The sequence below is a fragment of the Bacillus sp. 220_BSPC genome (assembly GCF_001054655.1).
In the GTDB taxonomy this organism is placed as follows: domain Bacteria; phylum Bacillota; class Bacilli; order Bacillales; family DSM-1321; genus Peribacillus; species Peribacillus frigoritolerans.
In genome coordinates this window covers 1-44,117 of the sequence record NZ_JVPL01000258.1, presented here as the reverse complement: position 1 = coordinate 44,117, position 44,117 = coordinate 1, and the positions used below count along the sequence as shown (strand labels likewise).

General features: G+C 39.4%; 51 protein-coding genes, 1 pseudogene and 1 riboswitch. Of the genes and pseudogenes, 14 read left to right on the top strand and 38 right to left on the bottom strand.

From position 1 onward, the window contains the following. Nucleotides 1–158 precede the first annotated feature (158 nt). From ADA55_RS20400 to ADA55_RS20395, 3 genes are all read right to left on the bottom strand, one after another. Nucleotides 159–1,136, bottom strand: a complete 978-nt coding sequence (locus tag ADA55_RS20400; RefSeq protein WP_048687212.1) for a 2-hydroxyacid dehydrogenase — start codon at nucleotides 1,134–1,136, stop codon at nucleotides 159–161. 97 nt (nucleotides 1,137–1,233) lie between these two features. After that, nucleotides 1,234–1,500 (bottom strand): hypothetical protein, encoded by a 267-nt coding sequence (locus tag ADA55_RS30745; protein ID WP_053087440.1) that lies wholly within the window; start codon nucleotides 1,498–1,500, stop codon nucleotides 1,234–1,236. Beyond that, nucleotides 1,482–2,546 carry an Nramp family divalent metal transporter gene (locus ADA55_RS20395; protein WP_053087439.1) on the bottom strand — a complete coding sequence of 355 codons (1,065 nt, stop codon included), beginning with the start codon at nucleotides 2,544–2,546 and terminating at the stop codon, nucleotides 1,482–1,484. Before ADA55_RS20395 ends, ADA55_RS30745 begins: the two co-directional genes overlap by 19 nt. Nucleotides 2,547–2,979: 433 nt before the next feature. On the opposite strand from ADA55_RS20395, the gene ADA55_RS20390 reads away from it, so the two are divergent. Continuing rightward, nucleotides 2,980–3,243, top strand: coding sequence for a hypothetical protein (locus ADA55_RS20390; protein ID WP_048687195.1), 264 nt, complete (start codon nucleotides 2,980–2,982; stop codon nucleotides 3,241–3,243). Between the two features lie 207 nt (nucleotides 3,244–3,450). Here the strand turns inward: ADA55_RS20390 and ADA55_RS20385 are convergent, their stop codons facing one another. From ADA55_RS20385 to ADA55_RS20355, 7 genes are all read right to left on the bottom strand, one after another. Continuing rightward, complete coding sequence (locus ADA55_RS20385) at nucleotides 3,451–3,720, bottom strand: excalibur calcium-binding domain-containing protein (protein ID WP_048687193.1); 270 nt, start codon at nucleotides 3,718–3,720, stop codon at nucleotides 3,451–3,453. A gap of 142 nt (nucleotides 3,721–3,862) precedes the next feature. Further along, nucleotides 3,863–4,420, bottom strand: a complete 558-nt coding sequence (locus ADA55_RS20380; protein WP_048687192.1) for a competence protein ComK — start codon at nucleotides 4,418–4,420, stop codon at nucleotides 3,863–3,865. Between the two features lie 155 nt (nucleotides 4,421–4,575). Then, nucleotides 4,576–5,607, bottom strand: a complete 1,032-nt coding sequence (locus ADA55_RS20375; protein ID WP_048687190.1) for a DNA sulfur modification protein DndB — start codon at nucleotides 5,605–5,607, stop codon at nucleotides 4,576–4,578. Next, nucleotides 5,594–6,700, bottom strand: a complete 1,107-nt coding sequence (locus tag ADA55_RS20370; protein WP_048687188.1) for a DNA sulfur modification protein DndB — start codon at nucleotides 6,698–6,700, stop codon at nucleotides 5,594–5,596. Before ADA55_RS20370 ends, ADA55_RS20375 begins: the two co-directional genes overlap by 14 nt. 312 nt (nucleotides 6,701–7,012) lie before the next feature. Further along, complete coding sequence (locus ADA55_RS20365) at nucleotides 7,013–7,324, bottom strand: protealysin inhibitor emfourin (protein WP_048687186.1); 312 nt, start codon at nucleotides 7,322–7,324, stop codon at nucleotides 7,013–7,015. Between the two features lie 32 nt (nucleotides 7,325–7,356). Beyond that, the gene (locus tag ADA55_RS20360) at nucleotides 7,357–8,418 is read right to left on the bottom strand and encodes a M4 family metallopeptidase (protein WP_048687185.1); all 1,062 of its coding nucleotides are present in this window, start codon (nucleotides 8,416–8,418) and stop codon (nucleotides 7,357–7,359) included. A 13-nt stretch (nucleotides 8,419–8,431) separates the two neighbouring features. Beyond that, nucleotides 8,432–8,584, bottom strand: coding sequence for a hypothetical protein (locus tag ADA55_RS20355; RefSeq protein WP_153246151.1), 153 nt, complete (start codon nucleotides 8,582–8,584; stop codon nucleotides 8,432–8,434). A 181-nt stretch (nucleotides 8,585–8,765) separates the two neighbouring features. On the opposite strand from ADA55_RS20355, the gene ADA55_RS20350 reads away from it, so the two are divergent. Both ADA55_RS20350 and ADA55_RS29555 read left to right on the top strand, forming a co-directional pair. Beyond that, nucleotides 8,766–9,248, top strand: a complete 483-nt coding sequence (locus ADA55_RS20350; RefSeq protein WP_048687210.1) for a hypothetical protein — start codon at nucleotides 8,766–8,768, stop codon at nucleotides 9,246–9,248. A 396-nt stretch (nucleotides 9,249–9,644) separates the two neighbouring features. Beyond that, nucleotides 9,645–9,821 carry a hypothetical protein gene (locus ADA55_RS29555; protein WP_153246150.1) on the top strand — a complete coding sequence of 59 codons (177 nt, stop codon included), beginning with the start codon at nucleotides 9,645–9,647 and terminating at the stop codon, nucleotides 9,819–9,821. 212 nt (nucleotides 9,822–10,033) lie between these two features. Here ADA55_RS29555 and ADA55_RS20345 read toward each other — a convergent pair whose 3' ends face one another. Both ADA55_RS20345 and ADA55_RS20340 read right to left on the bottom strand, forming a co-directional pair. Next, on the bottom strand, nucleotides 10,034–11,233 hold the full coding sequence (locus ADA55_RS20345) for a phosphoglycerate dehydrogenase (RefSeq protein WP_048687182.1): 1,200 nt from the start codon (nucleotides 11,231–11,233) through the stop codon (nucleotides 10,034–10,036). Nucleotides 11,234–11,339: 106 nt separating this feature from the next. Further along, nucleotides 11,340–11,418, bottom strand: a riboswitch (ZMP/ZTP riboswitch). 169 nt (nucleotides 11,419–11,587) lie between these two features. Then, nucleotides 11,588–12,016, bottom strand: coding sequence for an ATP-dependent metallopeptidase FtsH/Yme1/Tma family protein (locus ADA55_RS20340; protein ID WP_048687179.1), 429 nt, complete (start codon nucleotides 12,014–12,016; stop codon nucleotides 11,588–11,590). Between the two features lie 147 nt (nucleotides 12,017–12,163). Between ADA55_RS20340 and ADA55_RS20335 the strand changes: the two genes are divergently transcribed. After that, nucleotides 12,164–12,679: a GNAT family N-acetyltransferase gene (locus tag ADA55_RS20335; protein ID WP_048687178.1), complete on the top strand. Its 516-nt coding sequence runs from the start codon at nucleotides 12,164–12,166 to the stop codon at nucleotides 12,677–12,679. Between the two features lie 62 nt (nucleotides 12,680–12,741). On the opposite strand, the gene ADA55_RS20330 is transcribed toward ADA55_RS20335, so the two are convergent. From ADA55_RS20330 to ADA55_RS20315, 4 genes are all read right to left on the bottom strand, one after another. Further along, complete coding sequence (locus ADA55_RS20330) at nucleotides 12,742–13,158, bottom strand: VOC family protein (protein ID WP_048687176.1); 417 nt, start codon at nucleotides 13,156–13,158, stop codon at nucleotides 12,742–12,744. 109 nt (nucleotides 13,159–13,267) lie between these two features. After that, a complete protein-coding gene (locus ADA55_RS20325; RefSeq protein WP_048687174.1) occupies nucleotides 13,268–13,759 on the bottom strand; it encodes a PTS sugar transporter subunit IIA in 492 nt (163 codons plus the stop codon). A gap of 91 nt (nucleotides 13,760–13,850) precedes the next feature. Next, the gene (locus ADA55_RS20320) at nucleotides 13,851–14,240 is read right to left on the bottom strand and encodes an iron chaperone (RefSeq protein ID WP_105718825.1); all 390 of its coding nucleotides are present in this window, start codon (nucleotides 14,238–14,240) and stop codon (nucleotides 13,851–13,853) included. Between the two features lie 90 nt (nucleotides 14,241–14,330). Beyond that, complete coding sequence (locus tag ADA55_RS20315) at nucleotides 14,331–14,981, bottom strand: hypothetical protein (RefSeq protein WP_048687208.1); 651 nt, start codon at nucleotides 14,979–14,981, stop codon at nucleotides 14,331–14,333. 199 nt (nucleotides 14,982–15,180) lie between these two features. On the opposite strand from ADA55_RS20315, the gene blaOXA reads away from it, so the two are divergent. Next, nucleotides 15,181–15,972 carry a class D beta-lactamase gene (blaOXA, locus tag ADA55_RS20310; protein ID WP_048687170.1) on the top strand — a complete coding sequence of 264 codons (792 nt, stop codon included), beginning with the start codon at nucleotides 15,181–15,183 and terminating at the stop codon, nucleotides 15,970–15,972. A gap of 151 nt (nucleotides 15,973–16,123) precedes the next feature. Here the strand turns inward: blaOXA and ADA55_RS20305 are convergent, their stop codons facing one another. The 11 genes and pseudogenes from ADA55_RS20305 to ADA55_RS20260 form a co-directional block, all read right to left on the bottom strand. Further along, complete coding sequence (locus ADA55_RS20305; protein WP_048687169.1) at nucleotides 16,124–17,881, bottom strand: SulP family inorganic anion transporter; 1,758 nt, start codon at nucleotides 17,879–17,881, stop codon at nucleotides 16,124–16,126. A gap of 16 nt (nucleotides 17,882–17,897) precedes the next feature. Further along, nucleotides 17,898–18,491: a beta-class carbonic anhydrase gene (locus tag ADA55_RS20300; protein WP_048687167.1), complete on the bottom strand. Its 594-nt coding sequence runs from the start codon at nucleotides 18,489–18,491 to the stop codon at nucleotides 17,898–17,900. Between the two features lie 336 nt (nucleotides 18,492–18,827). Then, nucleotides 18,828–19,562 (bottom strand): PepSY domain-containing protein, encoded by a 735-nt coding sequence (locus ADA55_RS20295; protein ID WP_048687165.1) that lies wholly within the window; start codon nucleotides 19,560–19,562, stop codon nucleotides 18,828–18,830. 28 nt (nucleotides 19,563–19,590) lie between these two features. Then, complete coding sequence (locus ADA55_RS20290; protein WP_048687163.1) at nucleotides 19,591–20,934, bottom strand: sensor histidine kinase; 1,344 nt, start codon at nucleotides 20,932–20,934, stop codon at nucleotides 19,591–19,593. Continuing rightward, nucleotides 20,931–21,632 carry a response regulator transcription factor gene (locus ADA55_RS20285; protein ID WP_048687161.1) on the bottom strand — a complete coding sequence of 234 codons (702 nt, stop codon included), beginning with the start codon at nucleotides 21,630–21,632 and terminating at the stop codon, nucleotides 20,931–20,933. Before ADA55_RS20285 ends, ADA55_RS20290 begins: the two co-directional genes overlap by 4 nt. A gap of 273 nt (nucleotides 21,633–21,905) precedes the next feature. Then, nucleotides 21,906–22,367 (bottom strand): NUDIX domain-containing protein, encoded by a 462-nt coding sequence (locus ADA55_RS20280; RefSeq protein ID WP_048687159.1) that lies wholly within the window; start codon nucleotides 22,365–22,367, stop codon nucleotides 21,906–21,908. Between the two features lie 311 nt (nucleotides 22,368–22,678). Continuing rightward, entirely contained in the window at nucleotides 22,679–23,212 is a 534-nt protein-coding gene (locus tag ADA55_RS20275; protein ID WP_048687156.1) for an alanyl-tRNA editing protein, read from the bottom strand. A gap of 12 nt (nucleotides 23,213–23,224) precedes the next feature. Further along, nucleotides 23,225–23,392, bottom strand: coding sequence for an alanine--tRNA ligase-related protein (locus ADA55_RS31480; protein ID WP_226990516.1), 168 nt, complete (start codon nucleotides 23,390–23,392; stop codon nucleotides 23,225–23,227). Continuing rightward, nucleotides 23,370–24,446 (bottom strand): threonine aldolase family protein, encoded by a 1,077-nt coding sequence (locus tag ADA55_RS20270; RefSeq protein ID WP_048687153.1) that lies wholly within the window; start codon nucleotides 24,444–24,446, stop codon nucleotides 23,370–23,372. The genes ADA55_RS31480 and ADA55_RS20270 overlap by 23 nt, the downstream gene beginning before the upstream one ends. Continuing rightward, nucleotides 24,433–24,891, bottom strand: coding sequence for a MarR family winged helix-turn-helix transcriptional regulator (locus ADA55_RS20265; protein WP_202186596.1), 459 nt, complete (start codon nucleotides 24,889–24,891; stop codon nucleotides 24,433–24,435). The genes ADA55_RS20270 and ADA55_RS20265 overlap by 14 nt, the downstream gene beginning before the upstream one ends. A gap of 245 nt (nucleotides 24,892–25,136) precedes the next feature. After that, nucleotides 25,137–26,322: pseudogene (locus tag ADA55_RS20260) on the bottom strand (YhgE/Pip domain-containing protein). A 169-nt stretch (nucleotides 26,323–26,491) separates the two neighbouring features. Between ADA55_RS20260 and ADA55_RS20255 the strand changes: the two are divergent. Next, nucleotides 26,492–27,109, top strand: a complete 618-nt coding sequence (locus ADA55_RS20255) for a TetR/AcrR family transcriptional regulator (RefSeq protein ID WP_048687150.1) — start codon at nucleotides 26,492–26,494, stop codon at nucleotides 27,107–27,109. 159 nt (nucleotides 27,110–27,268) lie between these two features. Here ADA55_RS20255 and ADA55_RS20250 read toward each other — a convergent pair whose 3' ends face one another. Together ADA55_RS20250 and ADA55_RS20245 are read right to left on the bottom strand one after the other, a co-directional pair. Next, nucleotides 27,269–28,093: an SAM-dependent methyltransferase gene (locus tag ADA55_RS20250; protein ID WP_048687149.1), complete on the bottom strand. Its 825-nt coding sequence runs from the start codon at nucleotides 28,091–28,093 to the stop codon at nucleotides 27,269–27,271. A gap of 105 nt (nucleotides 28,094–28,198) precedes the next feature. Then, a complete protein-coding gene (locus ADA55_RS20245) occupies nucleotides 28,199–28,906 on the bottom strand; it encodes a DNA alkylation repair protein (RefSeq protein ID WP_048687147.1) in 708 nt (235 codons plus the stop codon). A 458-nt stretch (nucleotides 28,907–29,364) separates the two neighbouring features. On the opposite strand from ADA55_RS20245, the gene ADA55_RS20240 reads away from it, so the two are divergent. Continuing rightward, a complete protein-coding gene (locus ADA55_RS20240) occupies nucleotides 29,365–29,982 on the top strand; it encodes a cell wall hydrolase (protein ID WP_105718824.1) in 618 nt (205 codons plus the stop codon). A gap of 231 nt (nucleotides 29,983–30,213) precedes the next feature. On the opposite strand, the gene ADA55_RS20235 is transcribed toward ADA55_RS20240, so the two are convergent. From ADA55_RS20235 to ADA55_RS20215, 4 genes are all read right to left on the bottom strand, one after another. After that, on the bottom strand, nucleotides 30,214–30,432 hold the full coding sequence (locus ADA55_RS20235) for a hypothetical protein (protein ID WP_048687146.1): 219 nt from the start codon (nucleotides 30,430–30,432) through the stop codon (nucleotides 30,214–30,216). A 451-nt stretch (nucleotides 30,433–30,883) separates the two neighbouring features. Further along, nucleotides 30,884–31,288: a YbaN family protein gene (locus ADA55_RS20230; protein ID WP_048687144.1), complete on the bottom strand. Its 405-nt coding sequence runs from the start codon at nucleotides 31,286–31,288 to the stop codon at nucleotides 30,884–30,886. A gap of 192 nt (nucleotides 31,289–31,480) precedes the next feature. Next, a complete protein-coding gene (locus ADA55_RS20225) occupies nucleotides 31,481–32,125 on the bottom strand; it encodes an MBL fold metallo-hydrolase (RefSeq protein WP_048687143.1) in 645 nt (214 codons plus the stop codon). A gap of 207 nt (nucleotides 32,126–32,332) precedes the next feature. Then, nucleotides 32,333–32,878, bottom strand: coding sequence for a TetR/AcrR family transcriptional regulator (locus ADA55_RS20215; RefSeq protein WP_048687139.1), 546 nt, complete (start codon nucleotides 32,876–32,878; stop codon nucleotides 32,333–32,335). A gap of 235 nt (nucleotides 32,879–33,113) precedes the next feature. On the opposite strand from ADA55_RS20215, the gene ADA55_RS20210 reads away from it, so the two are divergent. The 5 genes from ADA55_RS20210 (at nucleotide 33,114) to ADA55_RS20190 (ending at nucleotide 37,795) form a co-directional block, all read left to right on the top strand. Next, entirely contained in the window at nucleotides 33,114–34,199 is a 1,086-nt protein-coding gene (locus ADA55_RS20210; RefSeq protein ID WP_048687204.1) for an alpha/beta hydrolase, read from the top strand. Nucleotides 34,200–34,485: 286 nt separating this feature from the next. After that, the gene (locus ADA55_RS20205) at nucleotides 34,486–35,232 is read left to right on the top strand and encodes a cytochrome P460 family protein (RefSeq protein WP_048687138.1); all 747 of its coding nucleotides are present in this window, start codon (nucleotides 34,486–34,488) and stop codon (nucleotides 35,230–35,232) included. 86 nt (nucleotides 35,233–35,318) lie between these two features. After that, nucleotides 35,319–36,005, top strand: a complete 687-nt coding sequence (locus ADA55_RS20200; RefSeq protein WP_105718823.1) for a DUF4405 domain-containing protein — start codon at nucleotides 35,319–35,321, stop codon at nucleotides 36,003–36,005. Nucleotides 36,006–36,037: 32 nt separating this feature from the next. After that, nucleotides 36,038–36,604, top strand: a complete 567-nt coding sequence (locus tag ADA55_RS30740; RefSeq protein WP_202186601.1) for a cyclophilin-like fold protein — start codon at nucleotides 36,038–36,040, stop codon at nucleotides 36,602–36,604. Between the two features lie 24 nt (nucleotides 36,605–36,628). Continuing rightward, nucleotides 36,629–37,795: an MFS transporter gene (locus tag ADA55_RS20190; RefSeq protein WP_048687137.1), complete on the top strand. Its 1,167-nt coding sequence runs from the start codon at nucleotides 36,629–36,631 to the stop codon at nucleotides 37,793–37,795. A 259-nt stretch (nucleotides 37,796–38,054) separates the two neighbouring features. Here the strand turns inward: ADA55_RS20190 and ADA55_RS20185 are convergent, their stop codons facing one another. Further along, nucleotides 38,055–38,387 carry a branched-chain amino acid transporter permease gene (locus ADA55_RS20185; protein ID WP_048687136.1) on the bottom strand — a complete coding sequence of 111 codons (333 nt, stop codon included), beginning with the start codon at nucleotides 38,385–38,387 and terminating at the stop codon, nucleotides 38,055–38,057. Continuing rightward, entirely contained in the window at nucleotides 38,384–39,139 is a 756-nt protein-coding gene (gene azlC / locus ADA55_RS20180; RefSeq protein ID WP_105718822.1) for an azaleucine resistance protein AzlC, read from the bottom strand. The genes ADA55_RS20185 and azlC overlap by 4 nt, the downstream gene beginning before the upstream one ends. 188 nt (nucleotides 39,140–39,327) lie before the next feature. Between azlC and ADA55_RS20175 the strand changes: the two genes are divergently transcribed. Next, complete coding sequence (locus ADA55_RS20175) at nucleotides 39,328–40,716, top strand: PLP-dependent aminotransferase family protein (protein WP_048687132.1); 1,389 nt, start codon at nucleotides 39,328–39,330, stop codon at nucleotides 40,714–40,716. 515 nt (nucleotides 40,717–41,231) lie between these two features. Here ADA55_RS20175 and ADA55_RS28800 read toward each other — a convergent pair. After that, on the bottom strand, nucleotides 41,232–41,342 hold the full coding sequence (locus ADA55_RS28800) for a YjcZ family sporulation protein (protein ID WP_072273522.1): 111 nt from the start codon (nucleotides 41,340–41,342) through the stop codon (nucleotides 41,232–41,234). A 257-nt stretch (nucleotides 41,343–41,599) separates the two neighbouring features. On the opposite strand from ADA55_RS28800, the gene ADA55_RS20170 reads away from it, so the two are divergent. Continuing rightward, nucleotides 41,600–42,076: a hypothetical protein gene (locus tag ADA55_RS20170; protein ID WP_048687131.1), complete on the top strand. Its 477-nt coding sequence runs from the start codon at nucleotides 41,600–41,602 to the stop codon at nucleotides 42,074–42,076. A 178-nt stretch (nucleotides 42,077–42,254) separates the two neighbouring features. Here the strand turns inward: ADA55_RS20170 and ADA55_RS20165 are convergent, their stop codons facing one another. After that, a complete protein-coding gene (locus tag ADA55_RS20165; protein ID WP_048687130.1) occupies nucleotides 42,255–42,941 on the bottom strand; it encodes an MBL fold metallo-hydrolase in 687 nt (228 codons plus the stop codon). Between the two features lie 313 nt (nucleotides 42,942–43,254). After that, a complete protein-coding gene (locus ADA55_RS20160; RefSeq protein WP_048687197.1) occupies nucleotides 43,255–43,704 on the bottom strand; it encodes an NUDIX hydrolase in 450 nt (149 codons plus the stop codon). Between the last annotated feature and the right edge of the window lie 413 nt (nucleotides 43,705–44,117).

Sequence of the window (44,117 nt, the reverse complement as noted above, 5' to 3'; positions counted from 1 at the left end):
GGTTCAGAATTTTTTAATTCCGAACCCCTTTTGTCTACAAACTGAAAGCCCTCCTTTATGGGAGGGCTTATTTGTTTTGCAGGATGAGTAAAAATAATAATCCGAAACAAAAAAATGGATAGCCCCAAATAAGGCTATCCAGCTTAATTTATAAAAGATCACTTCACCTTTACGCCAGCTTTAATCAACGTAGGCGGAGTTTCCCCCTGTAATCCGGCGACAAGGTTTGTTGCGGCCAGCATCGCCATTTTCAGGCGGGTTTCATATGTTGCGGAACCGATATGAGGCAAAGTGACGACATTCTTCATGGAAAGCAGCGGGTTGTCTTCCTGGACGGGCTCCTGTACAAAGACATCCAGTCCTGCCGCGTGAATTTCTCCGGTTTTTAGCGCATCGATCAACGCTTCTTCATCCACTGTTTTCCCTCTTGAACAATTGATGAAGATGGCGGACTCTTTCATGAGCTTGAATTCTTTTTCCCCCATCATCTTTTCGGTTTGAGGAGTCAGCGGTGTCATCAAGCAGACAAAATCAGATTGCTTTAACAGATCTTCCAGAGAACAGTATGTAGCTCCATACTTTTGTTCCGCGTCTTCGTTTCTGGATCTGTTGTGATATAAGATGTTCATATCGAACCCAAAACGGGCCCTTTTTGAAACGGCAGATCCGATTCCGCCCATTCCGATAATACCTAATACTTTATGATGGACGTCCAACCCAAACGATTTTTCTCCGATATTCGATGTCCATTGCCCTGACTTTACCATTTGATCCAACTCAGGCATTCTTCTCGCTGTGGAGAGAATCAAACCCATGATCGTATCGGCGACTGTCTCATTCAATACCTCGGGAGTGTTTGTAGCCATGATTCCTCGATTGGACAACTCGGTTACATCCAAATTGTCGTAACCAACCGATGAATTACAGACGATTTTTAATTGAGGTGCTTGATCCAGTAAAGTTTTATCCACCTTTAATCCTGAACCTAATATACCTTGTGCGTTCTTCAGCTCCTGAAGAAATTCAGGATAGTTTTGTGAATGAAGACCCTCAAAATAAACGACATCACAAGTCTCTTGAATATAATCCAACACCTTTTGATCCACTTTCTTATAAACGATTACTTTCGGTTTCATCATTGATACCTCACTTCCAATAAAGTAGGACCCCATCAGGTTCAAATGTTGACATAACCTTTATGTTTTACGCCTCTATCTATAATCTACCATTATTTTAAAAAAAGGTAGTAGCTAATTGAACGGCGGACCAAATCGCTAAAACGGAAGCTAACGTAAGAATAATATTTTCGAACCAATTGTTTTTATATTTTCCCATCAAGCTTTTTTTATTTGAAAGCACGAGCATGCCAATTGCGATTACCGGAAAGCCGATTATATTAATTGCATTTACGCCAATTGTTAAGGCAATGAAACCAGGCATGCCGGGAATGGACCAAATAAGCGGCGTAACTAATACAAAAATCATAATCCATTTAAACATTGGATCTTTTTCATATTTACATTATACTTTTCGCGTCGGTTTTTATTTATTACGTAAAAGGCATCTACTATCAATCTTGGAAAACCAGTTGACTTCCCTACTATACTCGCGAACAATACGCCAAATACCCCAAGATAAAAAATGTACCAGCCAAATTGTCCTAACGACATTTGTAATGCCATTGCCAAGTCATCAATCGTTTCGACATGAATTCCATTCGGTTTTAAAATTTCTGCCCCAACCACCCAAATGGCTAAATTGATCACGATGCAAACTCCGATGGCAAACAGTAAGTCATTTCTTTGAACCTTGACATGACTCGGCTTCGTCCAGCCCTTTTCCTTCATGAAATATGGGTGTACAAAGTTCGAAATCGATCCTGCCACTGCACCGATAATTGAAATGGCCACCAATAATGCTCCATGAACGCCAGTATCACTTGGAATGCTAAAACCAACTGTTCCTTTAATGATTTGCCCCACATCCGGTGTAGCTTGAATGGCCAGGAACAAGAAGGCAATGGTCAATAATGCCAAAAGCACTTTCATTACACTTTCAATTCTATTATAAATATTCCTGCCAATAAGCATAAAAACTAATCCTACAACTACCAATGAAGCTAAGAATGGCTGATTAACTTGGAATAGGGTCGATAATACCTCTCCCGCTCCCTTAATCATATAGGCATTAAACAGATGGCCCATGATTAATGCATAACCAAACATGAAGTAACCGAAAAATGGGTGGATACGTCCATAGCCTTCAAGTATGGTTAAGCCCTCTGTGTTACAAAGCTGGAACCGGGCGATAACATTAACGATAAGAAAACGAAGGATTAATGACAGTGCTAAAATCCACATTAAACTATATCCATAATCCGCCCCGGCAACAGAAGACGTCACCAGATCACCGGCCCCAAGCCACGTTAACACGGCAAGGATTCCCGGACCATAGGATGTTTTAAATTTCGTGAAGAAATTTGTTTTCTTACTTACGACCTCCGGAGCAATCACAGTGGATTCAGCAAGATTTGATTGATTTTTCAAGTTATTCACTCCATTCCAAAGAGTATGTATTCGCTTTCATTTTTTCTAAAGCAATAATACTTAGATAACTCTAGACATTCAGATATTGAAATTATGACAGAACTTTACGTCATTTCCGGAATTGACATAAAGTTAACGCGCAGTATGTTGTCATGCTTCATGTTGAAGTGAATTAGCTCTTAAGTAAGTTCTCCTTCCATTTGATTGAATCTTTCGACTATTTACATTGAAATTGTAAGACAAATTAAAATGTAAGTCAATCATAATATTAGAAGTTTTTTTAAAGGGCAAAAAAAGACCCTTCGTACTTGTTGACCATTCAAGAGAATTGGCGTGGTTGCAAATTGGGGAAAACAGGATAAATAAAGGATAAGTACAGCGTGCGAATAGATTACTGTCATCAGCGGATAATATAAGCGAAGGAGTGAAATATATGCCACAAGATAATAACAATGATCCAAATAACAATGCCGGGAACCTTGATGCACGTAGAGACCCTACTAATAATGATAGTTTGAACCCCGGGTTTCAAAGAGAAGAACGTCCTATGCCTAATGGTAATATCCCAACAACAGAGGGTGTTGCAAATGTTAAAGAACGTTTTCCTTCGGACCATGAAAGACTTATGAGCAGAATCAATCTTGGGGATGCACTTATAAATCGGGAAAATACACATTTTGGACGGTTTGAAAGATAACCCACGAGAAAAAAGCTAAAGACCTGTATAGGCTTTAGCTTCCGCCTTTTTAGTATTGTACAAAAATGAACTGCCCTCTCCAGGCACTCGCTTTCCGCAGGAGTCTCTCACACCCGTTCCAATCAACTTTGTTTAATAATTCAGATGGAAGACCTTTTATCTACAAACTAAAGAGACCTTCCTATAGGAGGTCTCTTTGAATAATCCTTATTTTTCACAAGCGATAAAGTCTTTGTCGCGATCGCTTTTTTTATTGGCATCATAAAGCGCCTTTGAAACGTGAGGCTTGTATTTCGTTTTTCCTCCTTTATTTTTAACGGAAGATGTACGGGCTACGCCTCCTTTGTAGTCTTTATTCAATGCTGTACAGTTTTTATAAGTCTTCACTTTTGTTTTGGCACTGGCAATGTCATTCGCACCAAACGAGAGACCTAAAACTAGTCCAAAAGATAGTATAATAGCAAATATTCTTTTCAAAATATGTACTCCATTTCCTAATAATTAACTTTTTACTAATCATAATGTATCATTCCATTTTTTACAATAACTATATTTCTGGATTTTAAACTTAATCCATTCCAAAGAAAAGACCGCCAATTCAGCGGTCTCATAGATTATATTATTCCTTTTCTTTCACCCTGTAATGGACCTCCCCGGGTTCTTTGCAAAAGGTGATTCCGCTTCCCGGTTCGTAATAAAAGGTCTTTTTACCCAATGAGCGTTCATGGAAGGTCGTATGCAGATATGATGCTTGGTCCCTTTTGAAGGCGAGCTGATTTTTACTTAAGTTTACTGGTAGGCAATGACCATAGTTTGTGTGGACGAGTGTTTCCTTTTCGTTCATTTCCTCTAAGTCACGAATGTGGATGTAGGAAAACCAGACTCCTCCTCTTTTCCGGAATGAGCGGGAGGAGAACCAGACCATCCCCAGCTGGGCATTTATGCAGACGGGCAGTCTGTATTTACCGCCCAGTACGGATTTGGCTGCTGCTAGTCCGCCATCCAGATCCAATCCAAAGTGGTTTAACGTGTTATTCAGGATTTCCTGGCGCGGTTGCCTAACATGGAATGTGTTTTCTCCCTCCACTACCGTAGTCATCTCGACACCATTGGCGTCGTATCGCTCCATCATTCCTACCGTTTCCATATTCAATAAATAGTTTTTTCGTATCATCATTCCATTCACTCCCCATTTCACTATTCCTTTTTATGGAGTATACTGGACATAGAGGCAGGTATACTCCTGCTCACAAGCCCTTAGGTGATTGTCTGACCGGACGTCCTCACCTAGGGGTTTTTCACTTTTTCATTATCACATTTCCCCTCACCTCCTCAACAGCTATACAGCCAGCGTACTAGCTCTTCGATATTGTTTTTATTTTTGCTTAGGTGAAATAATGGCGGCCTCCCTTTGTATGTTCCTTTAAACTCTTTCCAAATGGGATTATCAGGACTCCAGTCCACCTCTTTCAATTTTGACATTCTCGTGGCAATCAGCTGTTGTCTTTGATCGATAGGCTGGTTTTCCATTTTGTCATTGACATAAAGGGCAACGGCAATGAAAAGCGGGTAACTGGCAAGCATGCATTTTGTGTAATCACCCATCTGTCCTGCCGGGTATATGTCGAATAGTTCATTAAGATAGAGATGAATGAGTGTGATGTATTCACTGTTCGAAAGCGGACTTTGTGATACTTTTTCTTCAATGTTTACGTGTGCCTTCCCAGTCATGAAGATGCCGATGACCTGCCTCAATTGCGATAGCGATAAGAGGTTTTTATTGGCTGGACGATTGATGGAACGCTTTTCAAGTTCGACACCGGCTGTTTTTAGCGATTGATGGGTATGGAGCACCTGATTGGTAATGACGTTGAGGTTGTTTCGCGAGTCGAATGATATCCGTTTGGAAAGGGCCACTTTCTTGCCTTTTAGATTGAGATCCAGGTAGAGCTGGGACTCTTCCGCTCTTGTTAGCCCTTCAAATACTTGGATCGCAATCGAGCTGTCCTTCATGAGTGAATCCAGTTCGTATGCTTGTTTCACCTTTTCTTCATCCTTCTTTAACGCTTTAAGGATACTGTCCTCCAATTGCGCGAAGGCCGCTATTCGTTGTGTTCCGTCGATGATCGAAAGTTCGATGGGATCTCCATTAGGGGCGGTTCCTTCCCTGCTGCTGGCAACAAGCGGCGGCAGGTAGATATTTTTCGTTAACGCATTGTCCAAAAGATAGTTTTTGATCGATCGGACCCGCAGTTGGTTGATTTCCCTCGTGGCGATCTGACCGTTGCGATACATATGGACCAGCTCGATGATGGAGCAGGAAACCAACGTCCTTCTTTTCCGGTCCAATTCACTTAGAATCATGCAGCCATCCTCCTTCTTGTTCTATTTTTCGTTTGAACGCGAGAGCCGTTTTCTGGATGGCATTTGTAGTCGAATGGTTTTTGACTCTTTTTTTCAAGGGGTCGTAAATGTGTGAATAAAGGGCATCATCATGCTTCCAAGTACAGGCTTTCTTCAAATGCAGCATATGATTTATTGCTTCTTCATAGGGGATTTCATGATGTTTGTGGAGTTGGTGGATCGCTTGGGCAAGGGCTATTTGGATGCCGGAATACCCTGATGTGAATGTGGTCCGGTCTGTCATCTTCTTCGGGAAGATTTCCAGCCATGACTCGAAAAACGCGGTCGCGGTGTTGATGATTTCGGTTTTGGTTATCTCACCATAATTGGCTTTACCCGTTTTCGCGGTGACGTTTCCTTCAAATAAAGCAATAAGGCAGCGCCTCATGATCGTCAGCGTAGTCAGCGCCGTACAGCTCACGGTGATCCTCGAAAGGGTGGTCTCTATCTCCATCTTACTTTCTAATATCCTGGCAATGTTCCGTGTTAGTTCTGCATATTCATCGCGCTGGTCATACTTCATCACCAAGCCGTTATGCGGCTCTTTTCGCTTCGTATTAATATCATTGAATAGCTGCCTTTCTTCATGCGTTTCCAGATTTAAATAGATTTGAATCGTGACTGGATAGGTTTTCAACTTATCAATTTGATTTTGGAGCTTTGCCGCTTCGGGAAAGTTACCGATCTCTTCTTCCGTTTCCTTCCGTGCCCTTAGGTGACTGATGGCTGAAATGAGGGCGTAGGTCCTATGCTGACCGTCAAGTATGTATATTTTACTTCCTGGTGGCAGTTCCCCGCCCACGGGCACTTCTTGGATCGCTCCCCTGCTCGAGAAGATGAATGGGGAAAAGTAAAAGTCCCCTTCCGATACAGAATCTATGATGAACTCCCTGATTTCAGTCCTTCGATTGAGATCAAGCTTTCTTTGAACCGCCTCATCGACTTCGAATATCGCCTCCAATGTCGAGAATTGAATCTGCGAGATTAATATTCTTTTCCCGAATTGGGTAAGGCTGTTTCCGGCTATCGTCACTTTCTTTTCCTGGTATGTCATTCACTTCACCTCTCTGCGACCATTATCCTATTTTATGCTTTTTTTGTAAAACCGCTCTTGTATTACCTCTTTCAAAATTAGTTCCCTTTTGTGACTGCTTTACCTGTTTGATTGACTAACTCTTTACAAAATCTCATCAAAGGGCTATACTCTCTAATTTCCGTTTCAAATTTGCTACTGCAGATCGCTATTTTGTGTCCATTTAGAGAACAAACAGCCAAAATCCAGATAAAAGTGAAACGAAATGACATTTTTGTGAAGTTTTAAGACAAACAAAAAAGTCTATCAAGATGATAGACTTTTTTGACGTGGTTATTCTGCCATCTTTATTTCAATTGCTATGTTCCGTAAATAATCCAATAAGGGCCGGACTTCCTCTGGAGCTGAAATGTCAGTAAATGAGAAAGACTGCTTCTTCTTTTCATCGGCTATATCCAGCTGGTATGAAAACGAGTCGAACCCTTGCGTTTTTACCATTTTACTTTGGGCAGCATTAGGAAGGTCAGCTTGTTTCATTAAGTTCTGCAATTCCTCATACTTCTCTTTCGGCAATTCATCCGTATCTATTTCGAAATTCAAGTCGAGGTTGGCAAATCCCCCTATGCAGCTAAATTTGATATGCATGGTAGATGAAGCCTCCTATTCATGGAATATGACTACTCAGGCAGTCCAACCGCTTTAAAAGCATTTTCAATCGTCTTGATGGCTGTTTTCGTAACATCGCCTCTATCAACAAGTTTTTGCGCTGCTTTTATGACGATTTGAACGAATTGATTGAAATTTGCCGTCGCAAATAAATTCTGCATCGCATTGAACCAGATCAAGGCCGCTTTGTCCGTTCCAATTTCCATGGATACTAGATAAAAGGCTTTGTTTGGTATGCCGCTATTGATATGGACACCATGATTATCGCGTTCTCCCTTATAGAAGTTCTTCATATGATCAGGCTGAATATCTTTACCCATTAACTTATTGTCGAATGCCGTACCTGGTGCCTTCATCGAACGGAGGGCCTGCCCTTTCAATGTCGGTCCCATAATATCAGCACCGATCAGCCAATCGGCATCTCCTGCTGTTTGCTTTAAGTGAAATTGTTTTATGGCAACTCCAAACACATCTGAAAGATGTTCGTTCAATGCCCCGGACTGACCTTCATACTCCAATCCACTTGTGAACTGCGTAACCCCATGTGTCAATTCATGTCCAATTACATCGAGTGAATTGGCAAAATTGCTAAAGATGACCCCATCGCCGTCACCAAATACCATTTCATCTCCGTCCCAATAAGCATTCGTGAATTTATTGCCATAATGAACGTTCAGAATGAGATCAAGACCTTGGTTATCAATTGAATTACGGTGCAAAACATCCTTGAAATAATCACGCACAACTCCGCTATAATCATATGCAGCGTTAACAATGGGATCTGCACTTGATCGGTCTCCTTCTTTCCTAGCCTCATTCTCCCTGAGTTTCGTCCCTCCCTTGCAATCGTAAACATGACGGGCAGATTCACCTTGACGTCCAGATCCTGCATCCGTCAGTGCGACAACACCGTCAATATCGTATTCTTTCAATATTCTGCGCCTGCGCATTTGACGGCTTTTCGCTAAACTGATCCGTGCTTCTTCCACTTCATTTTGTGCCAAGTTCTCAAGAATATAGTTAGGTACGATGAAACACTGACACTTCAATTTGGTACAACCTTTTTTATGCATATGCGTCACTCCTTCATGTTTTTTTACGATCTATTATCATTTCGTTTTTCAAACCGTTCTTCATGCTCCTTAGCTGTTTATCTGATCCGTTCACATTTGCTGCTCTTCCTATCTTCAACACATTTCTATAGACTACTTTCGCCGCTTCTACCTCATTTCCCTCCATTCCTTCCTCTGATCCATTCCATCCTATTTTCCAGCAGTACTGGTAACTCATCATGCAATTTCAGGCAGGGGATGTAAGAGTTCACCTTTCTTTATTAAATTATTCTGCTCGTGCTGCATATACTGCTTTAAACAAGGAATCTTCCTCGGAACATAAACAACCATTAAGGGAGGGCATAGCATTGGTAACTTCACAGGGAACTGCGTCGGTTAGCTTTCCATTCCCATCTGTATGGGGTATCCACTCTTCAATAGCTGGCAGAACGATTATTTGGGGCACACTTTCCATTCATTCCATTATAGATAATAGGGTGGTTGGTACGGTTAATTTTCGTGGCAGGCCCATTCCGATTAATGGATTTTGGAATGAAAACACCAAACAAATCGCATTTGATTCACCTTATGCCACGTTCTCTGGCAACTTAACCATAATTGATGATCAACAGAGCGGAATTCGGCATTTCATTCTTCAAGGACGTTTTCTTATGAAGCCTCCCTCTCTGCAAGCAGGTGAGTCTGGATCGTGGATTGCCACTACAGATATAGCCCTGAATCAATTTCCTGTTAGCGGTAATGCGTATACCGGGCAATTGCCTCCTGTTGGAGCTTTTTTAACATCGAATATCCTTCATCAGCACCAGAATTTTGGGGGAAGAACAATATAGGGCCATCCTTTTTTTGTAGAAAGGGTGTTTAAGATAGGGAATCGTCTCTGGAATAGGGGCGATTCTTTTACTTAGATGCGCTGAAGTGAACGTTCGCAACACGTTGCTCCCTGGCGTTCAGTTGATCGCATTGCTTCCCCGTTTTGGTACCGTTTTGCCTATATATGAGATGGTTATTTTGGCTGATAACTTATGAATCCGTTAACTTAAAATGAGTACAGATGGAATATAGATTGACAGCATTTTCTCTGTACTTCATACTATTGTATTAATGGAAGTGACAGAATATTTGGTTAATTAGGAGGATGAAGCTATGAAATTAGCAGATGTTCTAGCAGAAAAGGATTTTCAAGCAGCTCATGTATTAATATTTGAGGATGTATGGGGGGATGACATGTGACTAAGCACAGAATCCTTTTAAGCATTCCCATTTTGCTATATGGAATTTACATATTTGTTGTCATTCAAAGTGATGAAGATGTTCCACTTTATTTGCATCTCCTATTCGCAATCTACTTGATGTTTTTTGTACATTATGAAGATAACACAGAAGGAAACCATGATAGATTTTGAGAATTTCGATACTAAGAAGTTTTGACTTAAACTGAATGTATCGAGCTGTCCGCAGGCTGAGTCCGTTGTAATCCCTAGGTTGTTAACACGTGAGCCAGTTTATTATGACCACCCCAATATTTATTCCAAAATCATTAATGAAGCCTAAAAAAGCCTCAACTCCTTAAAGGAATTGAGGCTTTCACTATTTATCAGCTTTCTTTTTGTTCCAATTAGATAATTCGAGTTGTAACGATGCCTTCGATTTGTTTGATTTGTTCTTCCAAGGCAGGAATGATATCGCCGTTTACTTCTCCATCAATGTCGATGATCGTATATGCATATCCCCCACGGCTTCTGTTAACCATGTCAGCGATGTTCAAATTAAAGCTTGATACAGCCAGCGTGATTTGCCCAACCATGTTCGGAACGTTTTCGTGGAAAGTTGCCACACGACGGTTTCCTGTAAAAGGAAGCGAAGTGTTTGGGAAATTCACAGAGTTCTTGATGTTCCCTGTTTCTAAAAAGTTCTTCAACTGACGAGCTGCCATGATGGCACAGTTTTCCTCTGATTCTAGCGTAGAGGCACCAAGATGCGGAATTGGAACGACATTTTTCATTTTCAACACGTTTTCATTCGGGAAGTCAGTAATGAACTTGCCTACTTTTCCGCTTTCAAGTGCAGCTTGCATATCATTTTCATTCACTAGCTCGCCGCGTGAGAAATTCAAGATATGTACGCCCGGCTTCATGATGCTGAAAGTTTCTTGGTTAAACATTCCTTTTGTGTCGTCAGTTAATGGAACGTGTACTGTAATATAATCAGATTCTGCAAACAATTCTTCAATTGTCATGGCGCGCTGTACATTGCGTGATAAGTTCCAAGCTGTATCAACAGAGATGAACGGGTCAAAGCCAATGACATCCATGTCCAAATCAAGCGCGTCATTCGCTACAAGTGCACCGATTGCTCCTAAACCGATTACGCCAAGAGTTTTTCCCTTGATTTCTTTACCAACGAATTGTTTCTTTCCTGCTTCGACAAGCTTCGGAATTTGTTCCCCTTCGCCTTCAAGCGTCTTTGTCCAAGCCACACCGGCAAAAAGGTTACGAGATGAAGCCATCAATGTCGTCAGCACCATTTCTTTTACAGCATTTGCGTTAGCCCCAGGTGTATTGAAAACGACAATTCCTTGCTCAGTGCATTTGTCGACCGGAATATTATTGACTCCAGCCCCTGCCCTTGCGATTGCTTTTAACTGATCGCCGAATTCCATAGTATGCATGTTAAAGCTGCGAAGAACGATCGCATCAGGGTTTTCACTATCATTGTCGACTTTAAAATCGCCTTTATTGAAAACATTCAGCCCGCTTTCGGCAATATTATTTAACGCTTTGATCGTTTTGACTTTTTCTAAAAGTATTGTGCTCATTTTGTTTGCTCCTCTTTTGAATATAATAGTTTTGAAATTTCAAAATATTGACTTTAAAGCTTCACTATCTGTTAATATACAGAAAGAGGCAAGGGATAAAATCCCTTACCTCTGCCCAGGCGAACGGCTACGACACTATGTGTTCCCTCACGGTTATCCGTGTTTCGCCAGTTGCACATAGTCTTTTTCATTTATTTTATTCTATCAAACTATTCAGCAATCTTCAATATTTTTTTGCAGAAACCACAACTCACTAGAAATATCGACGAAACTTGCAGTTTTATCGACGAAAATAGAAATATATCGTCGAAAACTAGGGTTTTATCTCCGAAAATGGGAATATATCGTCGAATACTATCTTTTTATTATAACTCTAAATAGTAATAAGCCTAAAAACAGGATGGAAAGGATTATGAACGGCATGGTCGTTGTAAACAGGGTGACCCATCCGCTTGCCTCTTTGTATGGTGTAAACTCCATTTTTTCTATATCATGTTCCTCTGCAGCATTATTCATTCTATCTAGCGAAGTTTCACTATTTGGGACAGACGCGACAAAGTATTGATCCTTTTCATACCCTGCCAGCCGACCGCTTATTTCAATCACACTTTTTCGCTGCTCCACCTCTCTAAATGTCACTTTTCCATCCGCTAAAGTTGTAAAAAAATCATCGGCAGTTAATTTCTCAGTCGGTTCTTCGTCATTATTAAAAACCAGCACAACCCCCAAGATAACCAAGAAGATTATTAAATAAAATATTTTACTACGGAAAATCTGTTTCATCCCATTCCTTCTCCCACATTAAACAAACTATTGGAAATAGTAACACATAAAGTTAATTATTGGAATATACTGGGCCAATTAGTTGCTAATTGGATAATATTAGTAAAAAATAAGAAGTATAGCAAACTTAAAAAAGGAGGAACCACTATGCTAATAAGAGAGGCGACGTTGGCTGATGCGGAAGGGATAGCGAAAGTCCATGTGGATTGCTGGCGAACCACTTATAAAGATATAATGCCGAGTGATTTTTTAGATAAACTTTCTTATGAGAAAAGGAAAGGAATATGGATAAAGAATATAACTAGTAATGGAAATTATGTTTATGTCGCAGAGAATAACGAAGGAAAAATAGTAGGATTTATATGTGGAGGGAAAAGGGAGACGAATCAAGTTGAGGATTCGGGCGATTTAACTGCGATATATATTCTCGAAAATGCACAAAGAATGGGGATAGGTAAGAAACTCATCAAAGAATTATTCTTTAAATTCGAAGAACTGGGATTCAAGACAATTTTCGTAGAAGTGCTTGAAGATAATAAATCTCGATACTTCTATGAGGCATTTGGTACTGAATTGCTTAAAACCGAAAAAATCAAAATAGCTGGTTCTGAATTGAATCTATTGGTTTATGAGTGGAAAGACATTAGCCCCGTATTGTTATGAATGAAATTCAGCTAAGATTGCTAAAAAGGCACAGTCCTTCGTGAAGGATTGTGCCTTGCTTTTTATTCTTGATTAAATCCGCTTTCGTCCATGTAAAATACTTCCCAAGAATGGCCGTCGATATCCAGAAAACTCCAACCGTACATGAAACCATGATCAATGGCTTCATTGAAAGGCTTTCCGCCAACATCCAGTGCCCTATTCACGATCTCATCGACTTCTTCCTTGCTTTTAACGGACAGGGCGACGATGGTTGCCGTATTCGCTGCAGAATCAGGGATTTCCTTCTTGGTAAACGTTTTAAAGTAGTCTTCCACCAACAACATGACATATATGGACTCGCTGATAACCATGCATGTTGCATTTTCATTGGTCATTTGCTCGTTAAACTCAAAACCGACCTTTGTGAAAAATTCTACTGAGGCATCCAAATCTTTAACAGGCAAGTTTACAAAAATCTTTTCTGCTTGAACTCCCATCCAATTCACCCTCGCTTGATTTTATTTGTTCACTCACCTACTATTCGCTGCAACTTTCGATTTTCCTGCTTGCAGCCTAAAAGGAGAGATCAGCATGGAATCTTTCTTTTCATTTCAAATAAACACTCATAATCTCCGTATCGTTAATAGTTGCTTGGGTATTATTTGTTTTTTCCAGTTTTTCAACCAGCTCGCCATTCGTGACAACGATCGGAGTTACGATGCTTGGAGCGTTGGATTTTAGAAAATCGATATCAAATGTCACAAGCTTGTCTCCTGCTTTTACCCTTTGCCCTTCTGCGACATGAACTTCAAATCCCTCGCCTTTAAGGTTAACTGTTTCCAATCCAATATGAATCAACAATTCTATGCCATTCTTCGTACGGAGGCCTAGAGCATGTTTAGTATGAAAAACCTGGATCACTTCTGCATCGATTGGAGATACGACCAACCCTTCCTCAGGAAGAATCGCTATTCCGTCCCCCATCATTTTCCCGGAAAACACCGGATCCGGAACATCTTCTATTTTTATTACTTGTCCGTTTATAGGAGCAAGCAGTTGTTCCACACTTTCTTTTTTACTGAATAATTTTTTGAACATATTATTTCCACCTTTCTCTTTCGGTCCTTAAATCCTTGCAGCTCATACTCTCATATATTAAGCATTTTGTGAATTCTGATAATAATCGATGTTATTTTTTCTTTTGAGATTTGCCTTCTGCTTTTTTCTTTTTGTTCGCTTCCACTCTAAATATAACCATCTCGGTTATTAATTCATAAGGAATTGGCTTGTTTAGTGGAAACTGAACGGCCCCTTTTGAACATTTATATTCAGATAAGGCAGATTCAAACGCAGAGATCGCGCTTGGAGTTGGATAGAATCCTATATGTTTTTTATAGGCAGCGAAATGTACCAGATTTCCATATAAAACAAAGGTAGGCATTTGATAGCTTATCTTCTCTTCTGAATCCGGTGCTGCATCCTTTATGACTTTTCTTAACGTTTTTAATATCTCCTGAACTTCCTCGGGAAATTGTATGATATATTCATCAATTGAATGAAATGTATTGGTTCCCACCATCATTTCTCCTTTCAGAACTCCAAACTACAATACTCTTATTATCACATTCTTCACCTGCTACGCCCTGGATTGAATCCCTTTTGCATTTCGCTAACCTATATTTTTTAAAAACTCTTCCATTCTATTCATTACACTTTCCAGCACGATGATCGTCCTTGAAGTATCGAAAGGTTCAATATCCAAGGAATGATTGGCATGCGGGATTTTATTCATGCTTATGTTCGGTTTATTTTCAATCGCTTGAATTTTATCTGGAATATAATGATGATCCTTTTCACCAATAACTATATGTGCTGAATGATTGCTGCTCAATAACCCATCAAAAATCGAATCGAACTTCAATAGAGGCGTCAGCAAAATCATTTTGGCATTCGTAAACTGCTCACTTTTCATGATTCCGTTGATGATGGGGATGGTGCCAAGTGATTTGCCTAGAAACACAGTTCCTTGATATTCATGATTTTGAAGCACTTCCGCAATGACGGGATTGATATCATTAACGATCACTTTTGTGATATCTACCAATGGATGCTTGAATATATCCTGGTCGTAGGCGTAATGAATATGCACGACATCATACTGATTTTGAAGCATGATCATTGTCGAATAATAGAATAGCGGTTTCTCATACGTGTACCCCGCACCTGAAAACATAAAACAAACGGCCGGACTTTCGGTTTCAATATGTGTGTATGTAATTTCTTTTTCATTACTATTTATTTTTCTTTTGTTAACCTCCATGATAGATTCCTCCCATTCTATCGTTTGCTCTATATATTCATTAGCTACCCGCTGCATTCCTCCTTAATCGATACTATCTAGATAGAATCCAAGATTAAGGTTTTGTTTTTTATCAGGAATAGGTATACTTTAGCTATCAACCTATTTTATGGAAATTTTTTGATGATCAATCAATCCATGCCTTAAAGGAGAGTGTGTAATGAAAATCAAAACGTTATGTTTCATTCTTGTCCTGCTAGTCACTGGTTCCATGGGCACGATTCATGCAAGTGCTAACGATCAAAAGGTGAAAGAACTGGATATCGGGGATTCCTTCGATGGTGCGGAAGGCACGATGGTACTCCAAAACTTAAAAAATGATAAGGTATTCATCTATAATAAACAGAGAAGTAAAGTACGCTACACTCCAGAATCGACATTCAAAGTGGCGAATGCATTAATTGGTTTACAGACAAAAGCGGTAAGTGATGAATATGAAGTGAAGCGCTGGGATGGCGTAATCAGGGAATTTGAAGATTGGAACAGAGATCATACGCTTGCTTCAGCCATGCGGCATTCCGTGATTTGGTATTATCAAGCAATGGCCCGCGATATCGGGGCGGAAAACATGCAGCAGTATGTAAACCTGCTCGATTACGGCAATCGTGATATATCCGGCGGGATCGATCAGTTCTGGCTGGACAGCAGCATAAAGATTTCTGCCCGGGAACAAGTCCAATTCATCGAAAAGCTTGTAGAGGAAAAGCTGCCTATCGATAAGCAGCATATGAGAACCGTAAAGAGAATCATGATCAATGAAGAAGCGGACTCATATGTCCTCCATGGAAAAACCGGTACACGCCTTTCTGATATGGGATTGGGCTGGTATGTGGGGTACATCGAAACGGACAAAGGGAAATGGGCCTTCGCAACGAACATGGACGGCAGCGGAAGCAAAGCCAAAACGATTACGCTTGAAGCCCTGAAAGAGTTGGATATCATAGAAGAATAAACGTTCACGCATGCATAGTCAGGATAAATCCCTGAGCGAACAAGCTCGATGTGTTAATGATTTCAATAATCCGCCATCTTGCAGCGAAAATAAAAGAAGTTGAAGAGAAAGGCATCCGCCAAAAGCAGATGCCTTTTCTTCTTGACAGGAGTCAAGTTAACCCTATCTCCCGTTTTCTGCTCTGTTTTAATAACGCAGGCTTTTGAACTTGCTGTGAGAGTGCGGTACATTCAGCAAATGAAAACTGTTGACACCCTTTACAACGGTTCTCATCCAGTTTGGATAAAGCTTTATTGATGGCATCACCCGTACTCGAAAAGAACTGTTCCTCACCAACCAGTTCAATAAATCCGGTTTTTCTCAGCATTTCTTTAGGTTCCTGTTGAATTCCTGAAATCAGCACTTGCAGGTTATGAAACTTGAATTGCTTCACGATGTCGGTTAGCAGTGCTTCCCCCGATGTATCGATAAATGACACATTGCTCATTCTTAATAGGAGGACTTTTGGTTTTGATCGCATTATTTCCTCGATTTCTTCTTGCAGCCTTTCGATTGTGCCAAAGAATAAAGGTCCTTCTATCGTATAAATGTTAATCTGCGGGCAGCTTGAACCTTGTTGCACCATTTCTGGTTTAACTAGTTTATCAGCTGGATCTGGTAATACCTTTGATAATTTCAATGTACCACTCATCAGTTTAACGAACGATAGAATGGCTAATAGTAATCCGATCCCGACGCCTGTTGTCAGGTCAATCACTACGGTTAACACGAAGGTAACGAGCAATACGACCGAGTCCATGGTTTTGGCTTTTAAGATATGCGAAAATTCTTTGCGCTCGCTCATGTTCCATGCGACAAACATAAGAATCGGGGCCATGCTGGCCAAAGGAATGGCCGAAGCATAAGGCGCCAAGCTGACTAACACCAGCAATACCACCAACCCATGAATCACGCCTGATATCGGGGAGACTGCTCCGTTTTTAATATTCGTCGCGGTACGGGCGATGGCACCTGTAGCCGGAATGCCTCCAAATAAAGGCGTAATCATATTGGTCAATCCTTGTCCCATCAGCTCTTTATTGCTGTTATGTTTACTGTTGGTCATGCCGTCTGCCACTACAGCGGATAAGAGTGATTCAATTCCTCCAAGCATGGCAATGACCAAAGCAGCCGGAAGGAGTTCAATCACCAGACCGCCAGTGATATGGGGAAACTGAAAATGGGGCAATTCATTAGGAATGGCGCCATATGCCGATCCTATGGTCGCTACCTGACCTGGAAAGAATAAGCTGGCGACTAGGGTTGATACAATCAATCCCAGCAATGCTCCAGGGATTTTCGGTAAATATTTGGGAGTTAATATGACGAGAGTCAGACTTATGCTAGCTACCAGGACACTATAGATATTCACTGTATTGAAGTTCACTAAGATTTCTTTCATATTTAAAAGAAAGACTTCTTCTTTTTTTAAGTTACTGAGTCCAAAGAAATTGGCAATCTGCCCCGAGAAGATGATCACGGCAATTCCTGCTGTAAAGCCGATGGTAACTGGACGCGGAATAAACTTGATGAATCTTCCCAGTTTGAAGACACCTAAAAGAAAAATCATGATACCTGCCAGGAAACCGGCGATTAAGAGTTTTTCATATCCGTACTGCATGACCACCCCTAACAAGACCGGGACAAAGGCTCCAGTCGGGCCTGCAATTTGATATTTCGATCCGCCAAAAAGGGAGACCATGATTCCTGCAATAATCGATGTGTACAGTCCGTATTCCGGCCTTACTCCAGATGCAATGGCAAAAGCCATCGCTAAAGGAATCGCTACTATCCCAACTACCACCCCGGCAACCAGGTCTTTCTGAAAATGGCCTAAGTTATATCCTTCAAACCTGCTAGAACCCTTCATTTTATCGCTCCTTCTTTTATTGAATATGCATTTCGTCCTTGCTGACAATATTGCTATATCCATCTATGATTCGATCCAGTTTACCCGTTTCGGGATGGATGACCATACCGTGGACGGCAATGGAATCCGGTAATAATGGATGGTTTTTGATCAAATGGACACTATTCCTTACACTCTCCTCAACGCATTGAAAGCCTGTCAGCCACTTTGATAAATCAATACCAGAGTTTGTAAGGATATCAATTTGCTCCTGGCTGATTTTCTTCTCCTTTGCGGCATCAAGCAGTGAAGAGGATTGAAGCCCCACCATACCGCATCCGTGATGTCCGATCACACACACTTCCTCCACTTTCAGCTCATAAATGGCGACAAGGATACTGCGCATAATGCTGCCAAATGGATGAGAAACAATAGCACCGGCGTTTTTAATGATTTTCGCATCTCCATTTCTTAACCCCATCGCCTTTGGAAGCAATTCCAACAGACGGGTATCCATGCACGTTATGATGACGATCTTTTTATCTGGATACTTTGTCGTTTGAAACCTTTCATATTTGTTTTGATCGACAAACGTCTTGTTGTAATCCAGAATGCTAGAAATAACTGACATTACTGATTCTCCTTTCTCTTTGCAAAACTTTGTTAAGGTGTAGAAATATGATGGAATGTTTTATGTACAATAATCCAGATGCCTTTCATCCACTCACTTCTTTGGCTCTGTTTTATCATTTGGTGCTTTATTCCATGTTAGAGATAGTTAATTAGAGTTAAATGATAGAAGGATTAGAAATTGGTGAGAATTATTACAGTTCCTTCTCTTTTTTTTGCATTTCTCTTACTCACTAAAGCCAAAAAGGGTGATGCGTATTAGACAGCTAATAGCATCACCCTTTTTATGCTTTATTCAATTTCCGTCTAGATTAGTAAACCCTTATGAGCCACTATTTTATTCAGGGCCATCATTATCGTTCTCTTCGTCATCTTCCCATGTGATTGTTTTTACCTCCTTCGTGTAGCCGTCCACTTGAACGACTGCGTCTCGATCGTTCTCCAATTCAACTTCGACCAAATAATAAGGTGTCTGATCTAGAGGTTGATAAAATTCTGTATCGTCACCTGTTCCTTTTACATGTTTTTCGGCAATCGCAATTGCTTCACTTTCTGTAATGATACTATCTGCCACCATTGTCGAGTCAATTATAGCTCCTGTATATGGATCGAGTATTAAGGTGATTTTTTCGTTATTCTTATTTACCACTGCTTTATAAAAGGAGTTGTCTTTCTCCTGTACAAAATCAATTTGTTCCAGGTCACCTTGTGAGGAAATTCGCGCCTTTATTTCGTTTTGGGTCAGTTGCTTTTGAGGTATTTTTTCCGTAGTCGCTTCAGCTGTATGACCTATGGTTTCTTTTTTTATAGAATGGACTTCCCCGCTTTTCGCATCCATCCTAATTTGATAGACCCCGGTTTCAAGCTGCATTTCAATCTTATATTCTTCACTTTCACTTTTCGTTGTCTTTATAATGGTCCCAGGAAATTTATCCTTTGCTGTCTGGTTCACTTCTTCTTTCGTCAAACTTTCCGCGGATAATGATGGAGCCCACCATTGAAATCCGACGAATGATAGCAGACCAAAAACGAGAGTCGATCCGGCTGTTATCAGCACTTTTCTAATCTTCATCGTATCCCCCATCCAACATCATTCTGGCTTAATTAAATAAAAGAGTAACGATCGTTCCCCTGCCTTCGAGACTGTCCATTTCAATCCGCACATCTATTGCATCAGCAATTTCCTTTGCCACGGAAAGCCCCAATCCTGATCCGCCTTGCTTTCTGTTTCTAGCTTTGTCTACACGATAAAAACGATCGAACACTTTTGGCAATTCAGCCTTTGGAATTCCATCCCCTCTGTCTTCGATGCGGATATATGCTTCATTACTTGTTTGTCCTATGTAGACGGAGATTAGCTCGTCACTATACTTTCTGGCATTGTCTAAAAAAATAAACAAAAGCTGTTTTAACTTTTGAACATCCGTTACTGCTTCAATTGCATCGCCGCTATAAATCTCCACTGTCCGATTGTACGCATTTTTATATACTTTCGCTAACTCTGTCATGATATCGGTCAGATTGACGTTTTCCTTCTCTATATTCCATTTTTCCTGATGCTTTGCAAGCAGGAGCATTTGCTCTGTCATCTCTCTCATTCTAATGGCTTCAGAATGAATGGCTTCTATGGATTCATCAAACAAATCAGGACGCTCCAACCCTTTTCTCTTCAAAAGGCTTGCATAGCTTTCGATGACAGTTAGCGGTGTTTTTAATTCATGTGAAGCATTCGATACGAATTGCTCCTGTTTTTCGAAGTTGGCCTGCAGTAAATCGATCATGTGATTAAATGTTTTCCCCATTTCCACAAGCTCATCCTTTGATTTTTCTTCTAGGCTAAGTCGCTTAAATTGGCCGCTAGTTTGAATTTCCTTCATCGTATCGATCATCGATCGAATCGGACGGGCGATGAAGTTACTAAGAATAGTGCTTGATATCAGAACAGGTATCATGGCAATGATGGTTACAGCGATTAATACGATGCGCAGAACAGCGAGCATTTCTTCGGTTGCTGACATGCTTTTGGTGATTTGAAGATTAACTACACTTCCATCCCCCCAAACGATCGGGTTTGAAACGAATACATACTTTTTCTGCTGATAAGTGATGATCTCGCTCTTCTCACCGGGGTAAAAGCTGCTATTTCGATTGCTTAATTGTTTTTCGGAATTGGATGTAACAGCTGTTCCTTTTCGTTGACCTTCGATTACGATACCAATCATGCCATCTATAGGCAGATAGGCTCGAAGTAAATCATTTGGAGATATATTATTAACATTTTCACTAACATCAAAGGCAATTTTCCCTGTCTCCGCTTTCGCACGATTCATTTCATTCACCATCATCAGATTACTGAAAACAAAATAAATAGAAACATTCATCAAAAGCAGCAGGAAAATGAATAACACCGCTGTATATAAGTTTATTTTCTTGCGAAGTCTCATTTTGCTTCCTTCATGACGTAGCCAACGCCTCTTACGGTATGAATGAGCGGCGTTTCAAAGCCATGTTCGAGCTTTTTGCGAACATATCGGATATACACATCCACCACGTTTGTTTCTCCCTGGAAATCATACCCCCAAACAGCTCCCAGAATTTGATCACGGCTTAGCACCTGACGCTTATTCTTCAGTAAATAAAGAAGTAAATCATACTCCTTTGGCGTTAGTTCAATATGACTATCACCTCTAATGACCTCGCGTGTTTTGACATTCACTTTTAAATCGGCAGTATTTAGCCATCCACCGATTTCAGCTTCCATTGAAGGTGCAGCAGGCCGCATTCTTAAAACCGCACGAATTCGGGCAAGCAATTCCTCAATTTGGAAAGGTTTGGTGATATAGTCATTCGCGCCGAGATCAAGACCGGAAACTTTATCTTCAACCGAGCCTTTTGCCGTTAACAGGATGACAGGAGTGATAGTATTCTTCGTTCGAATTTTCCGAAGCAGCTCGATCCCGCTTATGCCAGGAAGCATCACATCCAATAAGATCAAATCCCACTTTCTTGATTGATATGCTTCAAGGGCCTCCTTGCCGTCCATTGCCTTTCCGACTTGATAGCCTTCGATTTCAAGCTCCAATTCAAGCAGTCTTAAGATCTTTTCTTCGTCTTCCACGATCAGTACTGATTCTTTATTCATTTGGAAGACCTCCTCTTGTGTGGGGCTCTCCCCATTTATGTATTCTGTGAAACAAAGATACTACAGATGGAATAAGATGAAAATAGTGTATTATAACGAGATTAATACGTGTATGATTTGCTTCCGTCGAAGTGTCCCGCTAAAGGTAATCCTTCAAAAAAATCTTTCAAAACTACCGAATCAATTTAAATAGCCATATTCTTTTCGAAAGAATATGGCTTAATTTATTCACTCTTTTAGCTGATTCATCGCGCCCGTTCGTTGAACAAGGCTTCAATTGATATCCCCTAAATAAACTGGAGACTTTTGATGATTAACATGCTGTATGATATATTTCCTTAGTTCTTTAGGATATATCCTATACTGAAGTAAATCATTAATATGTATCCATTCTACCCCTACTTGGTGACTATCTGGATTGGTTGGCGCTTTATTATTTTTTTCCTTTACCAGGTTGCAAACAAAATAGTATTCTACTTGGTGAACATGAAAATCGAATGAAGAATGCTCGTGGTTTTTTCCTATATACTCACGAATATGAAGCAACTCTCCAATCTCCACTTCTTCTCCAACCTCTTCCATGCACTCTCTTAATAATGCGTCATGAATGGTTTCGCCATGTTCTTGTCCACCGCCGGGGAAAAGATAAAAATACCCCTCATCATCTTGATTTTTTGTTAATAAAATCTTATCTCCACTAATTATAATGGCTTTTGCTGAGTTCCTAATACTCATAGCATCCCCCTCCAAGCATCTCCTGCATTTTACCTAACTCCCATTCAATTATCTAGCACAATCGTTGACCAAGATGCACGATCCTCCCGATTTAGCTCCATGAAAACAAGAGCTGCCGCAGCAACTCCCTTAGTGAAGTAGTATTATTCACATGATACAGACCAGTTCATGGCTGAGAAGTCCTTTTTAACGATACCCTCTTAATATTCACCCAAACATCTCTGCTAATCCTATTTTAATGATCAAAACTGAGAATTAAACCCCTGTTAAAGGGCACTACCACACCGTTTTGAATGATTACATAGCAGAACTTAATCCAAAAGTTGAATCTTAATCCTTTTTTTCGCGGGTCCTTTTTGTTGAATTTTCATTATGGAAAAGTCTTTAATTTCATTCGTGTTGTTGACGTGGGTTCCGCCACATGTTTGCTCATCAATATCATTTATTTGAACGATTCGAATTTCGTTAAGCGAAGCTGGAAGTAAGTGAATGACCGTTTTAATTACCCCTGCTTTTTTTAGCTCTGCTTCAGCTCTGCTAATTGTTTTCGTATAAACATTATGGGGTTGTGCCAGTATCTTCTTTATCGATTGTTCCAATTGATCGAATGGTATTTCTTCCATTATTTCAGGAGAAAAAGACAGCTCTAATCTCGCATGTTCTTTTTCAATTTGGCTGCTTGTAGCTAAAGCATTGTAATGTTCATATAAATAACCTGAAATGACATGCAATAATGTGTGATACTGCATATTCTGATACCGCCAAGTCCAGTCAATCTGCATGTCTGCCTTTTGATTAATGTCCTGTAATGGTCGTTCCAGTTCATGAATGATTTCACCATCCACTTTTTTTACTGTTCATATATTATAGGTTTCATCACCTTGTTTAATGATTCCCCGGTCACAAGGCTGCCCACCGCCGCCTGGATAAAAAATGGTTTGATCGAACACAACAAACCGGTCTTGTATGGAAACGATATTTGCTGAACATTCTTTTAGATAACTATCCTCTAAATATAACTCGATCGTGGCTATTTTTTTCTCCTTTTATTGCCTTGATATCCTCTACAAGCATGTCAACATGTTCTTTTTTCGTAGCCCAACTGGTACAAAATCTCACAGCACTGTGTGTAGCATCGACTTTTTCCCAGAAGGAGAATGAATACTTTTTACCTAATTCCTGCATTACATCTTCCGGCAAGATGGGAAACTGCTGATTTGATGTGGAATCATATCGTAATGAAAATCCATTTTCAACAAATGCTTCTCGAATCATCATTGACATTTCCACGGCATGTTTAGAAATTTCATAGTATAGGCCGTCTTCAAATAATGTTTCAAACTGGATCCCCAATAGTCTCCCTTTAGCGAGCATTCCTCCCCTTTGCTTGATGAAATAGCGGAAGTCCTTTTTCAGGGCATCATTCATGATGATTGCCGCTTCACCAAACATTGCCCCAACCTTCGTTCCCCCTATATAGAACACATCACATAGCCTTGCAACATCAGCCAAGGTTAAATCGCTGTCCTTCGAAGCCAAGCCATACCCTAATCTGGCGCCATCCAATACCAATGGCAAACTACATTCCCGGCAAACTTCACTTAATGCTTCCAATTCGGCTTTACTATATGTCGTTCCATTTTCTGTAGGGTTGGAAATGTAAACCAAGCCTGGCTGTACCATATGCTCATGGGTAACGTCATTCCAGTGGGCATCATATAATTCTTTCACCTGTTCAGGTTGAATTTTTCCATCATCACTCGGCAAAGTAAGCACTTTATGGCCAGTGGCTTCAATTGCGCCTGTTTCATGTACCGCGATATGCCCGGTGATTGCAGCAATCGCCCCTTGATGCGGCCGCAAAATTGAAGCGATGATAGTTGTATTCGTCTGTGTTCCTCCTACTAAAAAGTGAATATCCGCATTCGCGGCATCACACTCTTTTCGAATGTAAGCTCTCGCTTTTTCACAGTGTTCATCCACTCCATATCCGGGTGTTTGTTCTTCATTGGTTTCTATTAATCGGTTCAGAATTCGCTTATGAGCACCTTCTGTATAATCATTTTCAAAACGTATCATCCTTTAATCTCCCCAAACCATCCAATTTCTTCTGAATGAACATCATAGAAGCATGAATTTCTTTAATTTCATTTTGTGATAATCCTTGAAATAATCTCACTAATTGTTCATCAGATCTTTCATTAAGCTGGTTAAAAAGAGTCATCCCTTCTGGAGTCAACCGAATCAGAATCGTTCTGTTATCCAAGGTCGAGTTTTCCTTCATAACCAGTCCATGTTTTCTTAACTTGTTAATTATTCTGCTCATATAGCTGCGATCAATTTCCAGTTTATCAACCAAGTTGTTTGCTATACACTGCTCCATCAAACCGATTTCCATAATGACCCGTGCCTCAGTGAAAGAATATCCGGTATCCAATATATGCTTATCCAACACACCAAGTATATTTGTATAAAATCGATTGAATTGCCGGATATCAGCCATGGTATTTTTATTTATATTCATTATTTACTTCCTTTTAGTGGACTTTATCCACTAATACTTTATTGTCATTAGTGGACTTTGTCAACATTTTTATAAATCCATCAATCGATATCACTAGTTTGACCAATTTCAAAAATTTCACTTTTAGAGCTTATTTTCTTTTTATTGTTTCTCTAAACGCCCAGTTAGTTCAGGCATAATCTTTCACATACTGCACAAGAAAAAGCCGTTCCTTTTATATTGAAACGGCTCTATCCTCTCGTTATTCATTTCACGCTTGCTTCAGTAATTTGTTCCTTTGCTGTACTCCTCTTTAAAGCAGTACCTAATATGATGAACATGCTCACCATTCCAATCCAAACAAGAACGGAAACAGGTGTATTCCAGGTTAATCCTTCCCCAAAGAAGAATAATCCTCGGAGTCCATCTACCATGAATCGCATTGGCAGCCAAGAATAAATCCAGTCGAGATAAAATGGAGACATCATTTCTGGAGCCATGGCAAGCAATGGTGCACCAAAGAAAAGCATTAAGATAAAGATGGGCATACCTTTAAGCCCCAATAGTGAAAGTACAGCTAATATCATTAGAAAAAAGCTAAAGGATGTAATGGATAAAAATAATGCTGTATCTGTGAATTGTGGGATATGAAGGCCAACCATCCCATCTGCTAGCCAAGTTAAACCAAATCCAACGACAAGAGCGACAATCGCACCCATTAAAATTTGTACGGATTTAATGGCAAAGTTCTCTTTTCGATTAGTAATGGATAATTTTCTAACAGCCAAAAAGATAATGGCAGCACTCGCTATACTTGCCATCCAAAGTGGCTGGAATAAAGAAACAGGAGCATTACCGTTAGCACTATTGGTACCAATTTCATTAACATTCGTGACTTTTTTTGTAATAGGAGTCGCAAGGCTTGCAGCTTGCTTAGCTGTTAATGTTGCTCCTTGCTGTTCAAATCCGTCCAGTAGTTGTTTACGAACATTGTCATTCATATTGTCAACTACTCCGTTCAATATTTGTCCTGCCATAGCTGATGCTGCAGTATTCATTCCTTGATTGATCCATATTTCCACTTCTGGTGAAGAAGGTCTTGGAGTCCGTAAAGATGCCTGCTTGGCACTAAAATCTTTGGGAATCACTAACGACGCGTAATACTTTTTCTTGTCTAAGCCCTTTTGTACTGCTTCTATACTCTTCACTTCAACCCAATTAACGGTATTCCCTTCTTGGGTCTTTGCTGATTTTTGTATCATATTGACAATGCTTTCCCCCATATTCACGTTTGGTTGATTCGCAATTTCCATCCCTTCATCCTCATTCACAATAGCAATAGGCAAATTTTTCGGTTGAGGTTGGACCGATGGAATTAATGTTAGGGGAAAAAATGAAAATGACGGCTAGTGCAATAATTGGTGATAAAAGCAAAAGTTTATTTTTTAACATTTATTTGTTCCTCCTTCAATTTAAGTTATAATAATAAACAACACGATGTTCGTTATCTTTCTGAATTATAAGGGTAGCTTAAGTCTTATTCAATAATCAAAAATCGCAGAAGTGTTGGTTATAAAACACTTTTTATAAATGTGTTGGATAAAATTAAGGAGGGAGTATCTTGCGAGAAATTAACATGGATTTGCGTGTCATTCGAACAAAAAACTCGATTCGAAATGCATTAGTAGAATTAATTGAAGAAAAAGGCTTTGAAACGATTACAGTTAAAGATATTACAACGAAAGCGAAAATAAATAGAGGGACTTTTTATGCTCACTATCAGGACAAATTTGATTTAATGACCAAATGCCAAGAAGAAATCATGCAAGGGATGTCGGATATAGCAAAACAGAATATTCCGGATGTTATTGCCGAACTTGGTACTGACTCTCCATTAAACAAACCATTTACCGTTTTTGTTTCAATATTTGAATATCTAAATGTAAATAGTGAATTTATGAAAGCTGCGTTAGGTCCCAAAGGAGATTTATCATTCCAAACCAAAATTAAGGATTTCATGTTGAAAACACTGTTTGAAAATGATCAAAACTCCCTTATTAAAGAGGAAAATTTACTCGTTCCAGGACACTTTTTAATTTCGTATATTGCATCCGCACATATAGGAGTGATCCAACAATGGTTGGATAGCGAAAGGAAAGAATCCCCTCAAGAAATGGCTCGTATCCTATCGACCATCACAGTTAATGGGCCCTTCTTTGCAGCCGGGTTGAAAAAATAAATCCCTGCACTCGAACAGGGTCAGCTGCTGGTTCAAATTTTTATTAGATAAAGTCAAAAACATCAAATTTTCATTTGATGTTTTTCCTCCTTTTACAGCTTATGCAAAAAAGCAACCCATTAGGCAGCCCTGGATCTTGAATTCATTTAAATACGATTATTACTTTGCACAAACAATGAAACTATTTAATGAATTCTCCTTACCATTCGAAGTGTTCATCAGTTCATAATAACCAGTTATTAACGTTTGTATCATGTTAGGGACTTTAATAAATTCTGCACGGATACTATTTGCATAATCTTTTTCCCATTGACCGTCCTGTAAAAATGTTGCATCGACGGTAAGTTGTTTTACCACTTCAAAATTTGCTTGCTGGAGTAGCTGGAGAATTTGAGTTTTATGAAATATGTTTTGGATATTTCCTTCATTCTTTACGAAGTTTGAATGCAGTGCCAGAATGGAAACTGCACAAAAGTGGGAACGTTGAGAAAGGCAGGTGAAGTCGAGGTCCCATTCTGCAAAACATATTTGTTTTGCCAATCCACGAACCTTTTTAAAGTATTTCAATAAATCCTCTGGTTGCTTGTAATACCATGAACATTGGGATAATACCGCCATATCAAATGGTATGGGTGATTCAAAAAAATCAAAATCCATTTCAAAATGGAAGTCAATCCGTTCTCCTAATGAAGATTTCTTTATACTTCCTGTTGCTTGATCTAATGTTAACGGTGCTCCGTAATCGGGACTAGCAATATCTATTGCGACAACAGACCCGCTTTCCCCTACTGCGTCTGCTATTGCAACGGTTGTATCCCCTTGACCACAACCTATTTCCAATACACGCATTCCTTTTTGAATCCCAAATGCCGCTACTAATTCCAAACGGTGCTGCAACTGCACTTGTTGTATCAAATCATCTTCAAATAATTGATATTCCGATAAAAAGGATCTTGTTTTTTCGTTTAGTTGAAATGACTTCAAGTATCATTCACCCCACTTTAAGTGTATTGGTTCATCAACAAAATAAAAAGGCTGCCGAAGCAACCCCCTTTATTGAAATTACCCTTCAATTTTGCAAAACCAATTTTAACATCTTACATGCTTGCGTTTAAAACCGAGCTTTCCTTTACCGACTTCTTTTTGAATACTTTCGTATGCATTTAGAAAACTGGTTTTTTTCTTGTCCCGTTTGACTTCTACGATTCCTATTGCCTTTGCGGTCTCGACTGCCTTTTCATGGAGCGGCAAATAGGAAATCCCCACGGTGTAAAGAAAATTATTCATGGCGGATTTCGTTCGTTCTGGAGAATCGTGAATCGTATGTTTCACAAGGTCCAGCATATCGGAAATTTTGCTTTGTGAAAATTCAACGTCTTTTCGATTCCCTAAAAGCCAACAGTAGCAACTCCAGCCCGCTGACATTCTCAGCTCTTCACCGCTTGCAATCCATTTATCGGATACTTCTTGTGCAATATCTGACTCCGATAAAGTTACAGCCACTACATAATCGGACAGCATATAAAAATACGCAGCATCCATCCAGCGATCATAATCAGACTCAGTCATGGCTTTTGGGTCTGCAATGATGCCTGCAAAGTACATGGCATCATAGTTGCCTGTCGAATAAAGCTCTTCAGCTAAATCCTGATTTATTTTTATTTTCCTTACAATTGGTTTCATGGCACCTGTCGCCACGCCAAAAAGCGGCTCATGTGCACCATTGGATATGTACATTTTTTTAGTTCGTTCCTTGCCAAGGGCTTCAAGCTCCTGCATGACCATTTCTACATTCATCGTACAGCACATCCTTCTTTATGGAGTTTCCCCCTAAATATTTTGCCCATCAAATATATAACCATTATCCTATAACAGACTGCCATTTGTCAGCACCGTCTAAGCACATGAATGTTACGCAGGGTTCCACTTGTAAACTTTATAACTCTCGATATTTTGTTGAACTATCCTGCCTCGATAGTTCCATAAGGGGTCTTGTAGCACCTCATCAAGTTAAAATTTCTTTACGCCCCAAAACGAAAAAAGCTATCTTCAGCAGCATATAGCTTAATTTTTCGTTTTGGGTATAATCCTTTTACTAAGCTTGATGGCGATAGGCGGTACCCAAAAAACAGATGAATTTGTCTGAAGACCCCCTAAAAATTTGGTTTAAAATAGTAATAATGTAATATAAATCTATTTTTCTTGTATGATAAGGTAGAATAGTAGGAAAATGAATCGAAGGGTGGTATTACTTGATGGTAAATTTTAAAAAAATGTCGTTTGTTATTTTTATTTGTTTCATGTTTCTTATACCAAATTCAATCTTTGCTCAAGAAGTTTTACACAATGGAAGTCAAGGACAAGCAGTTTATGACTTACAAGAAAATTTAAAGGAAATGGGTTACTTTAACAGGCAACCAACAGGGTATTATGGTTCAATTACTGATCATGCAGTGAAACAACTTCAACTAGATTCTGGAATATTGCCAGATGGAGTTTTTGGATACCAAACACAACAAAAATTAAATAGTATTGAAATGATGGCCAGGGTTGTTCATGGAGAAGCTCGAGGAGAAACTTATGAAGGAAAAGTAGCTGTCGCTGCAGTAATTTTGAACCGAATGTCAGCGTCAGGTTTTCCTAAAAATACTTACGATGTTATTTTCCAGACAAATGCTTTTACAGCTGTACATGATGGGCAATATTATTTGACCCCAAATAGCCATTCTTATCGAGCTGTTATTGATGCATTACAAGGTTGGGATCCTACTCATGGTTCTGTTTATTATTATAATCCGATGTCGGCAACAGATGAATGGATTTTCACAAGGGAAACAGTCATTAGAATAGGCAACCACTTATTTGCAAAGTAATACTAATCTACATACATATTGAGAAATGATATTTATAGTTTCGTATTATAAATATCCCATTATCTATGTCGTGGAGTATAGTTGAAAGGTCGGGCAGTAATTGCCCGCCCTTTTTGGCGGTACCCCAGAAGAAAACGGTTCCAGCCACTACGTTTGTTGAACTATCCTGCCCATAGCTCTTTATAGAACCGAATTAACAAGGTTTTTGCTAAAAATGCAAAGCCATGGACTTTATATCCCCCCACTTAAAGGAGCTTTTTCATGAGTACAGGTCAGGTATTTTCGGAATACATCATTAAAATATCCTACATCAATAATTGCTTTTTCACCTTTATAAGGGCATTGAATATGCGTCAGCTGAAGTGATTCATTTATGATGACCAAGTCTATTGCGTCTAATTCTTTTTTGCAGCACGAACATTTCACAGCTAGTAATTTTTCTTTTTCCATTAAAGAAGCCCCCTTTTATAAATAGGTATTCTTTATGTTTAGTTGCTAATCCTACCTGTTCACACAACCGTCAAAAATTCCTTTTTCCATTAAGTATTCAGTTGGTTCATCATAGCTTGTTTAACTAACCTGCCGCGATAGTCCCATAAGAAAAAAGCTGCCTTAAAGACGCTCTAACCTTCAGCTAACGCACCCATTATTAGCAAAAAAACCACCATTCGGCGCTCTGATTCTAACTTATGTACCTGTTTGTTGAATAAACTTTTTAAAATCCATTACCCTGGAATACCATTCTCATTAAAGCAAACGATATAACCCCTAAATATTTTTTCATGATTCCCCACCCTTCTTTTCCAAATTTATATATATGTATTTTTTTATTATTGAAATATCCTACTTCTTTAGCTCCATTAGAAAAAGAGCTGCCGAAGCAACTCCGTTATTTGAAGGTTCAAAACGCTCTTTTTTCCGTACCGTTTCGATCAATTGTCTTAATTTTTTTAATGAAATAATAATGTTTGTAGAGGGCGAGTACGACCAATAAGATTTTCACCAATAGGATGTCCACATAAAATACAGAAATCACGATGAAGAAATCGGCAATTAAATTGATTCTTATTTTCTCTCTTCGGGTCATCCCTTTTTTTTGCAGGAATGCTTCAACGTATTTTTCATATAATGAGGTGCTCTTGAACCAGTTTTCAATCGACTTGGAGCTTTTAGCAAAGCAAAAGGCAGCGAATAAGTAAAACGGACCGCCTGGCAGAACTGGTAAAACAGTCCCTGCGATACCAATCAAAAGAGATATGGCCCCAAGAAGAAAGAAAAGGATACTTTTTACTTTTTTTATTGTCATCACCTTTTTATTTATATTCTATCCCCTTATAACGTAAAGAGGAAGCTTAATTGATTCAATTCATTGATTAGTATCTTCCCTTTTAGTTCTTGAACTAACCTGCCCTTTCATTATTAACAGGATCTCTTATCAATTCGCAACATTTTTTAGACATCGCAGACTTTATATGAAAGTCACATCGCAGCCTTATATTCATTCATAGAGCATGGTAACGACACCAGCATATTCCGACAAATTTTCTTTGGAAATATCCAATGTCTTAACTTCGGTTATTCGCTGTCCGGAAATCTGAAGAAACTTATCTACCTTTGAAAACATCAAGCCAACAACCGACAATGACTTTGTTCTGTAATGCATGGGAATCGTAATAGTAGATTTCAATTGACGCATTACCTGAGTGGCTTCCAAGGCATTAATCGTGACTGTACCTCCTACAGGAATGATGAGAATATCCACTTTTCCAATTTCATTTATTTGTTCTTCTGATAATAGATGCCCTAAATCTCCGCAGTGACAGATGGTCAGATCGTCCATTTGGAAACGATATATGATATTGGGGCCTCTCTTCTCGCCATTTACCTTGTCGTGAAATGTCTTAAATCCTTTAATTCTTACATCTTCGCGGATGTATTCCTTCGGCTCATTCACAAGAAAGTAATCACCCGTTGCAGCTTTAATTTTATTGTGATCGAAATGATTATGGGTAACAGCCACTATATCTGGTTCAACGCTTGGCATACGGTAACGGATGAAGCGATAATATGGATCAATAAGAATCCTGGTTCCTCTTTCGGATGTTAGTAAAAAGGCAGAATGTCCAAACCATTTTATTTTCATACTAAAATTCTCCTTACTATGCAATTGATTTAAAATCAAGCAACTTTTAAGGAACCTTGGACTACAGTTAAAAATATATTCCATTTATTATAATTCCACCATTCCTGTAATAGTCCTTCTACACCCTTCCTAGAAGAAAAGAGATGCCCTAAAGACACCCCTTTGCTTCCAGAGACCACTATCCCAGGAACGTTTCTCATTAGATGGTTATACAATCCTCTCTAACAAATCCCCCACTTTTTCTGCCATGACACGTGGTGGATAAGGCATTCCATTCTTTAACCACCATTCCACTACGCCTACGTAAGCATTTGCAACAAATTGAACAATTACATCTTCATTTTGGTCGGAATTTTTCCCTTTTGTTATGTCAACATCTTTCTTGAACTCTTCGATATTGAACTTAAGGAACTGACTGCGAAAATATGGAGCTCCTTCACTCGCTAACATCGTTGAAAAGAATAAATAATTGCTCTTAAAGTATTCCATACAGTGTACAGTCGATTCTATATAATCCATTTCAGTTGCCGATTCACAAAAATGACTCATGTTGTTTATATGTTCTTCCATGATTTTATCTAATAGATCAAATTTATCTAAGTAATGAAGATAGATGGTTCCTCGATTAACATTCGCTCTGTCTGCAATATCCTGAATGGTAATGTCATCAAAACTTTTTTCGGACATCAGTTCAATGAGAGCCTTTTTAATGGCTTCTTGGCTTTTGGTTATTCTTCTGTCTACTTTCGGCATTGTTTGGTCACCAAACTTTCCTAAAAATAATCAACAATTTTTATTGATTTGTTGAGTAATCAACGAATTGCGTTCATTTAACCATTGAGAGCATCCTGTTTCTATTTAATAATTATAAACAGATGTTGATTAATCAATCAATGAGGATTTCTTTTTGAACGAGGGCAATGTACACCATGATAGTCACAAAAGAATTTTTTTCAAAACAAAAATAAGAAAGGGTGTTGTTTTAAAAATGAAGAAAAAAACGATTATCAGGCGTGTACTCACAATGATAGCACTGGGCTTACTTTTATCCATGACCATCATTGCATCCAAGACCTTCGTTGGCGCTGCATATACGCCGGATATGTCCAATGGGGCAGACAATTTTTACAAAAGCAACAAGGTAACCATGAAGAAGATTGAGTTTAAAAACCAATACAACATGAATGTCGCAGGGAACCTTTTCATACCTAAAGGTTTGAAGAAGAACACCAAAAATCCCGCGATCATTGTCGGGCATCCTATGGGCGCAGTAAAAGAACAGAGTGCGAATTTGTATGCCACTAAAATGGCTGAACGGGGATTTGTTACTTTGTCCTTGGATTTGTCTTTCTGGGGAGAGAGTGAGGGTCAGCCCCGCAACGCTGTTTCGCCGGATATCTATGCCGAGGATTTCAGTGCTGCGGTGGATTTCCTAGGCACCCGGCCATTTGTAGACAGAGATCGGATTGGTGTTCTCGGGGTTTGCGGCAGCGGGAGCTTTGCCATCAGCGCAGCCAAGATCGACCCGCGCATGAAAGCCATTGCGACAGTCAGTATGTACGACATGGGTGCCGCCAACCGTAACGGGCTTAAACACTCGCAGACTCTTGAGCAGAGAAAGAAGATTCTCGAAGAGGCAGCAGAGCAACGCTATGTGGAGTTCACAGGCGGTAAAACCAAATACACCAGTGGGACAGTACATGAACTGAATGAAAACTCAACGGCGATTGAACGTGAGTTTTATGACTTCTACCGCACTCCAAGAGGTGAATTCACTCCCAAGGGCACATCGCCGGAACTGACGACACACCCTACTCTGACCAGTAACGTCAAATTCATGAATTTTTACCCGTTCGAAGACATAGAGACGATTTCCCCTCGTCCGATGCTTTTCATCACGGGTGAAAACGCTCATTCCAGAGAGTTCAGCGAAGACGCCTACAAGCTGGCGGCCGAACCGAAGGAACTCTACATTGTTCCGGGCGCAGGTCATGTGGATCTGTACGACCGGGTGAATTTAATCCCCTTTGATAAGCTTGAGTCCTTCTTCAAAGAAAATCTGAAGAAAAAGTAAGGCTGTATAGGTCGCAGCGAGCTTTGCGTGCAATGTTACTTTGAGTGAAACCACTGTGTGAGTCCTGCAAATCTTGTCGGGACTCACATTTTTTTGTCTGAATGGAATTCCATACGTATGTAGATTTGAAGGATGTTGTTAACCCTTACCATATACTGGATTTTTAGTATGAAAGTAATTCCCTTTCCATCTAAAGACAATGATATTCAACTTGGATTAATAGTCAGAGAAGCCAAGTTAGGATGGATTTACGAGACAATAAAACGAAACTGGAGGAGGAAAACGAATGAAAAAACGATTATTTCATTCACTTGCGTTGTTGCTTGCCCTCACCCTAACTGCTTGCAACAACAATGATACTGGAACAATGGACACTTCTCATCAAGAAGAGGATTCCTCTGGGGCTAAGTCTGGGGAATACGCTGAGATTGGATCTGGTGCTAACCTTGTTAAATTCCCTGAAGACCTTGAAAAAGGGATCGTGTTTGCTACTTACGATCGAGGAGATATTCATGAAGACATCTATGTAAATAGTAAGGAAGCGATTGTAGCTGCACAGAATGGAGAGGAGCTTCCGAGCGGCACCGTTATTACTCTTGTGGGATATAAGGATGGAGAGCTCGATCAATATTTAGTGATGGAAAAGCGTACCGGGTGGGGTTCCCAGTACTCGCCGGAAGAACATAATGGGGAATGGGAATACCAGGCATTCACTCCTGACAAAGAAGTGAGGCCAGATAATATTGGCCGTTGCTTTTCCTGCCACGCAAATCAGGAAAGAGATGACTATATGAATTCGATGGATCAGATGAAAGAGTTTGATTTAGGAGACATTTCACAATCAAAAAATAGCAGTTCAGAAACCCCAATCGCTGCTATCCCTACAGAGCATTGGAAGGTAAGTGAGATATCTGATCATTTGAATGATTCTAAGGATGTAAATAAAGAAGAAAGTAATTTAAAAAATGAAGAAAAAGCGAAAAAAATTCAGGCCGTTCTTTTGAAGATGTATTTACAACAATATAAAAGCTAAGGGATTTGTTTCATTAAAAGATATTTCCATACACATATAGGAAATATTATCCAGAAGTAAACATTCGATGGAAAGAGGTGCATGCATTGAATCGAAAGATGTTATTCAAGTTAGTAAATGACCTTGCGATGACAGTTCTTATGTTAATAGCAATGGCTTACTATATTACCGGAAATATGATCCATGAAGTCGTTGGAGTTGTTGTGCTTATATTATTTATCGCCCATAACCTTTTAAATCGACGTTGGTATAAAGCGATTTTAAAGGGAAAACATAATATACCGCGCATTCTACAAATAGGAATCAACCTACTATTTCTTGTAACCATGGTTTTGATGATGATAAGTGCTGTGTTGATTTCCAGTGATTTATTTCCCTTTATTCCTATAAATAACGACATGACGCTACGGCAAATACATGTTCAGACTGCTTATTGGGGATTTATCATCATGGCAGTACACATAGGATTATCATGGGGAATGATTATCAATTCAGTACGGAGGATGACGGGAATCACCGGTACTAGCCATATTCGCACCATTGCGTTGCGTATTTTGGCGGTATTAATTGTTGCCTACGGGGTGCATTCTTCCATCGAGGGAGAAATGGGTTCTAAGCTATTCACTTACAACCCATTTGGGTGGTTCAATGATGATTCCACTATAAGGTTCTTGATTGACCACCTATCTATCATGGGAATCTATATTGCTGGGACACATTATGCTTTGAAATTCATTCAGAGGCAGGAGAGAAAAGCAGTTCAAAAAAACTGAAATAACTTTAGAAGTGAAGGGTGGGGATTTTAATGAAGAAGACCGTTCAACGGATATTGTTAACATTCATAGTATCTTCATTGTTTTTAACGGCTTGCAATAGTAGGACCAATGAAGAAAACACAAGCAACGAAAAAAATTTGACTATCCATAGTAGCAAACAAGAAGTGACAGCTGATGAATCAAACAATGGGGATAGCCAAGATTCTACACGTGATAATGAAGGGTTAGATGGTATGGAAGATATTAGAATAAAATTAACATTTAACAACGGAGAAGTCATTGTCAACATGTATGATAATCCAACAAGTAAGGATTTTTTATCATTACTCCCCCTTACATTAACATTTGAAGATTATGCAGGAACGGAAAAAATTAGTTACCCATCAAATAAATTATCTACTAAAGAGGCGCCATCAGGAATGGACCCTACAATTGGAGACTTCACTTATTTTGCTCCATGGGGGAATTTAGCTATATTTTATAAGGACTTTGGATATTCAAATGGGCTTATTAAACTAGGGAAAATTGAATCTGGAAAAGAAAACTTTGAAAATGTTCATGGTGATTTCACAGTTCATATTGAAAAAGTCGATTAAAGGAAGAGGTTTGGAGGAACTTTTTTGCAAAAACAAAATAATTTACTCATCTTTATATTAACCATCGGTGTTTTCGGAATCATCAATACTGAAATGGGGGTAATCGGCATCTTGCCTTCCATTGCCGATCACTTTCATGTCAGCATCTCAAAAGCAGGATTGCTTGTGAGTCTTTTTGCCCTTGCTGTAGCTGTATCCGGTCCAACCATGCCGTTATTATTTTCGGGGATGAACCGGAAGAAGGTCATGCTACTTGTGCTAGGTGTTTTCGTTTTGGGGAACATCGTATCCATATTTACAACTAACTTTACCCTTGCATTAGTTGCCCGTATAGTTCCAGCCTTTTTTCATCCGATTTACTGTTCACTGGCTTTTACCGTAGCGGCAGACTCCGTCAGCAAGGAGGAAGCACCAAAAGCTGTTTCTAAAGTTTTTATCGGAGTATCCGCTGGAATGGTAGTCGGTGTACCCATCGTAAGTTTTATTGCTAATGCCGCTTCGATTGAAATGGCGATGGCATTCTTTGCTATTGTTAATGCGATTGTATTTCTTGCTACATTGATTTTTGTACCATCCATGCCTGTTGAGGAAAAACTTTCTTACGGAGCGCAATTATCCGTATTAAAAAAATCGATTACATGGCTTTCCATTGTGGCTGTCATTTTATTGAACTCAGCCGTATTTGGAGTTTATAGCTACCTTACTGAGTATCTGAAAACTGTTACGAATATGTCTTCGAACACAATCAGTTTAATGTTACTCATTTACGGTGGTGCCAATATTATTGGAAACATCGCGGCAGGGAAGCTGCTTACTAAAAATGCGAACAAGTCTGTAGTGATTTTCCCTTTTGCATTGGGAGCAGTTTACATCATATTATTCTTATTTGGACAGTTCACCATACCTATGGCCATCCTTACATTAATTTGGGGGATTTTAGCTGGTATAGGGGGTAATATCAATCAATACTGGATCATGTCTTCAGCCCCCGAATCTCCTGATTTCGCTAATGGACTATTTTTAACAGCGGTTAACCTGGGAACGACAATTGGAGCTGCAGCAGGTGGATTATTCATATCAGAGCTGGGTACACAATACGTGGTATTCGTGGGTTTACTATCATTGTTATTAAGTTCGGTAATGATTTTCCTAAGAAACTACAAATTTACTCCTACACAACAACTTTCCTGAGTATGAAAAGGCTAGGTATGCACACTGCCTAGCCTTTTCAGCGATTAAGAATAACCGAATCATTTCAGGATTGCTGGAAAGAGGATAGATTGATGTTTCAATAACTTTAGAAATGCATGTAAACTACCCTGCCCTAAAATGCCATAAGAAAAAGCTGCCTTAAAGACAGCTCTGCTCGTAAACTATTAAACTGATTAATCTTGTTCATCAAATTCATTGAACCACTACCACTTATCGACCTTACGGAATTATTATCCATTTAAAAAACCAATTGAATCAGCATCATATAGACAACCGTTCCCCCCGCTATCGAGAGGAGCATCATTTTCTTCCAAACGTGAAGCAGGGCAACTACCGCCACCCCAATGAATTCAGGGATGCCATGACTTCCGGATTGCAGGCTTACATCCTTTAAACAATAAATGATTAAAAGTCCAATTACCGCGGATGGCAGCATTTTACCGAGATACTGTACATACTTCGGTGTGGGTTTACCTGATGGGAAAATGATGAACGGAAGAAACCTTGTAAGCATTGTGCCTAAAACAACCATCGCGATTGTAATGATTTGCTGCGTTAAAGTCATTGTCATATGGTTCTCACCTCAACTTTCTCTAACGGCTTTCTAAGTAAGGAAAGTACCCCCAAAATGGCAAACATGGCAGGGATAATGAAGTTGCTTCCGCCAAATATAATAAGGCAGACAGCTGAAAGGCCAAGCCCAGCAAGGGCACTATGATGGTTTTTCTCTTTCATCCATTGTTCAATGAAAATCACGACAAAGAGAGCCGTCATAACAAAATCGAGTCCTTCTGTATTGAATTTGACAAAAGAGCCAAAAATGCCGCCAATCGCTGCTCCTATTACCCAATAGCAATGATTGAGCAGTGTCACGAAGAACATGAACCAGCCCTTATCAACATCCTTCGGTACATCAACGGTACAATTGATGGAAAAAGACTCATCGCAAAGCCCAAAAATCAGATACAGCTTTTTCTTACCGGTCCCCCTATATTTATCAAGCATGGATATGCCATAAAACAAATGCCGTGCATTCACCATTAAGGTTAGAAAAAGGGCGTTAATCGGATTGAACGCGACAAGCAATAAATTGGCTGCAATAAACTCCATCGATCCTGCAAATATCGTTAGACTCATCAATATCGGGTAAATCGCGCTGAATCCTAATGAATTCATAAAGATCCCATAAGCGATGCCTAAAAATAAAAAGCCTGCCAAAATGGGCACTGTGTACGGAAAAGCCGCACGAAATGCTGGTATCAGTTGAGTTCGTTTATTCATATATATCACATCCTGATGGCTAAATTTATTTAAACTTAACATACAAAATCCGTACAAAAAACAAGTTAATTGTATGGATTACAATTAAAATAAAATTCCCCCATTTTATCAAAATGGGGGAGTCTGATAGGCTAATCACCTTATATTCTTTAAAAGCCGACCGTTTCAATATTAGAATTCCATACAAAAAATGATATGATTGTATGGAATAAGACTAGGAGAGGTGAAGTATGCCAGTAAATTCATTTGACAATTATCCAATGTCCTGGAAACCTGATAAGAATGCATTAAAGCGTCCCTTTTATAAATCTCTTGCATCATTACTTGAACAAGATATAATAAATGGTTTTTTAGCACCTGGAACCAAGTTGCCCCCTCAACGAGAATTGGCAGATTTTCTTGACTTAAACTTCACCACGATTACCCGATCCTACAAATTATGCGAGGTAAAGGGATTGATATATGCCGTTACGGGAAGCGGAACCTTCGTGGCTCCCAATGCCACTCGTTCGATAACCATTTCCGCGGATAAAACGGCAAACAGCATCGATCTTGGTTTTGTGGCATCTTTTGAGCAAACCAATGATATCGTTTCAGAAACTTTACAAAAAACCGTCAACAAAAGTTATTTGGAGCAGCTGCTGAATTACAATGATCCGACTGGTATTCCACATCAAAAAACAGCAGCTCTAAACTGGATGGAATCTTTCGGCATTCACGCGGATCAGGAGCATATAGCCATCGTTTCCGGTGCCCAAAATGCATTGGCTATTGCCCTCGCTGCCTTGTTTGAGCCTGGTAATAGAATTGCAACCGACTTATACACCTATTCAAACTTTATCGAACTGGCAAAGATGTTTCATATTAAATTAGTGCCCATTTCCGGGGACCAGTTTGGAATGCTGCCAGATGAACTTGAAAAGCAATGTTGTCAAACAAATATTGACGGCATATTTCTGATGCCCTCTTGCAACAATCCAACCACAATCATGATGTCGGATATTCGAAAGCAAGAATTGGCAGCGGTCATCCGAAAGCATCGTTTAATTTTGATTGAGGATGATATTCATGCATTTCTGACGGCAGGCATTATCCCCGACTACCGGCAGCCGATGTTCCAGTTGCTTCCGGAACAGAGTGTTTATATTTGCGGCACCTCTAAGTCCATATGTTCCGGATTAAGAGTTGCCTATATGGTTTATGGAGAAACATTACGCGAGAAAATTTCCCAGGCCATTTTCAACATAAATGTAAAGACCTCTTCTTTTGATGCAGAGGTTATAACAGAGCTAATCCTATCAGGAAAGGCCCATGAAATTGTTTCTCATAAGAAACGGCTTGCACAGACTGCAAATGATATTTATTCGGAATATTTCCCCTTAAGAAACGATGTCGGACATCCTCTCAGTCTATATCGCTGGCTTCCAATTAAAGGGCATAACGATGCGTTACAGCTGGAAACCGATTTAAAAAGGCGCGGCATTCGGGTTTTTCATTCCAATCGTTTTCAAAGCGGGCAGACCACCCCTGATATGTATTTGCGCATTGCACTTTCTTCCACAAACTCATTCGATGAGTTAAAAATAGGATTAGGTATATTAAAGCAGTATCTAAGCTGATTTAAGTCTAGTAAAAAAACATTCTAGTTGATTCGATTGGAAGGTGCGAGACTGCTGCGAGAAAATCGAGAATTAGGGAGACCCCTCAGGCGCAAAAGCGCCGAGGACGAGCCACCCGCCGAAAGCGAATGCCTAGAGTGGAAATAAATGTTCAAGTTTTGACAACTTAATTATTATCGAGTTAGTCTGCAAATCTCCGGAATGTTCTCACCCCGGACCATATAAATGAAGACCCGCTTATCCTTCATTAATTTTCACTTTTCGATATGGAATGAAACCTTATTAGATTGAAGAATTTGCGACACTCCTGCCGAATAACTGGCTAGCCGAGATCCCACAGCCGCTTGCGGTAATGAGGCTTGGCAGACAATCGGCGGAAAGGGAGCGGATTTCTGAAATCAACTCCGAACGTTTTTTAATAATTGCAGACAGACCCAATTATCTACAGTTCGAGCCCGACCAATAATGGACGGGCTATTTTATGCTTTTTTTAGCAGAAGCCGCTCTTTCCCGCCTTAAAAACAACTACTTCCAATAATGATTAAGAGTATAAACAAAACGACTATTAAGGCGAAACCTCCACCAAATCCAAACCCGCTGTCAAAACCCTGTTCACAACCTGACATATAGAAACATCTCCTTATTTTTAATGAGGAATAAATGGGCTATATCATCTTATGCTCCAATCAGGAAAATGACAGCAACAGTCTCCATCTCCAAGGTGGTAAAGTTACATTTTAAGTTGACATTCACGAATAAGTTATCCATGTTTAACCTCTGCAATTTTATTTGAACTGGACAACATTCATAAACATAAGATGGAAAATACAATTTCATTCATTTCGATCCTAAATGATAACTATAAACTGTACTGAAAGAGGAGATGTTTTTGTATCCGAATGATTATTATTATCGAGTAAACAACTGGGAACCTATTTTATATATGTTGCACCAAAGTTTATATGCTGAAGAAATGGTATGTGCTATGAGCAGTGAGCTTTTCCATATACCAGAAACCAAAGATTTAAAAGGAAGTCGCGAGATGCATAACCACCTAATCCCCGCATCCTATCACCGTGTAACCGCAGTGGAGTCCGCCCAAAGGCTAAAAAATGGTGAGCAACAGCAAACCATTGTAGAAACAATGACAGCTTGTATAGTGAATGCTGAAACCCAAGATAAAAAAGTACGTGAAGGATTAAAGATAATGGAGGAAAATGCAAGCCCTAATTATATAGCCTTCATTAAAGTGATTATCAAATGGCAAGAACAAGCAGAATCCTATTTAAATCAAGCAAAAGAAGCTTTACGATCTATGGGGGTTTCATTTCCTGTTGGAAGTGAACAGCAGAATTATTAAGATATTATGATTCTACAAAAATTCATTCAAGGGTTATATCCCACACCTTCGCTTGACCGAACTGTAAGAAGTTCGGTTTTTTCTGTATAAGCCAAGCTGACACCACCCGCAATAAATACTTCAAACACAATTGAAAAAGCTGCCTTTAAAGACAGCTCCAATCATAAGCAAAACTCCATTATAAAGTGAATGTCCCACCATGATAACAATAGTAGTTTTCAGCTTGTAGATCCTTAATCTTTCTTAAAGACTGTTCTGCTTTCTCGACATTTAAACAAAAGTGCGGATTGGCAATGAGCAATTCATGATTCTCTATAACAGCTGCATCACCTGCTATTACAGTTTTTAAACGTGGAAAATATAATGAAATATGACCTGAAGTATGTCCCGGTGTTGTTACTACTCTACATTCGTTATCCAAAATCCAATCACCATCATGTACCTTTTCATCAATTGAAACATGCTTTAAATTCTTTAATTGTTGGATAAACCATTTCCCGAATTCGATTTCTTGAATTGGCATATTTTCCAGCATTTCTTCGGCTTGAACCAATCTCTCTGACTTCATTTCACCACTAATATATTTTGCCTCCACTTCACTGGCGATCAAGTTAATGTGAGGATACCTTTCCTTGAAATCATATAAGGAGCCTATATGATCAATATCATAATGAGTAATGATTATATTCCTTAAATTCTTCATGTCATAACCATTTTTAAAAATTTCATTTTCAATGAAAGGTAAAAAATTTGGATACCCTGTATCGACCAAGGTTAGTTCATTCTTTGAAATAATCAAGCTAGGATTAATGTGATTTTTTTGTCCATTAAATTCAAATTCAATTGGCAGTTCCATTATCTTCATTTTCCTCCCACACACCTCCCGTTTTATTCTATATATTCTTCAACTATTTATTTTAACCTTCCCCTTTAATTGCAAGGGTGTTAGTCCATTAAGAAACCCAGTATGGAAACAACGAATAGAAATAATGAGACAACAGCAACCTCAAAAAACCTCCTTTTCTATCTTTTTGAGGTTCCTCTATTCCAGTTATCAACAAAACCGAACACTTCCGGTAAATAGCTGATAGGCATATAAAGCAACTATTATTCTGATGAAGTTCGCCTTTAAGGATTCAAGTTCAAAAAGGGTACAATATTAGAGATTGGGTAAGGTTTCAAGATCTATGCATTTGACCATTTTTGTAAGTGAATGTATAGTTTCCTTCTTTTTTCAATAAAATCGGCAAGTACTGTGAAACCATCTCAGCAATTCCGAGATTAAGCGGATGGAGTATCCAATCAATGGATTTCCAATCAAGAATGCCTTCCCGCGTTTTTTTCGGTGTTTCATAAGTTAAATCCTCATCCGCCATATACAAATATACATATATTCCATCCAATTCACCTTCTGGAGTCTCCCAGTTTACGGTTCCTTTAGAAAAAAAGGACTCTACCTCTATCCCCGTTTCCTCAAATACCTCACGCTGCGCACCCATATCAGGTGTTTCACCTTTCTCGATTTTGCCCCCCACCCCATTCCAGACACCCATAATTGGAGCTTTCTCCCGGTTAAGCATGAGAAGTTCATTATTCTTCTTTACAAAACAAACAGTATACTTAAACATTAAAAAAAGAACCCCTTTATCGTTAGTTCGTGCCACATCATGGCTAAGCTGGTTAATGGGAGTGAAGTAAAAAATACTTAACACATATAAATAAGAAGGATCATGACCAAACATCCCGCACTTCCACTGCCTCCAATGTATTAACACATTCTCAAATTCTAACAATGAAAATGGAATCCGTAAACGCTCTCCGTCATCACTCGAGGGTTTGAGTGATATATTCGTGAGTTTGATTGATATATTTGTGAGTTTGGGCGATATATTCAAGAGTTTGAGTGATATATTCGAAAGTTTGAGCGATATACTCGAGATTTTCGCTGTTTTACTCGTGTATTCGCACTTTACTCGTGAGTTTGAGCGATTTACTCGTGAGTTTTGCTATTTTACTCGTGAGTTTCGCTATTATACTCGTG

Bases quoted from the DNA above. Each gene is read 5' to 3' on its own strand.
- ADA55_RS20400 (WP_048687212.1), bottom strand. From the start codon at position 1,136: ATGAAACCGAAAGTAATCGTTTATAAGAAAGTGGATCAAAAGGTGTTG.
- ADA55_RS30745 (WP_053087440.1), bottom strand. From the start codon at position 1,500: ATGTTTAAATGGATTATGATTTTTGTATTAGTTACGCCGCTTATTTGG.
- ADA55_RS20390 (WP_048687195.1), top strand. From the start codon at position 2,980: ATGCCACAAGATAATAACAATGATCCAAATAACAATGCCGGGAACCTT.
- ADA55_RS20380 (WP_048687192.1), bottom strand. From the start codon at position 4,420: ATGATGATACGAAAAAACTATTTATTGAATATGGAAACGGTAGGAATG.
- ADA55_RS20375 (WP_048687190.1), bottom strand. From the start codon at position 5,607: ATGATTCTAAGTGAATTGGACCGGAAAAGAAGGACGTTGGTTTCCTGC.
- ADA55_RS20370 (WP_048687188.1), bottom strand. From the start codon at position 6,700: ATGACATACCAGGAAAAGAAAGTGACGATAGCCGGAAACAGCCTTACC.
- ADA55_RS20365 (WP_048687186.1), bottom strand. From the start codon at position 7,324: ATGCATATCAAATTTAGCTGCATAGGGGGATTTGCCAACCTCGACTTG.
- ADA55_RS20360 (WP_048687185.1), bottom strand. From the start codon at position 8,418: ATGCATAAAAAAGGTTGTACCAAATTGAAGTGTCAGTGTTTCATCGTA.
- ADA55_RS20355 (WP_153246151.1), bottom strand. From the start codon at position 8,584: ATGGAGGGAAATGAGGTAGAAGCGGCGAAAGTAGTCTATAGAAATGTG.
- ADA55_RS20345 (WP_048687182.1), bottom strand. From the start codon at position 11,233: ATGAGCACAATACTTTTAGAAAAAGTCAAAACGATCAAAGCGTTAAAT.
- ADA55_RS20340 (WP_048687179.1), bottom strand. From the start codon at position 12,016: ATGAAACAGATTTTCCGTAGTAAAATATTTTATTTAATAATCTTCTTG.
- ADA55_RS20335 (WP_048687178.1), top strand. From the start codon at position 12,164: ATGCTAATAAGAGAGGCGACGTTGGCTGATGCGGAAGGGATAGCGAAA.
- ADA55_RS20330 (WP_048687176.1), bottom strand. From the start codon at position 13,158: ATGGGAGTTCAAGCAGAAAAGATTTTTGTAAACTTGCCTGTTAAAGAT.
- ADA55_RS20325 (WP_048687174.1), bottom strand. From the start codon at position 13,759: ATGTTCAAAAAATTATTCAGTAAAAAAGAAAGTGTGGAACAACTGCTT.
- ADA55_RS20320 (WP_105718825.1), bottom strand. From the start codon at position 14,240: ATGGTGGGAACCAATACATTTCATTCAATTGATGAATATATCATACAA.
- ADA55_RS20315 (WP_048687208.1), bottom strand. From the start codon at position 14,981: ATGGAGGTTAACAAAAGAAAAATAAATAGTAATGAAAAAGAAATTACA.
- blaOXA (WP_048687170.1), top strand. From the start codon at position 15,181: ATGAAAATCAAAACGTTATGTTTCATTCTTGTCCTGCTAGTCACTGGT.
- ADA55_RS20305 (WP_048687169.1), bottom strand. From the start codon at position 17,881: ATGAAGGGTTCTAGCAGGTTTGAAGGATATAACTTAGGCCATTTTCAG.
- ADA55_RS20300 (WP_048687167.1), bottom strand. From the start codon at position 18,491: ATGTCAGTTATTTCTAGCATTCTGGATTACAACAAGACGTTTGTCGAT.
- ADA55_RS20295 (WP_048687165.1), bottom strand. From the start codon at position 19,562: ATGAAGATTAGAAAAGTGCTGATAACAGCCGGATCGACTCTCGTTTTT.
- ADA55_RS20290 (WP_048687163.1), bottom strand. From the start codon at position 20,934: ATGAGACTTCGCAAGAAAATAAACTTATATACAGCGGTGTTATTCATT.
- ADA55_RS20285 (WP_048687161.1), bottom strand. From the start codon at position 21,632: ATGAATAAAGAATCAGTACTGATCGTGGAAGACGAAGAAAAGATCTTA.
- ADA55_RS20280 (WP_048687159.1), bottom strand. From the start codon at position 22,367: ATGAGTATTAGGAACTCAGCAAAAGCCATTATAATTAGTGGAGATAAG.
- ADA55_RS20270 (WP_048687153.1), bottom strand. From the start codon at position 24,446: ATGATACGTTTTGAAAATGATTATACAGAAGGTGCTCATAAGCGAATT.
- ADA55_RS20265 (WP_202186596.1), bottom strand. From the start codon at position 24,891: ATGAATATAAATAAAAATACCATGGCTGATATCCGGCAATTCAATCGA.
- ADA55_RS20245 (WP_048687147.1), bottom strand. From the start codon at position 28,906: ATGAATGTAGAAATGGTCATGCAGGAGCTTGAAGCCCTTGGCAAGGAA.
- ADA55_RS20240 (WP_105718824.1), top strand. From the start codon at position 29,365: ATGGTAAATTTTAAAAAAATGTCGTTTGTTATTTTTATTTGTTTCATG.
- ADA55_RS20235 (WP_048687146.1), bottom strand. From the start codon at position 30,432: ATGGAAAAAGAAAAATTACTAGCTGTGAAATGTTCGTGCTGCAAAAAA.
- ADA55_RS20230 (WP_048687144.1), bottom strand. From the start codon at position 31,288: ATGACAATAAAAAAAGTAAAAAGTATCCTTTTCTTTCTTCTTGGGGCC.
- ADA55_RS20225 (WP_048687143.1), bottom strand. From the start codon at position 32,125: ATGAAAATAAAATGGTTTGGACATTCTGCCTTTTTACTAACATCCGAA.
- ADA55_RS20215 (WP_048687139.1), bottom strand. From the start codon at position 32,878: ATGCCGAAAGTAGACAGAAGAATAACCAAAAGCCAAGAAGCCATTAAA.
- ADA55_RS20210 (WP_048687204.1), top strand. From the start codon at position 33,114: ATGAAGAAAAAAACGATTATCAGGCGTGTACTCACAATGATAGCACTG.
- ADA55_RS20205 (WP_048687138.1), top strand. From the start codon at position 34,486: ATGAAAAAACGATTATTTCATTCACTTGCGTTGTTGCTTGCCCTCACC.
- ADA55_RS30740 (WP_202186601.1), top strand. From the start codon at position 36,038: ATGAAGAAGACCGTTCAACGGATATTGTTAACATTCATAGTATCTTCA.
- ADA55_RS20185 (WP_048687136.1), bottom strand. From the start codon at position 38,387: ATGACAATGACTTTAACGCAGCAAATCATTACAATCGCGATGGTTGTT.
- azlC (WP_105718822.1), bottom strand. From the start codon at position 39,139: ATGTTAAGTTTAAATAAATTTAGCCATCAGGATGTGATATATATGAAT.
- ADA55_RS20175 (WP_048687132.1), top strand. From the start codon at position 39,328: ATGCCAGTAAATTCATTTGACAATTATCCAATGTCCTGGAAACCTGAT.
- ADA55_RS28800 (WP_072273522.1), bottom strand. From the start codon at position 41,342: ATGTCAGGTTGTGAACAGGGTTTTGACAGCGGGTTTGGATTTGGTGGA.
- ADA55_RS20170 (WP_048687131.1), top strand. From the start codon at position 41,600: ATGTTTTTGTATCCGAATGATTATTATTATCGAGTAAACAACTGGGAA.
- ADA55_RS20165 (WP_048687130.1), bottom strand. From the start codon at position 42,941: ATGAAGATAATGGAACTGCCAATTGAATTTGAATTTAATGGACAAAAA.
- ADA55_RS20160 (WP_048687197.1), bottom strand. From the start codon at position 43,704: ATGTTTAAGTATACTGTTTGTTTTGTAAAGAAGAATAATGAACTTCTC.